54 protein-coding genes, 1 tRNA gene and 2 pseudogenes (1 of these 57 only partly in view) are annotated in these 56,130 nt (G+C 65.1%); 24 read left to right on the top strand and 33 right to left on the bottom strand.

The window, feature by feature from the left end; translation table 11 throughout:
- Together I6F38_RS29920 and I6F38_RS29925 are read left to right on the top strand one after the other, a co-directional pair.
- Positions 1-200 (top strand): annotated as a pseudogene (locus I6F38_RS29920) (hypothetical protein); the annotation flags it as partial.
- A 167-nt stretch (positions 201-367) separates the two neighbouring features.
- Complete coding sequence (locus I6F38_RS29925) at positions 368-754, top strand: hypothetical protein (RefSeq protein ID WP_225162926.1); 387 nt, start codon at positions 368-370, stop codon at positions 752-754.
- Positions 755-861: 107 nt separating this feature from the next.
- Here the strand turns inward: I6F38_RS29925 and I6F38_RS29930 are convergent, their stop codons facing one another.
- On the bottom strand, positions 862-1,182 hold the full coding sequence (locus tag I6F38_RS29930; protein WP_225162927.1) for a PilZ domain-containing protein: 321 nt from the start codon (positions 1,180-1,182) through the stop codon (positions 862-864).
- A 322-nt stretch (positions 1,183-1,504) separates the two neighbouring features.
- Here I6F38_RS29930 and I6F38_RS29935 point away from each other — a divergent pair, with 322 nt between their 5' ends.
- The 3 genes from I6F38_RS29935 (at position 1,505) to I6F38_RS29945 (ending at position 5,241) form a co-directional block, all read left to right on the top strand.
- The gene (locus tag I6F38_RS29935) at positions 1,505-3,019 is read left to right on the top strand and encodes an AMP-binding protein (RefSeq protein WP_225162928.1); all 1,515 of its coding nucleotides are present in this window, start codon (positions 1,505-1,507) and stop codon (positions 3,017-3,019) included.
- Between the two features lie 144 nt (positions 3,020-3,163).
- Complete coding sequence (locus I6F38_RS29940; protein ID WP_028342559.1) at positions 3,164-4,135, top strand: S1C family serine protease; 972 nt, start codon at positions 3,164-3,166, stop codon at positions 4,133-4,135.
- A 23-nt stretch (positions 4,136-4,158) separates the two neighbouring features.
- Entirely contained in the window at positions 4,159-5,241 is a 1,083-nt protein-coding gene (locus tag I6F38_RS29945; RefSeq protein ID WP_225162929.1) for a phospholipase, read from the top strand.
- Between the two features lie 114 nt (positions 5,242-5,355).
- Here the strand turns inward: I6F38_RS29945 and I6F38_RS29950 are convergent, their stop codons facing one another.
- Both I6F38_RS29950 and I6F38_RS29955 read right to left on the bottom strand, forming a co-directional pair.
- Positions 5,356-6,255: an SDR family oxidoreductase gene (locus I6F38_RS29950; RefSeq protein ID WP_225162930.1), complete on the bottom strand. Its 900-nt coding sequence runs from the start codon at positions 6,253-6,255 to the stop codon at positions 5,356-5,358.
- Positions 6,256-6,311: 56 nt separating this feature from the next.
- The gene (locus tag I6F38_RS29955) at positions 6,312-7,052 is read right to left on the bottom strand and encodes an SDR family oxidoreductase (RefSeq protein WP_225162931.1); all 741 of its coding nucleotides are present in this window, start codon (positions 7,050-7,052) and stop codon (positions 6,312-6,314) included.
- A 119-nt stretch (positions 7,053-7,171) separates the two neighbouring features.
- On the opposite strand from I6F38_RS29955, the gene I6F38_RS29960 reads away from it, so the two are divergent.
- Positions 7,172-8,059: a LysR family transcriptional regulator gene (locus I6F38_RS29960; protein ID WP_225162932.1), complete on the top strand. Its 888-nt coding sequence runs from the start codon at positions 7,172-7,174 to the stop codon at positions 8,057-8,059.
- A gap of 63 nt (positions 8,060-8,122) precedes the next feature.
- On the top strand, positions 8,123-8,329 hold the full coding sequence (locus I6F38_RS29965; RefSeq protein WP_092087973.1) for a hypothetical protein: 207 nt from the start codon (positions 8,123-8,125) through the stop codon (positions 8,327-8,329).
- 193 nt (positions 8,330-8,522) lie between these two features.
- On the opposite strand, the gene I6F38_RS29970 is transcribed toward I6F38_RS29965, so the two are convergent.
- The 6 genes from I6F38_RS29970 to I6F38_RS29995 form a co-directional block, all read right to left on the bottom strand.
- On the bottom strand, positions 8,523-9,200 hold the full coding sequence (locus tag I6F38_RS29970; protein WP_225162933.1) for a DsbA family protein: 678 nt from the start codon (positions 9,198-9,200) through the stop codon (positions 8,523-8,525).
- 36 nt (positions 9,201-9,236) lie between these two features.
- Positions 9,237-9,974 (bottom strand): sulfite exporter TauE/SafE family protein, encoded by a 738-nt coding sequence (locus tag I6F38_RS29975; RefSeq protein ID WP_051003131.1) that lies wholly within the window; start codon positions 9,972-9,974, stop codon positions 9,237-9,239.
- Between the two features lie 216 nt (positions 9,975-10,190).
- Positions 10,191-10,913, bottom strand: coding sequence for an LrgB family protein (locus I6F38_RS29980; protein ID WP_057016186.1), 723 nt, complete (start codon positions 10,911-10,913; stop codon positions 10,191-10,193).
- Entirely contained in the window at positions 10,910-11,296 is a 387-nt protein-coding gene (locus I6F38_RS29985; RefSeq protein WP_018269670.1) for a CidA/LrgA family protein, read from the bottom strand. Before I6F38_RS29985 ends, I6F38_RS29980 begins: the two co-directional genes overlap by 4 nt.
- A 230-nt stretch (positions 11,297-11,526) precedes the next feature.
- A complete protein-coding gene (locus tag I6F38_RS29990; protein ID WP_225162934.1) occupies positions 11,527-11,994 on the bottom strand; it encodes a PaaI family thioesterase in 468 nt (155 codons plus the stop codon).
- 5 nt (positions 11,995-11,999) lie between these two features.
- The gene (locus tag I6F38_RS29995; protein WP_225162935.1) at positions 12,000-12,434 is read right to left on the bottom strand and encodes an acyl-CoA thioesterase; all 435 of its coding nucleotides are present in this window, start codon (positions 12,432-12,434) and stop codon (positions 12,000-12,002) included.
- A 208-nt stretch (positions 12,435-12,642) separates the two neighbouring features.
- Between I6F38_RS29995 and I6F38_RS30000 the strand changes: the two genes are divergently transcribed.
- On the top strand, positions 12,643-13,200 hold the full coding sequence (locus I6F38_RS30000) for a TetR/AcrR family transcriptional regulator (protein WP_225162936.1): 558 nt from the start codon (positions 12,643-12,645) through the stop codon (positions 13,198-13,200).
- A gap of 81 nt (positions 13,201-13,281) precedes the next feature.
- Here I6F38_RS30000 and I6F38_RS30005 read toward each other — a convergent pair whose 3' ends face one another.
- Complete coding sequence (locus I6F38_RS30005; protein ID WP_225162937.1) at positions 13,282-13,755, bottom strand: hypothetical protein; 474 nt, start codon at positions 13,753-13,755, stop codon at positions 13,282-13,284.
- 208 nt (positions 13,756-13,963) lie between these two features.
- On the opposite strand from I6F38_RS30005, the gene I6F38_RS30010 reads away from it, so the two are divergent.
- Together I6F38_RS30010 and I6F38_RS30015 are read left to right on the top strand one after the other, a co-directional pair.
- Positions 13,964-14,245 (top strand): PsiF family protein, encoded by a 282-nt coding sequence (locus I6F38_RS30010; RefSeq protein ID WP_168857374.1) that lies wholly within the window; start codon positions 13,964-13,966, stop codon positions 14,243-14,245.
- Positions 14,246-14,589: 344 nt separating this feature from the next.
- The gene (locus I6F38_RS30015) at positions 14,590-15,654 is read left to right on the top strand and encodes an AbrB family transcriptional regulator (RefSeq protein WP_225162938.1); all 1,065 of its coding nucleotides are present in this window, start codon (positions 14,590-14,592) and stop codon (positions 15,652-15,654) included.
- A 237-nt stretch (positions 15,655-15,891) separates the two neighbouring features.
- On the opposite strand, the gene I6F38_RS30020 is transcribed toward I6F38_RS30015, so the two are convergent.
- Positions 15,892-16,464 carry a disulfide bond formation protein B gene (locus I6F38_RS30020; RefSeq protein ID WP_225162939.1) on the bottom strand — a complete coding sequence of 191 codons (573 nt, stop codon included), beginning with the start codon at positions 16,462-16,464 and terminating at the stop codon, positions 15,892-15,894.
- Positions 16,465-16,994: 530 nt separating this feature from the next.
- Between I6F38_RS30020 and I6F38_RS30025 the strand changes: the two genes are divergently transcribed.
- Positions 16,995-17,079, top strand: a tRNA-Leu gene (locus I6F38_RS30025).
- Positions 17,080-17,207: 128 nt separating this feature from the next.
- Here the strand turns inward: I6F38_RS30025 and I6F38_RS30030 are convergent.
- Both I6F38_RS30030 and I6F38_RS30035 read right to left on the bottom strand, forming a co-directional pair.
- Positions 17,208-18,584: a SagB family peptide dehydrogenase gene (locus I6F38_RS30030; protein WP_225162971.1), complete on the bottom strand. Its 1,377-nt coding sequence runs from the start codon at positions 18,582-18,584 to the stop codon at positions 17,208-17,210.
- 92 nt (positions 18,585-18,676) lie between these two features.
- Complete coding sequence (locus tag I6F38_RS30035) at positions 18,677-20,923, bottom strand: TOMM precursor leader peptide-binding protein (RefSeq protein ID WP_225162940.1); 2,247 nt, start codon at positions 20,921-20,923, stop codon at positions 18,677-18,679.
- 967 nt (positions 20,924-21,890) lie between these two features.
- Here I6F38_RS30035 and I6F38_RS30040 point away from each other — a divergent pair.
- The 3 genes from I6F38_RS30040 (at position 21,891) to I6F38_RS30050 (ending at position 24,074) form a co-directional block, all read left to right on the top strand.
- The gene (locus I6F38_RS30040) at positions 21,891-22,760 is read left to right on the top strand and encodes a VOC family protein (RefSeq protein WP_225162941.1); all 870 of its coding nucleotides are present in this window, start codon (positions 21,891-21,893) and stop codon (positions 22,758-22,760) included.
- Positions 22,761-23,409: 649 nt separating this feature from the next.
- Positions 23,410-23,661, top strand: a complete 252-nt coding sequence (locus I6F38_RS30045) for a hypothetical protein (protein WP_028342576.1) — start codon at positions 23,410-23,412, stop codon at positions 23,659-23,661.
- A 263-nt stretch (positions 23,662-23,924) separates the two neighbouring features.
- Positions 23,925-24,074, top strand: coding sequence for a hypothetical protein (locus I6F38_RS30050; RefSeq protein ID WP_225162942.1), 150 nt, complete (start codon positions 23,925-23,927; stop codon positions 24,072-24,074).
- Positions 24,075-24,077: 3 nt separating this feature from the next.
- On the opposite strand, the pseudogene I6F38_RS30055 reads toward I6F38_RS30050, so the two are convergent.
- Positions 24,078-24,476, bottom strand: a pseudogene (locus I6F38_RS30055) (TetR/AcrR family transcriptional regulator); the annotation flags it as partial.
- Positions 24,477-24,492: 16 nt separating this feature from the next.
- Between I6F38_RS30055 and I6F38_RS30060 the strand changes: the two are divergent.
- Positions 24,493-24,744: a hypothetical protein gene (locus tag I6F38_RS30060; protein WP_225162943.1), complete on the top strand. Its 252-nt coding sequence runs from the start codon at positions 24,493-24,495 to the stop codon at positions 24,742-24,744.
- A gap of 41 nt (positions 24,745-24,785) precedes the next feature.
- Here I6F38_RS30060 and I6F38_RS30065 read toward each other — a convergent pair whose 3' ends face one another.
- The 3 genes from I6F38_RS30065 to I6F38_RS30075 all read right to left on the bottom strand — a co-directional run bounded on the left by I6F38_RS30065 (position 24,786) and on the right by I6F38_RS30075 (position 27,020).
- Complete coding sequence (locus tag I6F38_RS30065; RefSeq protein ID WP_225162944.1) at positions 24,786-25,517, bottom strand: hypothetical protein; 732 nt, start codon at positions 25,515-25,517, stop codon at positions 24,786-24,788.
- Positions 25,518-25,625: 108 nt separating this feature from the next.
- Positions 25,626-25,868, bottom strand: coding sequence for a hypothetical protein (locus tag I6F38_RS30070; protein WP_225162945.1), 243 nt, complete (start codon positions 25,866-25,868; stop codon positions 25,626-25,628).
- Between the two features lie 177 nt (positions 25,869-26,045).
- Positions 26,046-27,020 carry a nitronate monooxygenase gene (locus I6F38_RS30075; protein WP_225162946.1) on the bottom strand — a complete coding sequence of 325 codons (975 nt, stop codon included), beginning with the start codon at positions 27,018-27,020 and terminating at the stop codon, positions 26,046-26,048.
- Positions 27,021-27,106: 86 nt separating this feature from the next.
- Between I6F38_RS30075 and I6F38_RS30080 the strand changes: the two genes are divergently transcribed.
- On the top strand, positions 27,107-28,669 hold the full coding sequence (locus I6F38_RS30080; protein ID WP_225162947.1) for an AMP-binding protein: 1,563 nt from the start codon (positions 27,107-27,109) through the stop codon (positions 28,667-28,669).
- Positions 28,670-28,959: 290 nt separating this feature from the next.
- Here I6F38_RS30080 and I6F38_RS30085 read toward each other — a convergent pair whose 3' ends face one another.
- The 7 genes from I6F38_RS30085 to I6F38_RS30115 form a co-directional block, all read right to left on the bottom strand.
- Positions 28,960-31,086, bottom strand: a complete 2,127-nt coding sequence (locus tag I6F38_RS30085; protein ID WP_225162948.1) for an ATP-binding protein — start codon at positions 31,084-31,086, stop codon at positions 28,960-28,962.
- Positions 31,087-31,484: 398 nt separating this feature from the next.
- Positions 31,485-32,258, bottom strand: coding sequence for a thioesterase family protein (locus tag I6F38_RS30090; RefSeq protein ID WP_225162949.1), 774 nt, complete (start codon positions 32,256-32,258; stop codon positions 31,485-31,487).
- A complete protein-coding gene (locus tag I6F38_RS30095; protein WP_225162950.1) occupies positions 32,258-33,229 on the bottom strand; it encodes a nitronate monooxygenase family protein in 972 nt (323 codons plus the stop codon). The genes I6F38_RS30090 and I6F38_RS30095 overlap by 1 nt, the downstream gene beginning before the upstream one ends.
- A gap of 181 nt (positions 33,230-33,410) precedes the next feature.
- Positions 33,411-34,007: a hypothetical protein gene (locus I6F38_RS30100; RefSeq protein WP_225162951.1), complete on the bottom strand. Its 597-nt coding sequence runs from the start codon at positions 34,005-34,007 to the stop codon at positions 33,411-33,413.
- A 215-nt stretch (positions 34,008-34,222) separates the two neighbouring features.
- Entirely contained in the window at positions 34,223-34,804 is a 582-nt protein-coding gene (locus I6F38_RS30105) for a YqaA family protein (RefSeq protein WP_092087930.1), read from the bottom strand.
- Positions 34,805-34,873: 69 nt separating this feature from the next.
- A complete protein-coding gene (gene hisE, locus I6F38_RS30110) occupies positions 34,874-35,269 on the bottom strand; it encodes a phosphoribosyl-ATP diphosphatase (protein ID WP_028342591.1) in 396 nt (131 codons plus the stop codon).
- A 118-nt stretch (positions 35,270-35,387) separates the two neighbouring features.
- On the bottom strand, positions 35,388-35,822 hold the full coding sequence (locus I6F38_RS30115) for a hypothetical protein (RefSeq protein ID WP_038386174.1): 435 nt from the start codon (positions 35,820-35,822) through the stop codon (positions 35,388-35,390).
- A 265-nt stretch (positions 35,823-36,087) separates the two neighbouring features.
- On the opposite strand from I6F38_RS30115, the gene I6F38_RS30120 reads away from it, so the two are divergent.
- From I6F38_RS30120 to I6F38_RS30145, 6 genes are all read left to right on the top strand, one after another.
- Positions 36,088-37,143 carry an ABC transporter substrate-binding protein gene (locus I6F38_RS30120; protein ID WP_225162972.1) on the top strand — a complete coding sequence of 352 codons (1,056 nt, stop codon included), beginning with the start codon at positions 36,088-36,090 and terminating at the stop codon, positions 37,141-37,143.
- Positions 37,144-37,350: 207 nt separating this feature from the next.
- Positions 37,351-39,129 carry a glucan ABC transporter ATP-binding protein/ permease gene (locus I6F38_RS30125; protein WP_225162952.1) on the top strand — a complete coding sequence of 593 codons (1,779 nt, stop codon included), beginning with the start codon at positions 37,351-37,353 and terminating at the stop codon, positions 39,127-39,129.
- A 248-nt stretch (positions 39,130-39,377) separates the two neighbouring features.
- On the top strand, positions 39,378-40,781 hold the full coding sequence (locus I6F38_RS30130; protein ID WP_225162973.1) for a D-alanyl-D-alanine carboxypeptidase family protein: 1,404 nt from the start codon (positions 39,378-39,380) through the stop codon (positions 40,779-40,781).
- Between the two features lie 176 nt (positions 40,782-40,957).
- Complete coding sequence (locus tag I6F38_RS30135) at positions 40,958-42,640, top strand: long-chain fatty acid--CoA ligase (protein ID WP_225162953.1); 1,683 nt, start codon at positions 40,958-40,960, stop codon at positions 42,638-42,640.
- A gap of 22 nt (positions 42,641-42,662) precedes the next feature.
- Entirely contained in the window at positions 42,663-43,220 is a 558-nt protein-coding gene (locus I6F38_RS30140) for a DUF924 family protein (protein ID WP_225162954.1), read from the top strand.
- Positions 43,221-43,430: 210 nt separating this feature from the next.
- Complete coding sequence (locus I6F38_RS30145) at positions 43,431-43,916, top strand: peroxiredoxin (RefSeq protein WP_225162955.1); 486 nt, start codon at positions 43,431-43,433, stop codon at positions 43,914-43,916.
- A 278-nt stretch (positions 43,917-44,194) separates the two neighbouring features.
- Here the strand turns inward: I6F38_RS30145 and rnhA are convergent, their stop codons facing one another.
- Genes rnhA through ispH form a run of 3 tightly spaced genes read right to left on the bottom strand, consistent with a single transcriptional unit; the run spans position 44,195 to position 46,604 of the window.
- Complete coding sequence (rnhA, locus tag I6F38_RS30150; RefSeq protein WP_225162956.1) at positions 44,195-44,647, bottom strand: ribonuclease HI; 453 nt, start codon at positions 44,645-44,647, stop codon at positions 44,195-44,197.
- Entirely contained in the window at positions 44,644-45,624 is a 981-nt protein-coding gene (locus I6F38_RS30155; RefSeq protein ID WP_225162957.1) for a homoserine kinase, read from the bottom strand. Before I6F38_RS30155 ends, rnhA begins: the two co-directional genes overlap by 4 nt.
- Positions 45,625-45,629: 5 nt before the next feature.
- Entirely contained in the window at positions 45,630-46,604 is a 975-nt protein-coding gene (ispH, locus tag I6F38_RS30160; RefSeq protein ID WP_225162958.1) for a 4-hydroxy-3-methylbut-2-enyl diphosphate reductase, read from the bottom strand.
- Between the two features lie 229 nt (positions 46,605-46,833).
- On the opposite strand from ispH, the gene I6F38_RS30165 reads away from it, so the two are divergent.
- A complete protein-coding gene (locus I6F38_RS30165) occupies positions 46,834-47,532 on the top strand; it encodes a cell cycle transcriptional regulator TrcR (RefSeq protein WP_076825203.1) in 699 nt (232 codons plus the stop codon).
- A gap of 108 nt (positions 47,533-47,640) precedes the next feature.
- On the opposite strand, the gene I6F38_RS30170 is transcribed toward I6F38_RS30165, so the two are convergent.
- The 3 genes from I6F38_RS30170 to I6F38_RS30180 form a co-directional block, all read right to left on the bottom strand.
- Entirely contained in the window at positions 47,641-47,913 is a 273-nt protein-coding gene (locus I6F38_RS30170; protein ID WP_075969207.1) for a hypothetical protein, read from the bottom strand.
- A 309-nt stretch (positions 47,914-48,222) separates the two neighbouring features.
- Positions 48,223-50,133, bottom strand: a complete 1,911-nt coding sequence (locus I6F38_RS30175) for a propionyl-CoA synthetase (protein WP_225162959.1) — start codon at positions 50,131-50,133, stop codon at positions 48,223-48,225.
- Positions 50,134-50,488: 355 nt separating this feature from the next.
- The gene (locus tag I6F38_RS30180) at positions 50,489-51,259 is read right to left on the bottom strand and encodes a tetratricopeptide repeat protein (protein ID WP_225162960.1); all 771 of its coding nucleotides are present in this window, start codon (positions 51,257-51,259) and stop codon (positions 50,489-50,491) included.
- Between the two features lie 135 nt (positions 51,260-51,394).
- Between I6F38_RS30180 and I6F38_RS30185 the strand changes: the two genes are divergently transcribed.
- The gene (locus I6F38_RS30185) at positions 51,395-52,939 is read left to right on the top strand and encodes a sodium:proton antiporter (RefSeq protein WP_076825207.1); all 1,545 of its coding nucleotides are present in this window, start codon (positions 51,395-51,397) and stop codon (positions 52,937-52,939) included.
- A 409-nt stretch (positions 52,940-53,348) separates the two neighbouring features.
- On the opposite strand, the gene I6F38_RS30190 is transcribed toward I6F38_RS30185, so the two are convergent.
- The 3 genes from I6F38_RS30190 to I6F38_RS30200 all read right to left on the bottom strand — a co-directional run.
- Positions 53,349-54,155, bottom strand: a complete 807-nt coding sequence (locus tag I6F38_RS30190) for a glucose 1-dehydrogenase (protein ID WP_225162961.1) — start codon at positions 54,153-54,155, stop codon at positions 53,349-53,351.
- Positions 54,156-54,267: 112 nt separating this feature from the next.
- A complete protein-coding gene (locus I6F38_RS30195; RefSeq protein WP_225162962.1) occupies positions 54,268-54,681 on the bottom strand; it encodes a DUF1850 domain-containing protein in 414 nt (137 codons plus the stop codon).
- On the bottom strand, positions 54,642-56,130 hold the 3' portion of the coding sequence (locus I6F38_RS30200) for a TRAP transporter permease (RefSeq protein WP_225162963.1). Its footprint extends 620 nt past the window's final position; only the last 1,489 of its 2,109 coding nucleotides appear in the window; its start codon lies beyond the right edge, outside the window; it ends in the stop codon at positions 54,642-54,644. Before I6F38_RS30200 ends, I6F38_RS30195 begins: the two co-directional genes overlap by 40 nt.

Genomic DNA, 56,130 nt, shown 5'->3' on the forward strand with positions numbered 1-56,130 from the left:
CCATCGGCAGGATGCGCCGCTTTATTCCCCGCAAGACGGATCTCGTAACCCTCTCGACCGCCAGATTCCGCCAGTTCATCGCCGCCTACAACAACACCCCGCGCAAATGCCTTGACTACCGCACGCCCGCCGAGTCCTTTGCTCAAGTGTTGCACTTCGAATGTGAATCCACCTCCCGGCCTGCGCCGGGACGACATTGAGTGTGTGGCGAGGTCTGTGAGTCACGCATCCGCATTCTCGCGACATGAATGTCCAAACTTCATGTCGAAAGATCCGCAACACCGGCGAGGCGTCGCCGCGATCGATGGAGACCGTTCATTACACGGATATTTGCTTCGCCCTGGCGAGGCGTCCGGGAACGCATCAAATGCGGCTGACGTTATGCTGGTATCGCAATCTCGCGGGCTTGGCGGATGTCTCGTCTCCGTCGCGGCTGTGCCTGTCGCTCAAGCCTCACCGCACCATCTCGGACCAGCACATGTTCAAGACCAAATTTGCCATCGTCGTCGTCGCCGGCCTCGTCCTCGCACCGGCCCAGCTTCTCGCGCAAAACACCGGCGGCACCCCGCTGCCGCCGAGGCCAGGCGACCGCGCCGCGCCGTCGAACGGCGTCGGCGGCACTGCGCTCCCGACCCAGTCCGGCCAGCGCGTCGCACCGTCTTCCGGCACCGGCGGCGGCAGCGCCGCACCGGCGCTTCCGGGAGGCCCGACGGGCACCACCACCGGTAATGCCGACAACCCGCAGCGGCGATGACGTGAGCCAAGCTTGCGCGGGAAGTCCTGGCGTGAACGCGCGCCCGATCCGATCGGCGATGGTCTGCGCCGAACGTCCACTCGATCATTGATCGATGAAACGCTGCGCTAGGTCGCGCCGGCCGGCTCTGCGGCCGGTTCAACCGGCTCGACTTCGGCCGTCACAAATTTGAGCCCGTAGGTCTTGCCGCGACGCCAGACCACCTTGCAAGGGTAGCGCTTGGCGTGATCGGCGAGCAGCGTCAGCGCGAGGCGGTCACTCACTTCGAACTCGACCTCGGTGGTGATCTTGGCGCCGCCCGGCGAGATGTCGACCACGGCGCATTCGCTCTCGGTCGCGCCGTCGTCGACCGTGATCCAGGCCGCACGATTGTTGAGCTGGCGCCGCGGCTCGCGACTGACCTTGATCCGTGCTCCATTGCTCGCCATCGTCGCCGTCCTTGAAGCCATTGGTCATTGAAAGAAATTGCACGCCGCGCACGTCGCTCGACGCGCCCGGCACAGAACCGCAACGGCCACAATGCCGGCCCCCCGTAAAGCCCGGCTTAGCGCGATCGCTTGAACTTTACCGGAATCTTGACGGGGCTTTTAGCGAACAAGGATTCTGCAATTCCATCAGCGGGATACCGGCCGCCTCGGCAGCCGCCGGCTTGACACGGAGACTGCACTCTTGGTGAAGTGGCGGCCGTGGCGTTGACCACATCCCTGCAACAAGAGCGCTTCAAGCCGCCTTTTCCGACGGAAACGACCCATGCTGATCCCCCTCGCCGACGTGCCGCGCTGGTATGCCGAACGCAAGCCCACGGATGCGATCGCCATCAGTCATGGCGCGGATGCGCTGACCTGGCTCGAGCTCGAGCGCCGCGCCAATGCACGGGCGCGCGCCTTCGCCGCCAAGGGCGTCAAGCCCGGCGACTTCGTCGCGATCGGGCTGCCCAACAGCAACGCGTTCTTCGAGACCACCTTCGCGGTGTGGAAGTGCGGCGCGACGCCGACCTCGCTGTCATGGCGGCTGCCGCGCGGCGAGGCCGCTGCGGTGCTCGAGATTCTGAAACCGTCGCTGGTGGTCGGCGGCGAGGCCGACTGGAATGCGCCGAATTCGCTGCCGGTGAATTTCGTGCCGGACGGATTCTCCGAGGAGCCGCTCGATGCGCCGGTCGCGCGCTACTGGAAGGCGATGACGAGCGGCGGCTCGACCGGGCGGCCGAAGGTGATCCTCGATCACAACCCCGCGGTGATCGAGACCACGGCCGAGGCGACGCTCGGTATTGCGCGCGACACCTCGCTGCTCAATCCAGGGCCGCTGTATCACAATGCGCCATTCATCCTCTCGCACTTTGCGCTGTTCGGGGGCGGAAGGGTCACCGGCATGGTGAAGTTCGACGCCGAGGAGACGCTGCGGCTGATCGAGCGCGAGCGCGTGCAGTGGGTGAATTTCGTGCCGACCATGATGCACCGGATCTGGGCGCTGCCCGAGGAGGTGCGCAGCCGCTACGACGTCTCCAGCCTGAACATCGTGTTTCACATGGCAGCTCCGATGCCGCCGTGGCTGAAGGAGAAGTGGATCGAATGGCTCGGCCCCGAGCGGATCTGGGAGCTCTATGGCGGCACCGAGCGGCAGGGCGCCTGCGTGATCTCGGGCGTCGAATGGATGGCGCACAAGGGCTCGGTCGGCAAAATCGGCGAGACCGCGAAACTGCGCATCATCGGCGAGGACGGCAACGACGTCGCGCCCGGCGAGACCGGCGAAATCTATTTCCTGCCCAATGACGGCGCCGGCTCGACCTATCACTATCTCGGCGCAACGCCGAAGCGGCGGCCGGATGGCTGGGAGTCGCTCGGCGATATCGGCCGGCTCGATGAAGAAGGCTATCTCTATCTCGGCGACCGGCTCGCCGACATGGTGCTGCGCGGCGGCGCCAACATCTATCCGGCCGAGGTCGAGGCCGCGGTCAGCGAACATCCCGAGGTGCGCTCCTGCGTCGTGGTCGGGCTGCCCGATCCGGAATTCGGCCAGCGCGTGCATGCAATCCTCGAGCTCGCCGACAACGCCGATGCGCAAGCGATCGCCGACGGCATGGGCGATTTCCTGAAGGACCGGCTCAGCCGCTACAAGCATCCGGAAAGTTTCGAGCGCGTCGGCACCGCGCCGCGCGACGATTCCGGAAAGGTTCGCCGCACCATGCTGCGCGACGAGCGCGCCGCGTGGATCAAGGACAACCGCGCCTTCCGCATCATGCCGGCGCGTGTGGCAAAAACCGAATAGGTTCAATTATCTTGCGAGGGGCAGGTCTGCACGCCACATGAGCTGTGCAGGCGGCCCTGCAAGGTATATCATTCCATCTTCCCTGCCGGCAGAACCTCGGTCTACCTTGAGGTTCCAGCGCCCTGCACGCCAGGAGATCCCTTGATGCCCTCCACGACCGAATGGAAAGTGCCCGCGGCCTTTCAGCCTCGCCCCGAAGATTACCGCTACGATCTCGATCGCGCGCTGATGAGTGTGGTCGGGCTGCACTCGATCATTCCGCCGGATGCTTTCAGCGCCGAGACACTCGGCACCGAGCGCGCCGGCAATGGCGTCCTGATCGACGACGGGCTGGTGCTGACGATCGGCTATCTGATCACTGAAGCCGCCACGGTGTGGCTGCATCTCGGCGACGGCCGCGCGGTCGAGGGCCACGCGCTCGGCTTCGATTTCGAATCCGGCTTCGGCCTGGTGCAGGCGCTCGGCCGGCTCGATCTCGAACCGCTGCGGATCGGCTCGTCGGCGGCGACCCAGGTCGGCGACAATGTGGTGCTCGGCGGCGCCGGCGGCCGCACGCGCTCGGTCGCAAGCCAGATCGCAGCGAAGCAGGAATTCGCCGGCTACTGGGAGTATCTGCTGGACGAGGCGATCTTCACCTCTCCGTCGCATCCGAACTGGGGCGGCACCGGACTGATCAACAATGCCGGCGAGCTGATCGGCATCGGCTCGCTGCAGCTCGAACGCGAGCGCTCGGGCCACGCCGAGCATGTCAACATGATCGTGCCGATCGATCTGCTCAATCCGGTGCTGGACGATTTGCGCAAGTTCGGCCGGGTCGACAAGCCGGCGCGGCCGTGGCTCGGCATGTTCACGACCGAGATCGACAACCGCCTCGTGGTGGTCGGCGTCGCCAGCAAGGGACCGGCGGCGCGCGCCGAACTGAAGACCGGCGACGTGATCCTCGCGGTCGACGGCGACAAGGTGACGAGCCAGGCCGGCTTCTACCGCAAGCTCTGGTCGCTCGGCGCGGCCGGCGTCGACGTGCCGCTGACCATCTATCACGAGGGCGTCACCTTCGACGTCACGCTGACCTCGATCGACCGCATAAAGCTGTTGAAGGCACCGCGGCTGCATTGAGGCAAAGGGAAGAGGCAGCGGCGATGAGCGAGGCGGTGGTTGACGACATCGTGGCCGTGCTGCCGCCGCTGTTGCAGACGCTGGAATCGCTGTCCTTCGTCGCGCGCAACCTCAATCCGCCGGACTTCGATCGCGTGATGCAGATCGCGGGCGAGCCCGAAGAGGCCTTGCAGGCGGTGCGGCCGCGGCTCGCGGACTGGCCGGAGAAATTCGCGCACATCAAGACCGCGCTGGAAGCTGCGATCGAACCGGCGCTCGCCGGCTACGCAGGGCTGCGCGCCGTGCAGAACGGCGAAGGCGATCTGGTCAGCGTATTCCGTGCGCTGCGCTATCTGCCGCGGGCGCAGGAGGCGCTCTATCCCTTGACCGAGTTGCCGCCGGTCAGCGGCTTCTTCATCGCGCCCGATCTCCGCGAGGATGCCGAGCTGCAGGCGAAGCTCGCCGCCAAGTCCAACGCCGACACCGGCATCTTCCATGAGCGCAACGAGCCGGGCAGCCGCGGCGGCTTCTCGATGTACGTGCCGGAATATTACACGCCGGATCGCGCCTGGCCGCTGGTGATGGCGCTGCATGGCGGCAGCGGCAATGGCCGCGGCTTCCTGTGGAGCTGGCTGCGCGATGCGCGCAGCCGCGGCGCCATCCTGGTAGCGCCGACCGCGACCGGCCAGACCTGGGCGCTGATGGGCGAGGACACCGACACGCCGAACCTGAACCGCATCATCGACCAGGTGCGCGCGCGCTGGACGATCGACGAGACGCGCATGCTGCTGACCGGCATGAGCGATGGCGGCACCTTCAGCTATGTGAGCGGGCTCGACGGCGCCTCGCGCTTCACGCATCTGGCGCCCGTTGCCGCGACCTTCCATCCGCTGATGGCGGAAATCGCCGACGCGGAGCGGCTGCGCGGCTTGGCGATCTTCATCACCCACGGCCGGCTCGACTGGATGTTCCCGGTGCAGACCGCGCGGCAGACCCAAGGCTTGCTGTCGGCCGCCGGCGCCAGGGTGACCTATCGCGAGATCGACGATCTCAGCCACACCTATCCGCGCGAGATCAATGCGGAGATCATGCAGTGGCTGAATGGTGAGCGAGCCGACAGCACCTGAGGGATCGTATCCCGTCATTGCGAGCGAAGCGAAGCAATCCATTGTCACCGAGCATGCGGGCAGATGGATTGCTTCGTCGCTGTCGCTCCTCGCAATGACGTTGCGGGGAGAAGATTACCCGTTCACTCGCGGCTTGAGCAGGTCGGGGAAGCCGACCCGGTGCAGCATTTCGTTGCGAACGCGGTCGATCACGCCGAATGCGACATCGGCGCCATCTTGCGTCGGATCGATGTGGACGCGGAACGGCCGCTTGCCGAACGGCGTGTCGACCACCTTCACGATTGCGTCCGCGACCGACGAGGCGTCGGCATCCTCGGGCACGATCGCCGCGAACGCCTTCATGATCTCCTCGCCGAAGCCGGCATAGGGACCGGCCTCGTATTCGGCGACGCGGGCCTCGTCGGCGGGACGGCCGGAATGCGCAAAGTGGTTGGTGCCGCCGGTGAAGGCACCGGGCACGATAATCGAGGTCTCGATGCCCCAGCGCGTAAGCTCCCGGGCATAGATCACGGCCATCGCATCCATGCCGGCCTTGGCCGCGAAATACGGCGCCAGATAGGGCGGCGTGCCGCCGGCCGAAGAGCTGCTCGACACCCAGACCACGAGTCCCCTGCCCTGCTTGCGCAGCTGCGGCAGCGCCGCGCGATTGACGCGTTGGGTCGACAGCACGTTGATGTCGTAGAGCTCGGCAAGCTGCTCGGGCGTGAAGGCCTCCGCCGGGCCGAACACCATGTGGCCGGCGTTGTGCATCACGACGTCGAGGCGGCCTTCCTCGGCGACGATCTTCGCAATCGCCGCATCGACTGACGCCTGCGAGCCGACATCGAGCTCGAGCGAGCGCAGGTCGACCTTGTTGTCGCGCGCGAACTCCTCGATATCGGCGACCGCGGCGGCGTTGCGGCCGGTGGTGTGGCGCATCGAGGCGTAGACGGTGTGGCCGGCCTTGGCGAGCGCGTTGGCGGTGAGGCGGCCGAAGCCGCTCGAAGCGCCGGTAATGACGATGACCTGTTTCATGACACGTATCCTTGTGAAGTCGGTTGAATGCGAGTTGGGTTGGAGATGTGCGGGCGTCAGACCAGGCCGCCATTGGCGCGCAGCGTCTGGCCATTGATCCAGGAGCCGTCGGGGCCGGCGAGGAAGGCCACGGCATTGGCGATGTCATCAGGCGTGCCGAGCCGCTCCAGCGGCACCATCCTGGCGAAGCGGTCGATCAGCTCGTCCGACTTGCCGTGCAGGAACAGATCGGTCGCGGTCGGCCCGGGCGCGACCGCATTCACGGTGATGCCGCGGCCGCGCAATTCCTTGGACAGGATCGCGGTCAACGACTCGATCGCGGCCTTGGTCGCGACATAGATGCCGTAGGTCTCGAGCTTCGTGCCGACGACGCTGGTCGAGAAGTTGACGATGCGTCCGCCGTTGCGCAGCCGGCGCGCCGCCTCGCGCATGGTGTTGAAGCTGCCCTTCAGATTGACCGCGACCTGCTGGTCGAACGCGGCATCGTCGCTGTCGGCGATCTTGCCGAGCTTCATGATGCCGGCATTGTTGACCAGCACGTCGACGCCGCCGAAGGCGGCTTCCGCCGCGTCGAACATGCCGCGCACCGCGTTGGCATCGCTGACATCGGCCTTCGCGGTCAGTGCCCGGCCGCCAGCGGCCTCGATCCTGTCCGCCACCGCCTGGGCGGACTTGGCGTCGCCGGAGTAGTTGACGACGACGGTGAAGCCGTCCCTGGCGAGGCGTTCGGCCACCGTCGCGCCGATCCCGCGCGAGGCACCCGTCACCAGGGCTACCTTGTTGGTTTGGTTGGTCATTTTAGTCTCCCATCGGGTTGTGCGGCCGCTCCGCGTTCGATGGGAGGACGCTACGCCTTGGAATTCACCGGATAATCATGCATCCTCTGGCATTACTATTCGTTATTACCGGATAATAGATGGACCGTTTCGACGCGATGCGCGTGTTCACCCGGGTGGTCGAGCGGCGCAGCTTTTCGCTCGCCGCCGAGGATCTGGGGCTGCCGCGCTCGACGGTGACGGACGCGGTGAAGGGGCTGGAGGCGCGGCTCGGCGTGCGGCTGCTCGAGCGCACCACGCGCACGGTGCGCCCGACGCTCGATGGCGAGGCGCACTACCGCCGCTGCCTGTCGCTGATCGCGGATCTCGAAGACGCCGAGGGCGCGTTCGGCGGCGCGCGGCCGAAGGGGCTGCTGCGGCTCGAGGTGCAGGGCACGCTGGCGCGGCACTTCCTGCTGCCGAACCTGCCGGGCTTCCTCGCCGAATATCCCGACATCGAGATCAACATGAGCGAGAGCGACCGCTGGGTCGATCTGATCCGCGAAGGCGTCGACTGCGTGCTGCGCTTCGGCAAGCTGCCCGACAGCGACATGATCGCGCGGCAGGTCACGATGCTGGAGCGGCTGACCTGCGCGACGCCGGATTACTTTGCGCGTTTCGGCACGCCAGTCGATCCGTTCGCGCTCGACGGCCATCGCATGATCGGCATCCGCTCGCTGACCACGGGACGCCTGCGGCCGATGGAGTTCGTGATCGACGGCGCGTTGAAGCAGTTTCCGCTGCCGGCGCCGATGTCGGTGACCGGACCCGAGAGTTATCTCGCGAGCGCCAAACTCGGTCTCGGCCTCGTGCAGGTGCCGCGCTTCCATGCCGAAACCGATCTGGCAAACGGAACGCTGGTCGCGGTGCTGCAGCAATGTCCGCCGCCCTCGGTGCCGGTAAACCTGCTCTATCCGCGCAACCGCCAGCTCTCGCCGCGCGTGCGCGTGTTCATCGATTACGTGATGCGGGCGTTCGCGCGCAGTTGATCGATCGCCGGAACCACAGCGAGCCCGGCGACGTTATGCTTCCGACACCGGAGGGATTGAGCGATGCGGACCTTTTTCGGCATGATTTTGGGCGCGCTGCTGCTGACATGCGGCGTTTATGTCTATGACTCGATGCGGACGTCGAGCGTCGCCAATGGCGAGGTGGCGCAGGACACGCGCACCATCGTCAATTGGGACGTCGCAGCGCATGACTGGAACCTGTTGAAGACGCGCACCCGCGAGCAGTGGGACAAGATCGCGGCGAAGTAACGATTGTTTTCAAGCCGACATAATCATATCCGCAAAACTTGTCATGCCCGGCCTCGTGCCGGGCATCCACGTCTTTGCTTCGCTTCGACAGAAAAGACGTGGATGGCCGGGACAAGCCCGGCCATGACGAAAACCAACGAAACGAGCACTTCGCATGGACCTGTCAGCGCTCCTCAACAGCAGGGGCCAAAGGCTAATTCTGCTCGGTCTTGCGGCCCATATTGGCCTTGCGGGCGTCGGCGATCACCTGCTCGAACTGATCCATGCTGAGCACGCCCGGCACGCGGTACTTGCCGACGATGAATGACGGCGTGCCGTTGAAGCCGAACGCCAGCGCCTGCTCGTTGTTGCGCGAAAGGATCGCGTCGATCGCCTTGGCGTTGGCGTCGTGATCCTTCTTCAGGCGGTCCATGTCGAGGCCGGCGCCCGAGAGCAATTCGGCGATGCGCGGCTCGGTGATGCGCGAATTGACCGAGATCATCGCCTCATGCGCGACGTCGAACTTGTTCTGGTACTTCGCCGCCAGCGCCATCCGCGCCGCGACCTTGGAGACCGGCCCGAGGATCGGCCAATCTTTCAGCACGAGGCGGACCTTGCCGTCGTCCTGCACCACCTGGCGCAGTTCCGGCGCGAGCTTGCGGCAATAGGGGCAGTTGTAGTCGAACCATTCGACGATGGTGATGTCGCCCTTGGGGTTGCCGATGTCAGGAATATCCGGATCGCGCAGCACCTGCTCCTCGGTCAGGACATTGTCGTCCTCGGCGCGCGCGGCGCCCGCGGCCATGAGCGCGATGCCGGCACCGATCAGGCCGAGCGCGCCGCGGCGGGTGGCACCGGCGTTGATCAGGGGCGATTTTGTCAGTTGGTTCATGGCTGGCTTTCGCAAGAGCTCTGCGCCCTTCTACGTTCAGGACACATTGATGTTACGCAGCAGCATATAGATCGCCACCACGATAATCACAGTCGCAAACACGATATTAAGCGCGCCGCGCCGTTCCGACAGGTGGCGGGCGCTGCTTGTGCCGAGAAGGCCGCCCGCGATGCCGCCGGCGACGAATAGCCCCGCCAGGCCCCACGACACCAGCCCGGACCACGCATAGCTCAGGGCCGTGGTCATGCCGAAGGCGGTGACGGCAACCAGCGAGGAACTCACCGCGTTCATGATCGGCATCCCGGTCGCCAGCATCAGCGCCGGCACGATCAGGAAGCCGCCGCCGATGCCGAAGAAGCCCGACATGGTTCCGGTGGCAAGCCCGAGGCCGATGATCGCGGGCATGTTGGACATCGAGATCTTGACGTCGGTCAGCCCGACCCGCGCGCGGTTCTTCAGCATCAGGCCCGCGATGACCAGCATCACCAGCGAGAACAGCGCGAGCAGCTTCTGCCCCTCCAGCATCTTGCCGAGGATCGAGCCGCCGAACGCGCCCAGCATGCCCGACAGCGCGAACACCAGCGCGCAGGACCAGATCACGGTGCCGCCGCGGGCGTGGTTGGAGAGATTGACCGCGGCGTTGGCCGCGACCGCGATCGCCGAGGTGCCGATCGCGACATGCGGCTCCGGCACGCCGACCACATAGACCATCAGCGGCACGGCAAGGATCGAGCCGCCGCCGCCGACCAGGCCCAGCGAAAAACCGACCAGCATGCCCGATGCCAGCCCAAGCATGCTTTGAGTTGCGGAGAAGACCAAGGGGAACAGGCTCGCGTTTGAGGCGGCGACCCTAGAAGGATTTGCTGCTCAACGCCATACCAATAGCACAAAACTGCCCTGCAGCCGGACTCTCTATATCAGCATGATCTCCGCGCAAACGCGTTGCGTTTGTCGCGAGGGAAAACCGGTTCCCACTTTTCCGGATCATGCTCAGCGCAGCAGATATGTCACAGCCAGCGGCACCAGCAGCGAGGTGACCAGCGCATTCAGGCTCATCGCGATCCCGGCAAACACGCCGGCGACCTCGTCGACCTGGAAGGCGCGCGCGGTGCCGATGCCATGGGCGGCGATGCCCGCCGCAAAGCCGCGGGCGCGAAAGTCGGTGATGCCGGTGAAGTTCATCAGGGGCGTGACGATGATCGCTCCCATGATGCCGGTGAGGATCACCGACACCGCGGTCAGCGAGGGATCGGCATGCAGCGATTCGCTGATGCCCATCGCAACGCCGGCGGTGACCGATTTCGGCGCCAGCGACAGGATGACGTCGCGCGGCAGCCCGAACGCCTGCGCCAGCAGCACCACCGAGACGATCGCCGTCAGCGAGCCGATCGCGAGCGCAACCAGCATCGGCAGGATCGCCGCCGCGACCCGCCGGCGATTCTCGTAGAGCGGCACTGCGAGCGCCACCGTCGCCGGCCCGAGCAGGAAGTGCACGAACTGCGCACCGGCAAAATAGGTGGTGTAGGAGGTCCCGGTCAGCAGCAGGAATACGCCGATGATCCACACCGAATGCAGCACGGGATTGGCGAGCGGGTGCCGCCTCGTCTTCAGCGACACCGCGTCGGCCGCCGCATAGGTCAACAGCGTCACCGTCAGCCAGAGCAGCGGCGACTGCGAGAGATAGACCCAGAGCGAGAACGAATTGTCGTTCACGGCCTCTCCTCCTCGCGCGACAACAGGCTGCTCGCCGCAACGAAGGTCGCAACCGTCGCCAGCAGGGTGACGATGACCGAAACCGCGAGGATCACCAGGACCGCGATGCCGTGCTCGGCGAGCAGATCGAGCTTCTGCACCACGCCGACGCCGGCGGGAATGAACAGCAGCGAGAGATTGGCGAGCATGCCGCGGCTCGCGCTCTCGACGCCGTCATCGCCGAGCGGCCCGCGCGCCAACGCCGGAAAGCGGTCGCGCGCCAACAGCAGCAACAACAGCAGCACGAGACCAACCACCGGGCCCGGCACCGGTACCGCCAGCGCGCGCACGGCGACCTCGCCGACCAGCTGGCAGAGCAGGATCAGGCTGAGGCTGGCGATCATGGCAGGAAGCTCACGCGAGACATCCGCCTATCAGGTCGGTGTGGCGGGACCTTGTCAATGCGCGGGTCTTGGATGCGTGCGCAGATCTTGGGCGCCGCTTTCGAATACGTCACACCCTCTCAGACCGTCATCCTGAGGTGCGAGCGGAGCGAGCCTCGAAGGATGGACGGCCACTACCCGGGCCGTGCATGCTTCGAGACGCCGCTACGCGGCTCCTCAGCATGACGGGATTAGCCTTCCGCCGCGACCACACGCGGCTCCCGCCGCGCCAGCGCCATCAGCGTGCCGCTCATGGTCGCGACCAGCGTCTCGACGCCGTCCTGGATCGCGTAGGCGCGGCCGTCGCAGACTGTTAGTGTGCGGCCGGGCTTGACCACGACGCCGCGGAACACGAACCGCTCGCCGCGCGCCGGCGCCAGCAGATTGGTCTTGAACTCCACGGTGAGGATGTCGGAGCCTTCGGGCATCAGCGTGAAGGCGGCGATGCCGCAGGCATTGTCGAGCCCCGCGGTGATGATTCCGGCATGCACAAAGCCGTTCTGCTGGCAAAACTCTGGCGCATAGGGCATCGCAAGATCGACCTCGCCGGGCTCCATCCGCGCGATCGAGATACGAAGCGTCTGCATCGCGCGCTGGCGCGCGAATGTATCGGTCGCGACCGCGCGATAGTTTGGATTCTTCGGTTCGAAACGCGGCATGGCGGTCACGCGATTGCGGACTCGGACGGCACGAGATGCGGCATCGCCGCGTAGCGGATCGCCGGCGCGAACGGCATCGATCTGCGCGCGGCACGGTCGATATGCACGGCCGCGATCTCGCAGGTCGCGGCGATCTCGCCGGTCTCCGCATTGCGCATTTCGTGCAGGATACGGATCGACTTGTCGCGGAACTCGACCAGCCGGCTCTTGACCTCGACGAGGTCGCCGGCGAGCAGCTCGCGCTTGTAGGAGATGTTCTGTTGCACGGCGGCCATGCCGCGGCCGGACTCGCGCAGGTAGCTCGGCGTCAGGCCGAGCCGCGCGAACATGTTCCAGCTCGCCTCGTCGAACTTGCCGACATACCACATGACGTTCATGTGGCCGATATGGTCGCAGTGCCAGGGATAGACCGTGCCGCGATAGGTCGCCTCGCCCTCCATTGGATCCCTCCTTCGATTTTTGATACGGTAGCGTATCAGGGACGAAGCAGGCTAGCAATACGGTACCGTATCAAAGCATGATCCGGGAAAAGTGCGAAGCGGTTTTCCCTCGCGACAAACGCAACGCGTTTGCGCGGAGATCATGCACAAACAAGCGATTAATGCGCGATGACGATCCCATCGCGCATTATGGATGCGCGGAGATCGCATGACTGAAAGCAAAGGCGGCGTCTGGGTCGCGGCCGGCTTCGCCGAACTCGCGCATAGCGGCGTCGACGGCGTGCGGGTCGAGGTGCTGGCTAAGAATCTCGGCGTCACCAAGGGCGGCTTCTACCGCCGCTTCAGGGATCGCGCCGCGCTGCTCGAGGCCATGCTGATGCGCTGGCGCGACGGCCGCATCGCATCGATCGAGAAGCACACCGCGCTCGACGGCGCCAGCGCGCGCGAGCGGCTGAAGGCGATCATCACGCTGTATTCGGAGCGCATGAACACCGAGGCGATGGCGGTCGAGCTCGCGATCCGGCAATGGGCGCGCACCGATGAGGCCGCTGCCGCTGCCGCCGCGAGCGTCGATGCCGCGCGGCTGAAGAATGTCGCCCAGCTCTATCGCGCTACCGGGCTGCCGACTGAAGAGGCCGATGCGCAGGCCTTCCTGTTCTACTGCTTCATCTTCGGCCAGAGCCTGCTGTTTCTCGAGCGCGGCCCGCGCAAGCGCGCGCAATTGCTGACGCAGTCGGCGGACAAGCTGCTGACGGAAAACCCGTAGAGAGAGTTGCAGCCAATAGAGCCGGTGCAAACGGAAAGCGGCCGGCTTACGCCGGCCGCTCGCCAAACTCGGTCGGCTCGCTCAGGCGCCCTTCAGGCGCTTGTTGCATTCGCTGTAATAGCCGCCGCCCTTCTGGATCCACTTCAGGCCGCCATTGCCGCCGGTGGCCTTGTTGGCGTTGTACTGGTCGACGCAAGTGTGCATGCGTCCCTTGCCTTCGGACTCCTTGGCGTATTTGGGATCGATGGCGTTCGGAAATACGGCGGGTCCTGCCGGCGCGGCGGGCGCCTGCTTGGCTTCCTTCGGCGCGGCCGGAGCGGGCGCGGCGGCTGCCGGCGGCGGAGCGGCGGGCGCCGCGGCCGGGGTCGCGTCGGCGCCGCACTGCGCCTTGCGGAAATCATTCCACTTCTGGCCGCCGAGGGTGCCGGCCGACTTGGCCGCCTGGTACTTGGCGCTGCATTCCTGCGCGGTCAGGGCCTGCGCCGGCGCGCTCGCCGCAAAGGCTGCAAAGCCCGACACCGCAAGCACGCACAACAATCTGGTTTGAATGGTCATCGCTGGTCTCCCGTCATCCCTGGTTTCCCGTTGGTTTCCCGTGGGGAGCATTGGCGTAAGACCATTATCCTAGCGCAACCCCGACTTGCGACAACGCGCCTGCGCGCCTGCGCGTTAAAATATTGTGGCGGCCGGACCGCTGCATGTTCATCCACGGTTCAGCATCGTCGCGCGACGTTTCGGCCCTCTTTCCCTCACGAGGTGCCCCATGAAGACGATTTCCACGCTCGCGTCCGCAACCGCCCTGGCCTCCCTGCTGCTGATGGGCGGAGCTTTCGCGCAAACGGCCGCGCCCGCCGCCAAGGACGCCGCTCCGAAGGCCGAGACCAAGGCGCCGGCCGAGAAGAAGCCGCGCACCGCCGAGTCGCTGGAATGCTCGAAGGAAGCCGACGCCAAGGGGCTGCACGGCAAGGAGCGCAAGAAATTCCGCTCCGAGTGCAAGAAGGAGAAGTCGGGCGGCGCCGCTGCAGCGCCCGCGGCGACGAAGTAACGTCCGGACAGGTTTGATCCGATTCGCTCTCCCCATCGGGGAGGGCAATCGCGAACGCGCTCGATCGCTCGACGAACCCGTGATGCCCGGCCTTGTGCCGGGCATCTGCGCGTTGGCTTGCGCGTGGCAAAGGCATGGATGGCCGGGACGCCTGCGCGAACACGCGCTTCGCTTCTGCCCGGACATGACGAGTCTGTGGGATACTGATCGCAATCCCCGGCCCGTTTCGAAGGGTGAAAATCTGTGCGCCGGGCGAGCTGGAGCGCAATGCTGCAATCGCGAGATGCATTTGTCGCGTTCACGCGAATTTGCCATAAGGCGGCGTGACCCTGATCCGCGCTTCGATGGCAACGGCCATTCCCGACCGCAGCAAAGTCCTGAACGGGCTCGAGACCCTTGTCATCGGCACCGTCGGCGGCTTGCTGTTTCTGTGGGCAGAATTGCCGGGCGGCCTGATCTCGGGGGCGATGGTCGCGGTCGCGATCGCCGCATTGGCCGGACGGCCGCTCGCGGTGCCGGCGGTGCTGACGCAATCGGTGCTGCTGTTGCTCGGCATCTCCCTCGGCTCGCTGATGTCGCAGCAATTGCTGCAGCACATGAGCTCCTATCCGCTCACCATCGGCCTGCTGGCGCTGGCGACGTTCTGCTCGACCTTCGGCTCGAGCCTCTACCTGCAACGCGTCCATGGCTGGGACCAGACCTCGGCTTTCCTCGCCGGCAGCCCGGGCGCGCTGTCGCAGATCACGATCCTCGCCGCGGAAAAGGGCGCCGACGTCGCGGCGATCGCGGTGGTGCAGACCATGCGCGTGATCATCTTGACCGCGGCGCTGCCGCTGGTGCTGGCGCTGACCGGGGTGACGCATGCAGCGCCGCCGCCATTGCCGACGACGGTCGCCTCGCCGTTCGGCCTCGTCGCGCTGGTCGCCTTATCGATCGGCGTCTCGCTGCTGCTGCGCTGGATCAAATTCCCCGCCAGCTGGATGTTCGGCGCGATGCTCGCCTCCAGCCTGCTGCACGGCTCCGGGCTGGTCGATGGCGGCCTGCCGCCCTGGCTCCGCAACGTCGCGTTGGTCGGCATCGGCGCCATTATCGGCACCCGCTTCGCGCGGATGAAAACCTCGACCCTGCTCAGTCACGTCAATGCCGGGCTCGGCTCGTTTGCGATTGCCATCCTGATCTCGGCCGTGTTCGTCGCGGTGATCGGCTTCACCACCCATGTGCGGCTCGCCGATGTCGTGGTCGCCTTCGCGCCGGGCGCGATGGACGCGATGCTGGCGCTGGCGCTGACGCTGCACATCGACCCGATCTTCGTCGGCGCGCATCATCTGTCGCGCTTCCTGTTCGTCACCATCTCGACGCCGGGCATCATCCATCTGTTCGGCCGGCCGCAGGACGACGTCGACGATTAGGCCCCCTTTGTCCCGTCATCCTGAGGAGCGCGAAGAGCGTCTCGAAGGATGAACGGCCCGGTCAGTGCCCGTGCATGCTTCGAGACGGCTGCTTCGCAGCCTCCTCAGCATGACGGATCGAGAGACGGGCGGGCTTTATCCGTGGAAGCGTAGGATGGGTAGAGCGCAGCGAAACCCATCGGCTTCGTTCCGCAGCAAGGATGGTGGGTTTCGCTTCGCTCTACCCACCCTACGGGCTTATGCCCGCGCGGCTCGCATCACGCCCCAGCCGGCGATCACGGCCATCAGCAGCGAAATCAGCACGTTGTAACCGGCCAGCGAAATGCCGAGGAAGCGCCACTGCACCTCGTCGCAGCGGACCACCTTGACCTTGTCGAGCTGGTCCAGCAGCGAGCCGGCCTTGCCGAAATCCACCATCGGGCCGGTGCAATCGGTTGGCCCCGGCCAGAACCCCCATTCGACACCGGCGTGATAGGTGCCGAGCCCGGCATTGGCGAGCGCGGCGAGGCCGAGGATCGCAAGGCCGGCGAGCAGCACCGGACGCGGCGCGCCGCGGGCGGCCGCGAGCGCGACCAGGGCGCCGAGCGGCACCGCGAGGTAATAGGCATAGCGCTGCTCGAGGCAGAGCGGACAGGGCATGATCTCCAGCACGAGCTGGAAGAACCAGGCGCCGGCCAGGGTCGCCGCCGCGATCACGGCAATCGCCAGCGCCGAGGTCAGCGCCGGATTGCCGGCGGCGGAAGCATGCGACGGATGGGCGGTGGCAATCGTCACGTCGGTCCTCCGGGGAGCATCGTTCGGGAGGGTCATGGGCCCTGCTCCAAGGTCGTCGATTGCGGTCGTATCGCGTGAAAATACCGCTGTCGAGGCGCGGGACAATCACATCCGCGCGGGTTGACCGTGACGGCCGCCGTCCGTCGCGGTCAGATCGCGTTCAGTCGATGATGCGTGGGAACGCGCAGGCCCCACTGGGTCATCGCCCCCTGCAGCTCATCGGAAAAGAAAAGACTCGGATTGAGCAGCCTGCGTTCATGTGCGTCATCGAGATCGACGAACGGACAATACCGTTACGCTCGCGCCTCCGTGCCGGAGTACGTTGCCGCAGCCGCAGCCGCGGCCGGGCATGGGCACGGTGGCAGGCGGCCGCCGCCGGGCAAACTCTTCCGTGACTGCCATACGGACGGGCGACGGCTTTGCGTCGTCCTTGGGGTCACACCCGCCGGAAATTCCGCTGCCGGGGCGCGGGACATCCCGCCCGCGCGGGTTGACCATGACGGGCCGCCCGCTATAGTCCGCCGCGCTTCGCGACCCCAGCCTTCCCGGCCGGGACCATTGCGAATGCCCCTGTGGCGGAACTGGTAGACGCGCTCGACTCAAAATCGAGTTCCGCAAGGAGTGCTGGTTCGATTCCGGCCAGGGGCACCATTCAGCGTAGCCGACAAGCCGTCCGCACGAAGGCTCGTCCCGACGTAGCCCGAAGGGCGAAGCCGAATCCCGCCGCTGGGCGCCATTCGCGTGCGATCCAGGCCGTAAACATTCGAAAGACCTCCCCTTTAGCTAGAGGCGGCCGGTTTCCTGCCGCGCCCGAGCGCGAATTGACCGACCGGGCCCTCCACGTGGAATTCAAGCCCCGTCATTTTTGCAAACAGATCGATGTTGCAGGTGCCGATTGCGCAGCCACCAAGGCCCATGTCGGTCGCCGTCAGATAGAACGTCTGGATCAGGTTGCCGACGTCCTTCAGGATCAGCGAATATGCGATTGAGCTGTATTTCCAGGAGATCCGCCCAAAGCGCGCGGCGATCGTGATCAAGACCTGCGGTGGACCGGATGCGTCCATGGCAAACTCGGCCGCCGTAGAAAGCGCTTGGAGTTGTTGGGCGGAGGTGTCGATCGCGACAAGCGCGTGGCTGCCCGCGTCATAGTGGTAAAGTCCACGTGCAAGCTCCCCGCAGTTCAAGACCGCCAAGTATAGTTCCAGCTCATACGCGCCGCCTGCCGACGGATAGGGTCTTGCGCTGTAGGTGACCTCGGGACCGCCGTCAAAATCTGCGCCGATCTTCCATTCCGACAGCACGCGGGCTGTCGTGTCGAGAAACTGCGCGAGCTCGGCGAGCGTGACCGGATGCTGGTCGTCGAAATCTCGTATTGAATGGCGTTCGCGCAACAGCTTCGCGAAGTGCGAGACCGACCCCGACGTGGAGAATTTGCCGAGGTCGATCTTCTTGCCGGGCCAAGGCGGGCGCACCGCGGGTAGCGGTGGAACGACGCCCGCATGGGTGAACGCGCCGCCAACTGGATTGGTGTGCCGGCCCTCCGTGCTCCGCGTATGAAACACGAGATCGTGGAAGTCCCAGAGAACGAGATTGCCGTCGCCTTCATTCACCCGAAGGCCGTCGCCGTCTTTCGCATTGAGCTTGATCAGCATCTTGCTGTCGAGCAGCAATCCGAGCAGATCGAGGTTGGCGGAGGCCGCATGGCGGCGAAGGTTGCTGATCTTCTGAGGCCGCGACAGGGCAGCGAGGGTGGCAGCGATGGCGGGATCGAAAATCCGAAACAGCGCGCCAGCGCGCGGCGATTCCAGCACCATCTCGCTGCCGCGCCGGCGCAGATAGGCGAAGCGCGACAACACAATGGTATCACCGTTCCCCAGCTTTGCACGTTGTGGCCAGTATTCGGCGACCTGCGGCTCGATGACCACGAGGTCTTGCTCGTCACGCGGAGAGTATAGGCGGTATTCGAGAAATCCATGCCCTGCCAGTCGCCGCACGAGGGCATGAACCTGCCTCGCGAGGACGCCTTTGCCCGCAAAGGAGGCGAGCGGCAGGCCGCTGGTGAGATGTCCCGCACGGTCGACCGCTGCCGCGCTGAATTGTCCCAGATTGATCGAGTAGCCGCCCAAGCCTGCAGCGATGCTTCCGTCCGCCTGCATGTGAAGGGAGCAACGACCGTTCAATCGGGCGACGATGACGGGTGCGATCTTCCTGAGCTTCGTTTTCCGGAAGTTGCGCAACGAGCCAGCCTTCAGGTGTGTGGAAGGAATGGCGTGAGCTCGCTTTCCAGTCGCGGACGGTTCAGCAATCCGAGCTTCATCGGAACATCGTAGAGTCGGCCGGGCGCGAAGCGGCGATAGAAATGCCGCAACCCCGGAACGAGCACTCTGACGACGGGCACCTGGACATCGGGCCGCGTCTGGTCGAGCACGAGGAAATCAAATCCCGCGCCGGTGGCAATCTCGATGCAGGCATTGACCTGGTCGCGCGCGTTGTCGTGAACCTTGAGGCTCGGCGCCGACGGCACGATCGGATTGTCGCTGGGGATCAGGAACGGATAATCGTCCAGTCGCAGCGGCGTGACACCGTCCAGCGTCGGCTTCTCGCCACTTCCGCCGCCCATCATGCCAATCGACATGAACTGGGTCAGCTCGGTGAGGGAACGCAGCAGGGCTATGCGGCGATCGAAATGCGAGCCGGAACCGAATTCGATATTTTCGTGCCCGTTCTGCGTCCAATGGATGATCGCCACGTAAGAGGGAATGCCGAGATCGCTGGTGATGTCGAGCACCCAAAGCCTGCGCCCCGCATCGGCAAGCTGGGATTGCAGATCCCGCACATAGGGATCTTCGAATTGCGCGAGGTCGACTTCTGCACGTTGCAGCCGGTTGTACCACCAGATCGCGTAGGCGTCGCGTTCGACCAGTTCGAGGAAGCCTTGAACGATGGCTTCCTCCCGGGTGTTGCCGGCCGCGCATCCGTTGGAATCCGTGTGGAAGCCGCCATAGAAGAAGTACAAGAGACCCGTTGGAAGATGTTTGAAACGCTTGTCGCGTAACGACCAGACCGGCGACCACTCCGTCTTGGTCGAGGGATCGAGCGGTTCAGGCACCAGATGTGAATCGTCCGGCTGCGAGGTATGTCTGTTTTGAAACTGCGCGTCGCTGAAAAGCTGTACTTCGTTGGGAAGAAGAGCGTCGCCGGGAGCGAAATCGACAAAGCGGCGCTTCGTCCTGATCTCGTCGCCCTGGAAAATGCCCGAATAGCGCTCGATCGCCTCCATCAACGCGCTGGCCTCGCCCTGCTCGGCTGTGGAGCCCTTGCCGAAGCTGCCGCCGCTCAATCCGGATCTGAGTTGGTCGACGTTCCAGGCCGGCGCCGAGAAATTGTGGTAGGCGAAAAAATTCGTGTTCATCGGCAGATCGGCCTCGATCCGCTCGAGCCGCGAGACGACGCCGGTCAGCGGACTGACGTGCTTGCGGAACCGTGCTACGGTGGCTCGCGACGTCACGGCGCGGTAACCGCCGCTGGTCATGACGAGCTTTCCGCCCTCCGCGATCTCGATCGGCGCTGCCGCCCGGCGCGGACTCTGCAGCTTCCTGCTGCCGCAAATAGGACACTGCGGGCGTCGCGCGACGTAATGCTTGGCAATGACGGCACCGGTCAGGTCGAAGCTTGCGATGTGATCGCGCAGATCGGTACGAAATCCCGAGGCAATCGCTTTTGCGATTTCAACAGCAGCGAAGTGGATGCCGATTTGTCCGACGGCGTCGCCGACCAGGGGCGATACGGCGACCACCTGCGCCGCTCTGCGATCGAGAAATCCCTTGATCTCCCGATTGCGTATCATGCGATCGAACAGGCAAGTCCAGCAGGCGCTCTCGCCCGGCTTGAACACGGGTCCCACCAGCGGAAACACGCCGGACGGCTGCGCCAGCAGCCAGGGCGTCCCATCGCCAAAGCGCTTTCCGTTCAATTCGACGAGCCGCCGGTCAAGATAGTCGTTCGCCAGTGTGATCGTGAGCTTGGGCGACCGCTTGGTGATCCGAACACCGAGCTTGCTCAAGGCCGCGGCAAGTTCGTTGGCGCCTTTGACATCGATGGCTTCGACCCGCACGGGGCAATCGCGGAGATTCTGTTCTGCGACCTCGGGGGGGAGGCCGAGACTCGCCCAATATCCATCGACGGCGCCTGCGAACGCGTGCGGCGCGCCGCTTACGATATATCGGCGCTCTAGCAGCCGCCTGATCGCTTCCTCGATCTTGTCGGCGGGAAAATTCTTTGAGAGCTGCCGAACGATCTCTGGTGCAGCCTTACCATTTTTGCCGATCGCCGCGGTCACCGCACAATAGAGATCACCGTGCAGGAAGAATTTGCGGTTCTCGGAGTAGAGGCAGACCACATCGGGAGGAATCACATAGGCGGTGAAGTTCGGCGCGAATCGCAAAATGCCCTTGCGGCTCTGCTTCGCGGTGCGGCTCTTGCCATTGACTGTCATCGGGGCGGCACGCTGATCCTGTTGCTGTCACTTCCGATCGCCGGCGCGCCGCCGACCATTGGCAGCGCGCGGCTTGTGCGCCGCGTTCGGCCACCGGCATTCTGCGAGCAATTTGGATCACACTCGCCCACCGTCGGCAAGCTGATCAGCCAGGCGCGGCCGAATGTGTAACGAAAGCAAAAAATTAGCCGGGTCGTTCGGGCGCCCGGCCAATGAAATCGCGACGTGTCGACGCCCAGTCAGTGAGCGCTAGCACCAGCGGCAGCGGCCCCAGGATGCACAGCAGCCTGCGCATGAGACCAATGGCACGCCTACGCCGATCCAACCAACGCCGCAGCCGCCACATCCACCGCAACCGACACCGCAACGGCAGCCTCTGCAGGCCCTGCATCCTCCGCAACCCCTGCAGCCTCCGCAAGCTCTGGCGCCTCCGCAGCCACGGCAACCACCGCATCCCCGCGCGAGCAGCACGCGGCCTCCGACGCTTTCATCGTCGATGAGATTGAGGTGGAAGGTGGCGAGACTGACGTCGGCGAGTTCTTCCTCACTGAGCGTCGTCATATGGCCCGGCGCGAAGCTCGGCTTGTGTTGAACGTCGCCGGTGGGCACGGCGGAGGCATATGCGCTGCCCGCGAGCGAAAAAGTCAGACCGGCTAATCCCAGCGCCGGTACCGCGGCGTTGGTCGTTCGCTTCTTTCTCGAAGCTTGCTTCGCCCGCTGCATGGCCGCATCCTCCCAGTTTGGAAGAAAGGACTTCCGAAGCACGATCTTACGCCGAGCGAACGAGGCAGACAAGAATTACGACATACACAAAATGTAATAGAACTCGTTCTGATTGCATTCATCTTCATGAACGATATCGCGCAATTTGGTCGATTAAATCGAGAATTCGCGCCCGTGGAGCGGATTGCAACGGGTGCAACATGATGCAGCGCAATCGTCGGCCCGCTTGAACGGGGAAATTAGCTTGGTCGATCAACTCGGACGCTTCGCTTGGTATGAGTTGCTGACGACGAACATGTCGGCAGCAGCCGCATTTTATGGCAAGGTCATCGGCTGGGCGGTGGAAGATGCGTCGACTCCGGAATTCGCCTACACGCTGCTTATTGCAGGCGACGCCCCGGCAGTTGGACTCATGCATCTCCCGGAAGAAGGGCTGCGATTGGGAGCGAAGCCGAGATGGGTCGGCTACATCGCCGTCGACGACGTGGATGCGAAAGCCGTGCAGGTCCGCCGTCGTGGGGGCGCCATTCTGATAACGCCGACCGCCAGCAATATTGGCCGAATTTCGGTGGTCGCCGATCCGCAAGGAGCGACGTTTGCACTGGTTTCCGGGCTGACATATGGCCAACGGCAGTCCAGCGGATTGGACGAGCCTGGACGCGTGGGCTGGCACGAGTTGCTGGCTGAAGACCGGAACAAGATCTTCCCGTTTTACGGCGAGCTTCTTGGCTGGCAGAAGGCTCACGCTGAAACCGGGCCGGCCGACCTGTACGAATTGTTTTCAGCGGCCGGCCAGACGATCGGCGGAATGCTCACCAAACTTCCGAGCGTATCGCAACCCTGCTGGCTCTATTACTTCAATGTCGACGACATCGGTGCGGCTGCCAAGCACGTTGATGCTGGCGGGGGCCGGGTCCTCCAAGGTCCAATCGAGTTGCCCGACGGTTGCTGGATCTTGCGATGTGCCGATCCCCAAGGGGCTCTATTTGCGCTACAGGGAGCCTGGGATCAGAAAGGCACTGAGCGACCCTCCGCCTCGGAACTCAATTGGTCCGCCAGGTGGGGTGATGTCGCTTCACAGGGCAAATTGGTCCTTCACAAGACCAAGCGATAGGTCGGAAACGTGTCGACCTTCCGCAGCAGAATTATATAGGTGTTTAGATTAGGTAGTGGTGCGCAATTGTATTCTGAATGGTGCACCACGCTTCGCCTTGCAGGCTTCGCATGGCGCGGCCGCGAAGCCTGCAAGGGCGAAGCGTGTCCGGCGAAGCTTGAGCAACGCGAAAGCGAAGACGGACGTTTACAATCACCACACCGCACTGATTCACGATCGGCAGCCGATCCTAGGCTGGCCGGCTCGGCAACGCGTCGCTGTGCGACAGCACAACCGCGGTGATCAAATTAGCAGCCATTGCGCGGACCACGCCTGAAGTCTTCGGCAGTGTCGCGGCCGCCGGACAGGACGTACCGGCCATATTTTGGCCATAGCCCGTTTCTTAAACGCCTGCGCGGGCCATGCCCCGTCTTCGTTTTGCGTCGCCTGACCGATGCGGTCGCTTCGCAAGCCAATCGCAGATCATCGCTGCGCTCCCCCACAACATGGATGGTCTGCCAACAGCAAGAAGGACTTTGTAATGCGTAAACTTCTCGCCGCTGTGGCGGTTCTTTTGGCGTTCGCTTCAACTGCCGAAGCCCGCGGCCGTCACCATCACCATCGGCACTATGCACATTCCGGTCGCCCAGCTGCGTGGTGCGGGTGGTTCATGCGTACCCAGGTCGGCAGCGATCCCGGTCCGCAATTCAATCTGGCCCGATCCTGGGCGCGCTACGGCAGCAATGCCGGCGGCCCTTCGGTCGGCACCATCGTGGTTTGGCGTCACCACGTCGGCAAGATCGTGGGTCAGGAGAACGGCCAGTGGATCGTGCAGAGCGGCAACGACGGGCATGCCGTGCGCACGCGGCCGCGCTCGCTGGCCGGCGCCATCGCATTTCGAAATGCCTACGCTTCGTTCTAAAGCGCGATGAGATTGGGTCGAATCGTCATCGCGCTTTAGTCTCTCGTTTGAGCATGATCTTTTCGGAGAACCGCTGCGCACTTTTCCGGATCATGCGTTAGGGAACCTCGACGCACTGACATGCGAGCTTGCGACACCCGGCGGTATACGAACCGTTCATGATCGCAGCTTACGCTGCAGCAGGGTTTCGCCCTGAAGCCCTCAGACGGGCGCCGTCATCTGTGTTGACCAGATGGCGGCGCCTTTTTCAGGAGCCAATTGGCTTGCCCCAGAAGTCAAAAAAAGTCGCGACGGCCGCTCAGACCGCTCCCTATTGGTCGGCGGCTTACGTCAGTCTCTGCAATGGAGTGACGGTTTTCGCTGTCACCGGCGGCGTGCTCGGATTTCTGCTGGTCGCCAAGCACTATCTGTGAACCTCAGCGCTTTCCGAGACTCCTCAGATGCGCGCAGAACATGTCGGCCATGGCGTCGGCATAGGTCGCGATCTCGGCGGGCGTTCGCGGGCTCTCGGAAAAATCCTTGCCCACCGTGCTCAGCGTCGTCGTGATCAGATCGCCGGCCGTCGCGCGCACCGCGCCGGACGCTTTCGGCAACGCCTCGCGCATGAACGCTTCGACGATGCGCTCGCCGGATGCCCGCGCCTCGCGCGCTTCGGGGGCATCGCGATAGAGCGGCGCGGCATCGCTCAGCGCGACGCGCACCGCGGCCTCCTCGCATTCGGAGCGGATGAAGGCGTGCACCAGCGAACGCAGCCGATCGAACGGCGGCCGCTTGGTATCCTCGAGGATGTCACTCAGCAGGCTGGTGGTCTGCCGCCTGCGAGAGGGCAATATGCGCGAGCTCGAAACCGTCGGCGACATCAAGTCGGCGATCAACATCTCCGACGATGCGCTGCTGAAGGAGATGTTCAAGGATTGGGGGACGTTTCAGACCCGGCTGGCGCAGGCGATCGAGAAGAAGTCGCCAAGCGACGTCAGGAAGACGCTCGAGCCCTGGCTGAAGCGCAACAAGGACTTCATGAAACAGCTGCTCGTCGAAACCCAGGGTAAGCTGGAGAAGCTGCGGCCGCTGGAGGCCCGCTAGAGCATAAGGGAGCGCAGATCCGCTTCGGCCGGACCCTGCGCTCAGATCATCGCAGCGACACGTTCCAGGCCGATCAGGCGCGCCAGCGAACGGACCTCGTTCTTCTGATCCTCGCGGAGCTGGAACAGCAGCGGCATCGCCGCCGACTTCAGCTGCTGGACCTCCTCGGAGTCCGGATCGATCGGCATGCTGCCGGATGCGGGATCGCCCTGGCGCTTGGCGTGGATCTTGCGGGCGACGGCGCGCAATGCGGTCTCGACCGCCGGCCAGTAATATTCCTGCGACGACGACAGCTTCAGCCGGTCCTTGATGCCGGCGATCTGGGCGTCGCTCAGCAGCGCGTAGCTCTTCTGCGGCGCCGGCTTGGCCGCAGCCTTGGGCTTCGGCGGCGCCGGGGCGACCGGCGCGGGTGCGGGCTCGGCGATCTTCGGCTGAGCCGCATCGACGGGGTCGGTGATCTTCGGCAGGCCGACATCGGTCGGCTCGACGGAGGCATAGGCCTGGCGCACCGTGTCAGTCGCGCCCGGAATCGCGGCTTGGGCCCGTAACAGGAGCGGAGACGGATTGGCGGGAGGCTCAATCGGCTGGGGCGCCTCAAACGAGGCCGCGGCAAGTGTGCTGACCGCGAGCTTGTCCTGCTTGCTGGCACGGTTGGCGACCGGGCCAATGTCGGCCTGCGCCGCCGGCAGGCTGTCACGGCCCAAGATGGCTGTTATCGCGACGCCGGCGAGGAGGAAGCATGTCAGCGCGGCGAGGGTGATGGCTCTGGTCAAAAACTACTCCATTGCCGGCCGGTGTCACCGCAAACTGAGCGCGAAATGCGGCGGTACCGTGCCGTGACGACGCCAAATAGGTGAAATTGTCCCGAAACGGCCGGAAAATCAGGCCGCGACGTCGAGCTCATAGGCCTCCTGGATATCGGCGACGATCTCATGCGCCGTCCAGAGCGCGCCGGGCTGGACCGTGTGCATGCTGACCGTCCAGTTGGTCCGGCGGGTGCGCGGCGTGCTGACAATGTCGAATTCGACCTGACGGCACAGCGGATGCCGCTGCAGGGCGTAAAACACCCGGGTCCGGAGCTCGTCGAGCGATGCCGGGGTCTTGGAGAGCGGCTCAAAAGCCATGTCGCATTCCCACAAACTGCCGGGCGACCAGCCGTGGCGGCCCGTGACGCTATTGTTGGGACCGGCATGGTTAATGCCGCGTTAAGCGGATGGGCGGGATTTGAGTGCTGCTATTTCGCGAACCAACGCGCTTTCGAGCACCGGTTGGCGCGACGGGAACGCGTCAAAGCAGCGACTCTAGAGCCGCACCCGCGCGCTCGCTGCCTCATACTCCGCGATCGTCTGCGCCACGAGTTCGTCGACGCCGAGCACCCCGGTCACCCCGGAGGTGGAGTGACCGCCGCTCCAGATATCGCGCCAGCGTTTGGGGCGGCTTTCGCGGGCGCCGATGTCGATGTCCTTGCCGATGTCGATCGCACCGCGTGCCGGCAGGTCGTCGGGATCGAGACCGGCGGCCTCGATCGAGGGCCGCAGCATGTTGGTCTGCAGGCCGGTGAACGCCGTCGTGAGCATGACGTCGTCGGCGGTGGAGTCGACCAGCATCTGCTTGTACCTGCCGTCCGCCATGCTCTCGCGCGTCGCGATGAACTTGGTGCCCATATAGGCGAGGTCGCAGCCGAGCGCCTCTGCGGCGCGGAGCGCGTGGCCGTCGCTGATGCCGCCGGCAAGCACGATCGGTCCATCGAAGAAGCCGCGCACAGCGCGGACGAACACGAACGGATTGAGCCAGCCGGTCTGGCCGCCCGCACCCGCAGTGAGCAGCACGAGCCCGTCGGCGCCGGCTGCTGCCGCGCGCTCGGCATGGCGGATCGAGGCGACATCGGCGAACACCAGCGCGCCGGCATCGTGCAGAGGGCCAAGCACCGGCGCGGGCGAGCCGACTGAGGTGATCACAAGCTCGGGCTTGTGCCGCAGCAGCACGGCGAGATCCTGGGCCAGCCGTGTGTTGGAGCGATGCACGATCAGGTTCGGGCAGATCGGCGCGGCTGCTTGGCCGCTTGCATCGGCATGTGCCTGCAGGCGGCGCGCGATGTCGCCGAGCCAGGCATCGAGCTGTTCCGTCTCACGGCAATTCACCGTCGGAAATGAACCGATCACGCCGTTGCGGCAGGCGGCTACCACCAGTTCGACACCGGAAACCAAGAACATCGGTGCTGCAATCAGCGGCAGCCGGAGGCGACCGCGAAAACGCGCGAGAGGATCGGCGGACAAGTTGCTTCTTCCCTGCATCATTGTGTTAGCTTTGGTGCAACATTGGCACGACAAAAGCCAAAGACAAAGGTGGGAGGGACAACGAGATGAGCAATCCGCTCTATGCATTTCCGGCGGTGTGCGAACAGACCCTGCGGGCGCTGGCGCGCTATCCATCGCGCACCGCCTTCGCATGGCCGGGCGGCTCGCTCAGCTATCAGGGCGCGACCGACCTGATCGGACGCATGCAGAGCGTGTTCATGCGGCTCGGCTTTGCACCCGGCACCCGCGTCGCGCTGCTCACCGCCAACCGCGCCGACAGCTGGTGCGCCGGCGTCGCCGCGCAATTGTCGCGGCTCGCGATCACCTGGCTGCATCCGCTCGGCTCGCTCGACGACCAGCTGTTCCAGATCGAGGATTCCGAAGCGCAGATGCTGATCGTCGACGGCATCACGTTTCGCGATCGCGGCGGCGAACTCACGGCGAAGGCGCAGGGCCTGAAGACCGTGTTCACGCTCGGCCCGGCGGATTACGGCGCCGACCTGTTGCAGGTGGCCGAGGACGCCGGCAGCGCAAGCGCGAAGAATTTCGCCCGCGCCGACGACATCTCGACCTTGAACTACACCGGCGGCACGACCGGCAAATCCAAGGGCGCGCTGCGCTATCACCGCGAATATGGCGGCTTCGCCGCGGCGATCCTCGCCGATTTCGAGATTCCGGAGACGCCGCGCTACCTCACCGTGGCCCCCATCAGCCATGTCGCGGGTACAAAAGTGCTACCGACGCTGATGCGCGGCGGCACCGTGCACATGCTGAAAGGGTTCGATCCGGAGGCCGTGTTCACGACCATCGCGCGCGAGAGGATCAACTTCACGCTGTTCGTGCCGACCATGATCTATGTGATGCTGGATCATCCCGCGCTCGACAGGACCGACCTCTCCTCGCTCGAGCTCCTGCTCTACGGCGCATCCGCGATGTCGCCGAGCCGGCTGGTCGAAGGCATCGAGCGGATCGGCCCGGTGTTTTCCCAGCTCTACGGCCAGACCGAGTGCTATCCGGTCTCGGTGCTGCGCAAGGCGGATCATGACCCGAAGACGCCGGACCTGTTCCTGTCCTGCGGCTTCCCGATCACCGCCTGCCAGGTCAAGATCCTCGATCAGGACGACGAGGAGGTCGCGACCGGCGAGGCCGGCGAGATCTGCGTGCGCGCCACGCATGTGATGGCCGAATACTGGAAGCGGCCAGACATCACGGCGGAGACGCTGAAGAGCGGCTGGCTGCACACCGGCGACATCGCGCGCATGGACGAGCGCGGCTACATGTTCATCCTCGACCGCAAGAAGGACATGATCGTCTCCGGCGGCTTCAACATCTTCCCGCGCGAAGTCGAGGATGTCTTGTCGCAACACGCCGACGTCGCGATGGTCGCCGTGGTCGGCGTGCCCGACGACAAATGGGGCGAGGCCGTCACCGCCGTCGTGGTCGCGCGCGAGGGCGCTGTGCCCGACGCCGACGAGCTGATCGGACTGGTGAAGGCGAAGAAGGGCTCGGCGCACGCGCCGAAGCAGATCCAGTTCGTCAAGGAGCTGCCGATGACCGGCGTCGGCAAGGTCGACAAGAAGGTGCTGAAGGCGCGCTTCTGGACCGGCCGCGACCGCATGGTGGGGTAGGATGCTCGCACGACGATTGCTGGTCCCGTCATCCTGAGAGGTTGTGACGCTTTTGCTCCGCCGTCATTGCGAGGAGCGAAGCGACGAAGCAATCCATCTCTCCGACCTGCCGGGCTATGGATTGCTTCGCTTCGCTCGCAATGACGCGGATGGAGCTGTGCGCACCGTCACCCTGAGGCGCGAGCGGAGCGAGCCTCGAAGGATGCACGGCCCCGATGTTTCAGCTTGCGCTATCTCCGCTTGCGGCAGCAGCCGGGCCGGCGTCCTTCGAGACGCCGCTTCGCGGCTCCTCAGGGTGACGGGGACAGAGTGGAAGGCGTGGCGAGACTGTCGGCGCTGGCGACAGCAGCTTGCTGACCGGTGCCCTGCCCGAGCAACTGATCGAGCCGGTCGCGCAGCTGATCCTGGTGGTAGGGCTTGGCCAGCCGCGGCAGGTCGACCTGGGTGCCGTCGGGCAGTTCGGCATAGCCGGTGGCGAGCAGCACCAGAAGCTGCGGCCGCACCTTGCGCGCAGCCGCGGCGAGTTCGATGCCGGTCATGCCGGGCATCACGTGATCGGTCATCATCAGGTCGATCTCCTGGTCGCTCCTGAGGATTTCGAGCGCCTGCGGTCCGGAATTGACGCCGATCACGCGGTGACCGAGGTCCTCCAGCATTTCCATGGTGGACATCGCGATCAACGGATCATCGTCAACCAGCAGGATCACCGCCGAGCGCTTGAGCGTTTGCGCCGCAGGCGCCGGGCTCTCGACTTCAGGCACCGCCGTCGCAACCGGCAGCACCAGCGCAGCCGTGGTGCCCTTGCCGACCGCGCTCGACAGCTCCAGCTCGCCGCCGAGCTGCACGGCGAGCCCATGCACCATCGACAGGCCGAGCCCGGTGCCCTTGCCCACCGGCTTCGACGAGAAGAACGGCTCGATCGCGCGCTTCAGCACGTCCGGCGACATGCCGGTGCCGCTGTCGATCACCGAGAGCTTCAAATAGTCGCCAGGCTGCAGCGCCGGATCATTCTTCGCCTGCCAGGCCGCGAGGCGGATCTCGATCACGCCGCCATCCGGCATCGCGTCGCGCGCATTGATCGCAAGGTTGAGGACCGCAAGCTCAAGCTGGTTGCTATCGACGCAGGCGAGCGGCAGCCCCTCGGGAATGTCGAGCCGCAACATGATGCGCGGTCCGAGCGAGCGCTCGAGCAGATTGCTCATATCGCGCAGCAGCGCGCCGAGATCGACCGGCACCGCGCGCAGATCCTGCTGCCGCGCGAATGCCAGCAGCCGCTGCGTCAACGACGCGCCGCGCTCGGCGCCCTGTAATGCGCCGTCGACCAGGCGACGCAGGCGTGGGTCCTCCGGCAAGCGCTTGCGCAGCAGATCGAGATTGCCCATCACCGCCATCAGCAGATTGTTGAAGTCGTGCGCGACGCCGCCGGTGAGCTGGCCGATCGCCTCCATCTTCTGGGCATGGCGGAGCTGTTCCTGCGCCCGCTCGCGCGCGGCGACCTCCTTCATCAAGTCGGCGGTGCGCTGCTCGACCCGCTGCTCCAGCGTCGCGGTGAGTTCGGCGAGTGCGGTGCGCTCGTCGGCAAGCTGCGCCAGCAATGCCTCGCGCTCGATCTCCGCGGTCTTGCGTGCGCTGATGTCGGAGCAGACGCCGACCAGCGAGCGGATGCCGCCGTCGGGCCGCCGCACCGCGCGGGCGCGCACGTCAACCCAGTGCTCGGTGCCGTCGGGCCAGATGTTGCGGTATTCGATCTGATAATCCGAGCCGGTGCGCAACGTTTGTTCGACGATCTCGCTCCGGCGGGCACGGTCGTCGGGATGCACCGCGTCCAGGAGATCCTGATAGGTGAAGGGATCGCCCGGCCTGCGCCCGAAATAGGTCTTGCAGGTCGGCGACGCCTCGAGCTCGAAATCCGGCAGGTGAAGCTCGAGCGCGCCGAGATGACCGGCATTGAGCGCGGTCTGCAGCAGACCTTCGCTCTCGGTCAGATCCTCGAGGATCTGACGGGTCTGGTATTGGCGGCGGCGGCCGCGCACCGTCGCGGCGACCAAGCTTACCAGCGTGGTCGGATGAAACGGCCGCTCGATGAAGGTGACATTGCCGAGCGCCCGGCCGAGCCGCGCTGCTTCCGGATTGCGCTCGGGTCCCCCCTTCTCGCTGATCAGCACGATAGGAAAGTCCGACCATGACGGCTGCTCGTTCAGCCAGTGCGTCAGGCCGGCGAGATCGGCGGCCCTGATCACCTCGTCGGCAATGATGGCAAGGCCCGCCCCGCTTGCGATCTGGCGTTCGAGCTCGGCGAGATCACCGCAGATGTTGGCGTAATAGCCGGCTTCCTTGATCAGGTGGGCAGTCTTGACGGCGTCCCGCTCGCTCGCGGCGAGGATGACCGCGCGTTCCGAGGACGGACCAGGCTTCATCGCGTCTGTCCCTGCGGCGGCCGGGCGTCGACACCGTCCGGCACATCACACAACCGCCGGACGGCCATGGCCACGATGCCGGCGGCGGGATCAATACGCATCATGGGACCCCCTAACGGGAGCGAAACTCGCACCTGCCGCCAACCGTTCCCGGGAAGCGGAGTTATTTTTGCCGCAGGGGCAGTCGCTTGGCGCTCCTGCACCGCGAATCGGTGAAACAACCCCATGCACTGTAGACGCGGCTGGACTTCGCCTTCCCCCTGAAAGGGGGAAAGTCGGGATGGGGGTCAGCCCCAGGCGATGCTGCACGTGGAGAAAGCTGATCCCCACCCGCCTTGCTTTGGCGAGCAAAGCGACCTCCCCTTTTTCAAGGGGAGGTCGAAGAAACATAGCCCGAGCTAGCGCCGCTCGATGACCAGGCTCTGGACCGCCTGGCCGAAATAGCCGCGCTGATCGGCGAGCCGCGACATTGCAAGCCCGGCGCCGTCGGGCCCGATCCAGGACTGGCCGTCGAGCAGGATCCAGTCGCCGACCGGCTCGCGCGCCAGGCTCACCGAGAGGTCCGCGTTGATGAAGGTCCATTGGCTGAAATCGAGCGCCGGCGAGGTGCCGTTGGAGAAGTCCGACGCAACCACTGCCCGCATCGCCTGCGAGACGGCGGCGCCCGCAATCAGCGGGCGGTCGACGCGGAACCAGATCGCGCCAGGTCCCGTCACGCCGAAGCGGCCGCGCGCGGCCCGCATCGAGATGCACTTCACGAACGGACTGTTCGCAAGGTTGCCCGGCTCGATCATACTTTCGTCGGGGCCCGGCAGATCGACCGCAAGTGCTGTGATATCCGGCGGCAATTCGGCCGTCTGTTGCTTGATCTTCAGCACGCTGGCCGAAACCACGAGAACGCCGTCGGCAAGCAGCCTGACGCCACAGAGCTGGATCTTGCGGCCGTCGCGCAGGATCTCGCTCTGCACGGTCAGCGGCGCCACCGGCACCGGGCGCATCAGGTCGATGGTGACGCGCGCGATCCGCATCGGCACCGGCGTCGGAAGGGCTTCGGCCGCCCACACCACCAGCGCTGCCGGTGCGGAGCCGTGTTGCATCCGCGGATCCCACGGACCCGCGGCGTCAGGACTGGTGACGACGCGGTCGCCGTCAACGCGAAAGATCGGCTCCATCAGGCGAGCGCCGGATCGACCGCGTCTTCATACTCTTTCCTGAACCGGGCGATCAGCTCGGCTGCGGGCACCACCTTGGAGATGCTGCCGACGCCCTGGCCCGAGCCCCAGATCTCCTTCCAGGCCTTCGGCTTGGCGCGCTCGCCGGTTGCATCGGTGCCGAAGCTCATCTTCGAGGGATCGGAGGTCGGCAGGTTTTCCGGATCCATGCCGGCCGCGATGATCGACGGCTTCAAGTAATTGCCGTGCACGCCGGTGAACAGGTTGGAGTAGACGATGTCCTCGGCGGACGAATTGGTGATCATGTCCTTGTAGCCCTCGACCGCGTTTGCCTCCTTGGTCGCGATGAAGGCCGAGCCGATATAGGCGAAGTCAGCGCCGATGATGCGCGCGGCGCGGATGGCGCGGCCGTTGGAGATGGTGCCCGACAGCGCGATCGGCCCGTCGAACCATTGCCGCGTCTCCGACACGAACGGGAACGGCGACAGCGTACCGGCATGACCGCCGGCGCCGGCCGCGACCAGGATCAGGCCGTCGGCGCCCTTCTCGATCGCCTTGTGCGCGAACTTCTGGTTGATCACGTCGTGGAAGACGATGCCGCCCCAGCCGTGGACGGCCTGGTTGAGCTCCTCGCGCGCGCCGAGCGAGGAGATGATCATCGGCACCTTGTGCTTCTCGCAAAGCGCCATGTCGTGATCGAGCCGGTTGTTCGACTTGTGCACGATCTGGTTCACCGCGAACGGCGCCGACGGCCGCTCCGGATGCGCCTTGTCATAGGCGGCGAGCTCTTCCTTGATCCGGTACAGCCATTCGTCGAGCAGCTCCGGCGGCCGCGCGTTCAACGCCGGAAACGAGCCGACCACGCCGGCCTTGCACTGCGCGATAACGAGGTCGGGCACGGAGATGATGAACAGCGGCGCCCCGATCACGGGAAGAGACAGGCGGCCCTTGAACAGAGCAGGCATGGACATTTGAAGCGGATCCTCAAGTGTTGGTCGTTGATTGGTCTCGAATGCTGATCGTCATACCAACAAGGCAATCTTTCCAGTGTCAAGTATTGCGTTTTGGCCCTGCAAAAAAGATGACAAATCCTCATCCTGAAACCGTGTTTTCGCGGGCGCCTGGCATCCCAGACAGAAAGCCTGGCCGTCGCTATTGGCAGACCGCCCGTGTCACGAAATTTTCCGTCCTGCAGTCGTTCGGGCCGCGCTTGTGGCCCGGCAGATGGACCAGCGGCGAGCATTTCTCGGAGGCGTCGGTATCGATGCCCTTGCCTTCCCGAAACCCCTTGCTCTGGCACAGCCGGTCGGCGCCGGTCTTGCAGTCCGGCGCACCGTTCGAGGCCACCACGCAGGCCGCGCGTCCGGTCACCACCGTCGAGGGGCGCGCGATGTTCGACAAATCGTTGATGGTCTCGCCGGGGCTCTTCAGCGGCGGCAGCGCCGATTTCGACTTCTCGAACAGCTTTCCGATTTCGTTGATCAGCCCGGGATTCTCGCGCTCGACCGGCGCCGGCGGCAGCTCGATCTGTTGCTGCTGCGAAGGCGCGACCGGCTGCGGCGCCGGCGACTGCACGCCAAGCGTCGGCGGCGCTGTCTGGGCCCGGCTGTGGTCGAGGGTCGTCAGTGTCATCGGCAGCGCAAGACCTGACAGCAGAAGACCGGCCAGCGCAATGCGCGCCCTTGCGCGCGTGGGCCTGACGAGCGTGAGCCCGGCAGGATCGAGCAGGTCCGCGATTCCATCAGCCATCGCGCTGAGCGTAACCCGAAGCCGCGCGCAGGCAAAGCCGCAAGCGGTCGGTCGCTAGTGTCCCGAATCCGAAGTTCGCATCATTTGCCGCACCTTCGGAGCGAACTTCGGATTCGATAAGGACACTAGCAAACTTATGATTCTAGTGTGCTTTATGAATGCGAAGTTCGTGAAAGTGGCTGCCGCGAAATCGCACGAACTTCGCATTCAGCACACTAGATCAGCTTGAATGCGACAACAAAGCCCAGCACCAGCACGATCGCGCCGATCGCGACCCACAGGCCGAGCCGCTTCTCAAGCTCGGCGCGGATGAAATCGCCATAGCGGTTGAGCAGCACCGCGACGAAGAAGAAGCGGCCGCCACGCGCGACGATCGAGCACAGGATGAACAGCCAGATGTTGTAGCCGGCAAAGCCTGATGTGATCGTCACGAGCTTGTAGGGGATCGGCGTCAGTCCCTTCAGCAGGATGATCACGGCGCCCCATTCGGCGTAGGAGGCGCGGAACGCGTCGACCTTGTCGGAGAGGCCGTAGAGATGGATCAGCCACTGCCCGAGCGAGTCGTAGAGTAGTGCGCCGATCGCATAACCGAGCACGCCGCCGGCAACTGACGCTGCCGTGCAGACCGCGGCGAACCACCACGCCCGCTTCGGCCGCGCCAGCGACATCGGCAGCAGCATGATGTCGGGAGGGATCGGGAAGAAGGAGCTCTCAGCGAAGGCGACGGCCGCGAGAATCCACAGCGCATAGGGCTTGTCGGCCGCGTCGACGCACCAGTCGTAAATCCGTTTCAACATGGGCGCGATGAACCATCATGGAGCGGATTTGTCCATGCCGGGATTGAGCTGAATCTGGTTGATTTACGGCTACCGTTTGCGCAGCCGGTTCTCCAGCGCGACAATTCGGCGCCGAACCACCGGGACCGGCGCGGGTTTGGGCAGTTTGACCGGCGACTTCGGCAGCTTCTCGGCGATCCCGAGCAGCCGCTCGCGCCGCTCCATCTCGCGCCAGACATCCTCCGGCTTCACGCCGGCCGACGCCCAGAGAACGGCGAGATTGTAGAACAGGTCGGCGCTTTCGCGAATGACGGCATCCGACTTGCCGCTGACGGCGTCGATCACGACTTCGATCGCTTCCTCGGCGAGCTTCTTGGCCATCTTGGCCGGGCCGCGCTGGAACAGCCGTGCCGTGCGCGACGTAGCCGGATCAAGATCCTTGGCCGCGATCACCGCCTGGTAAAGCCGCTCGATCGAATCACTCATGCTTCGAGCCTAATCCAAACGCGTCGCCAGCGTGTTAACGGCGACGACGAAAAAATCCACCGGCCCGCGGCCGGTGGATTCAATCCTTTGTGACAGTTCTGAGAACCGCCGACGGCTGTCAGTACGGCTGATACGGCAGCTGCGACCGCCGCCCGTAATAGCCGCGGTAACCATAGTACGGTCCGCCGCCGTAATAGACCGGGCCGCCACCATAGTAGACGGGACCACCGTAGTAGCCCGGGCCACCATAGTAGCCGTAGGAGTCGTAATAGTCGCGGCGGCTCTGGGCTGCGGCGATCGCGAGACCCGTGCCGACGATCCCGGCGAACGCAGCCGCGGCCGCTGCGCCGCCACCGCCATAGTAGCGACGGCGGGCACTGATGTCGGTCGCGCCGCTCGTGCCTTGTGACGTCGTCACAGCGGTCGCCTTACCTGTCTGAGCAGAGCCTGCGAACGCCATCGTCGGCTCGACGGCCGTCAACGCCACCGCGGCAACCGTTGCCAATGTGGCTGCGCGGCCAATGGACGAAAAAACACCCTTTCGCGCAAACATTGCAGTCATCCTTTGTGGAAGCCGGCCCGACGGGCCTTGGTTAGCTAACCCACTGCCTCCAGATTAGGTTCCCCAAACCGAATGCAAGCTGAACGACCTGAGGTGAAAACATGGCAAGCCGAAGCCTGGCAGTCATCGACCGTTCACCTTGCCTGGGGCAAAATGCCTGCAAATAACGCTTGAAAATGACGCTTGCTCTGGCGCATTCGATGTCATGAAGCAGGCGCGCCGGCGCGGCACTTTGTCTCGCCTCCCGGATGTCATGATGCAGGTAAGTCGGACCACCGTTCTCCGCTGGATACTGGCCGGCATGATCGGCCTCACGGGGGGCGTGTGGCCGGTGTTGACGCCGCTGCGCGCCAGCGATCTGCCGCCGCCGCTCACGATCCAGTTCACGCTCGACCGTCCGCTTGATGCCGCCGCCGCGCCATTCGTGATGGCGTCGACCGGCGGCCTGTTCAGCGCCGAGGGCCTTGCGGTCGGCACCAACGTCGCGACCAGCTCGGCGGATGCCATCGCGCGCGTCGCCGACGGCTCGAGCGATTTCGCCCTCGTCGACATCAACTCGCTGATCCGCTTTCGCGACAAGCCTGGTGCTGCGCCCGTCAAGGCGGTGTTCGTGCTGTTCAACCAGGCGCCGTATGCGATCATCGCGCGCAAGAGCCGCGGCATCAGGACGCTGACCGACATGCAGGGCAAGAGCCTCGGCGTCGCCGAGGGCGATCTCTCGATCCGGCTATGGCCCGCGGTCGCGAAGCAGAACGGCATCAAGCTGTCGAGCGTGAAGCAGAGCACGATCAGCGCTGCGGTGCGCGAGCCGATGCTCTCCGCCGGCCAGGTCGATGCCGTTACCGGCTTCTCCTATCTCTCGGCGATCAATTTGCGCGATCGCGGCGTGCCCGCCGACGATCTCGCGGTGCTGCGCTTCGCCGACTATGGCTGCGAGGCCTACGGCTTTGCCGTGATCGTCAGCCCGCGCCTTGCCGCCGCGAAGCCGGATGCGGTGAAAGGATTCGTGCGCGCGGCGATCGGCGGCACCAACCTCGCGGTCAAGGATCCGGCCCGCGCCGCCGGCGAGGTCGCGAGCCGGATGGATGGCGGCTCGCGCGATCTGGAGCTGGAGCGGTTGAACGCCATCATCCGCGACAACATCCTGACCAGCGAGGTGAAGCGCGACGGCATCGGCGGCATCGAGGCGGAACGCTTCGAGCGCTCGGTCGACCAGCTCGCGGAGGACTTCAAATTCCAGAAGCGGCCGCACGCCGCCGACATCTTCGACGAGGCTTTCCTGCCGCCGATCGACGGCCGCCTGGTGAATTGAGAGCCGGCTCCGCTCTGCTCGTCATGCCCGGGCTTGACCCGGGCATCCACGCCTTCGATGACCGCATGCAAGAAAGACGTGGATGGCCGGGTCAAGCCCGGCCATGACGGAGTGCGATGCACCGCCGGCGGCTGGCCCTGCATCGCGAACCCTGATTAAATTGCATCCCGCCTGATCGGGCGCCCATCGCTGACGAGTGCCGCCGGCATGTCCATGCTTCGCCTCTATACCCGCGTCCTCGAACTGCTCGGCAAGGAGGCGCGGCTCGGCTGGATCCTGGCCATCGCCAACGTGCTGCTCGCCGGCGCGCAATTCGCCGAGCCGGTGCTGTTCGGCAAGATCGTCGACGTGCTGTCGGGCCGGCCGGTCACCGGGCTGTTCGCGACCTCCTCGGCATGGCCGCTGCTCGTCGCCTGGGCGGCGTTCGGCCTGTTCACGATCGGCTGCAGCGCGATCGTGGCGCTGCAGGCCGACCGGCTGGCGCACCGCCAGCGCCAGGCGGTGCTGACCGATTATTTCGAGCACATCCTGCAGCTGCCGCTGACCTTCCATTCCGGCACCCATTCCGGGCGGCTGATGAAGGTGATGCTGAACGGCACCGACGCGCTGTGGCGGCTCTGGCTCGGCTTCTTTCGCGAGCATTTCGCCGCGATCATGTCGCTGATCGTGCTGCTGCCGCTTTCGCTCTACATCAACTGGCGGCTGGCGGTCCTGCTGTTCGGGCTCTGCGTCGTGTTCACCGTGCTGACCACGCTGGTGGTGCGCAAGACCTACGGCATGCAGAGCGAGGTCGAGGCCTATTACAGCGACCTCTCGGCGCGCGCCTCGGACGCGCTCGGCAATGTCGCGCTGGTGCAGAGCTTCGTGCGGATCGATTCCGAGGTGCAGGGCCTGCGCTACGTCGCCGACAAGCTGCTCGCGGTGCAGATGCCGGTGCTGTCATGGTGGGCGCTGGTCACCGTGATCACGCGCGCCTCGACCACGATCACGGTGCTTGCGATCTTCACCGTCGGCATCGCGCTGCATAACCAGGACCTCACCACGGTCGGCGAGATCGTGATGTTCGTCTCGTTCGCCACCATGCTGATCCAGAAGCTCGAGCAGGTGGTCAGCTTCATCAACAACGTGTTCATGGAAGCGCCGCGCCTGCAGGAGTTCTTCGACGTGCTCGATGCGGTGCCTGCGGTGCGCGACCGGCCCGGCGCGGTCGATCCCGGACGGCTGTCCGGCCTCGTCGAGTTCGATGACGTCTCGTTCTCCTATGACGGCAAGCGGCCGGCGATCGAGGATCTCAGCTTCACCGCCCTGCCGGGCCAGACCATCGCGCTGGTCGGCTCGACCGGCGCCGGCAAGTCCACCGCGATCGCGCTGCTGCATCGCGCGTTCGATCCGCAATCGGGCATCATCAGGATCGACGGTATGGACATACGCGCGCTGAAGCTGACGGCGCTGCGGCGAAACATCGGCGTGGTGTTCCAGGAGGCGCTGCTGTTCAACCGCTCGCTCGCCGACAATCTGCGCGTCGGCAAGCCCGACGCGACCGATGAGGAGCTGCGCACCGCCGCGGCGCGCGCGCAGGCGCTGGATTTCATCGAGCGCAGCGAAAAGAAGTTCGATACCCATGCCGGCGAGCGCGGCCGCATGCTGTCCGGCGGCGAACGCCAGCGGCTGTCGATCGCGCGTGCGCTGCTGAAGGATCCGCCGATCCTGATCCTCGACGAGGCCACCAGCGCCCTCGACGCCGTCACCGAGGCCAAGGTGAATGCCGCTCTCGACGAAGTGATGAAGGGCCGTACGACCTTCGTGATCGCGCACCGCCTGTCCACCATCCGCCACGCCACCCGCATCCTGCTGTTCGACCAGGGACGGGTGATCGAAAGCGGAACTTTCGATGAACTGGTGGCGAAAGGTGGGCGTTTTGCCGAACTGGCGCGGGCCCAGTTTATGGTCCAGGAACAGGCGCGCGCCGGCATCGAGACACCATAATTCCTGCCTTTCCAATTGAGGCGGCTGCCGAAATTCAGCCGATTTCGTCCACGATATAATTCCCCGGCCTCTGTTCTCTGCTGGCAAGCCGGTATAGGGTTTGCATTGCCGCAATGCGGCGCCGGACACGCTTGAAACCCGTACGTCACAATCGCAAGACCTCCTTTTTTCAAGGCGGGTCTCAAAGGACCGGAACCGGATTCGTGCACCTTCCTCGCCCGTCATTGAAATGGATTCTGGCCGTCGCGATGTTCGCCGTCGCCGCGCCGCAAATGGTGCAAGCCGAGGCACTGCTGGTTGTCGAGGCCGATTCCGGAAAGGTGCTGCAGGCCGATAATGCGACGATGCCGTGGTACCCGGCTTCGCTCAGCAAGATGATGACGGCCTATGTGACGCTGAAGGCGGTCAAGGACGGCCGCGTCTCGCTCGACACGCTGCTCACGGTGTCGCCGACCGCGTCGTCGCAGTCGCCATCGAAGATGGGCTTCCGGCCCGGCACCCAGGTCACCGTCGACAACGCGCTGAAGATGATGCTGGTGAAGTCGGCCAACGACATGGCCGTGGTGCTGGCCGAGGGCATCGGCGGTTCGATTGACGGCTTTGCCGGGATGATGAACCAGACCGCGCAAAGGCTCGGCATGACGCAAACGAGCTACGTCAATCCGAACGGCCTGCCCGCCGACGGCCAGATCACCTCGGCGCGCGACATGGCGATCCTCGCCCGCGCCATCATCCGCGACCTGCCGGAATACGAGTATTTCGTCCACATCCCGTCGATCCGCTTCGGCCGCCGCATCACCCAGAACTTCAACAAGCTGATCGGCCGCTATCCCGGCGCCGACGGCTTCAAGACCGGCTTCATCTGCGCCTCCGGCTATAATCTCGTGGCGTCGGCGACGCGCGACGGCAAGCGGCTGATCGCCGTGGTGCTCGGCGCCTCCTCGGGCCGCATGCGCGCGATCCGCGCCGCGCAGCTCCTGGACCGCGGCTTTGCCAACAATGGGATGGCGTGGCTGCGGCCCTCGCTCGGCACCGTCGACAATCTGGTGCCGATCGATTCCACGCCGCCGAACCTGCGCGAGGAGATGTGCGGTCCCAAGCACAAGCGGCCCGCCAGCGACGAGGACGCCGAAGACACCGTCGCCAGCGCCGGAAGCTCCAGCACCAATGGCGACGGCGGCGTCAGCTTCTTCGCCTCGGGCCTGCAGGCTGCGATGCCGACCAAGCCGGCCGACATGCTGGCGCAGCCGGCCGCGGCCTCCGAGCCGGTCGTGGTTTATACGGGGCCGACCAAGACCGGTGCTGCGTTGATCGCCGCGGTCGAGGCCGACACCGAGAAGATGCAGCCGGTCAAGCGCGCCAAAGGCAAGCACAGCCGCGTCGCGGGCAAGAAGCCCGATGCGGCCGATGACGCGAAGGCCGACACCAAGGGCGCCTCCAAGTCGGATAGCAAGCCGGCGGCCAAGCCCGCGCGTCACGCCAACGCCAAGCCGGATGCCGCAGCTGCGAAGACGGCCGCGGCGGACAAGCCCGCCGCCGCAAAGCCTGCCGGCAAGCCGGCGGCGGCAAAGCCGGCTGCCAAGCCCAAGACTGCGGCCGACAAACCCAAGGCTGCCGACAAGCCGAAAGCCGACGCCAAGCCGGCCGGCTAGCACAGCGCCCGCCCGTCATTTCCGACCGTCATTTTCTCCAATGCGTCGATAACGCGCAGCGGCTTGCCATTGGCCGCGGCATCGCTCAATACTGCCTGAAATAACGCGGCCGAAGGTCGGAAAACCCGGAAGCAATCCGGGACATCAGCCAAATTTGAGAGAGGGGATTGACCATCATGGAGCGCATCTGGCTCAAGCATTATCCGGCCGGCGTGCCCGCGGATATCGACGTCACGCAATATTCGTCGCTGGTCGAATTGCTGGAAGAAAGCTTCAAGAAATTCGCCGATCGCAAGGCGTTCATCTGCATGGACAAGGCGATCACCTATCGCGAGCTCGACGGGATGTCGACGGCGCTCGGTGCCTACCTGCAGAACAAGGGCCTGCAGAAGGGCGCACGGGTCGCGCTGATGATGCCGAACGTGCTGCAATATCCGATCGCGACCGCCGCCGTGCTGCGCGCCGGCTTTGCCGTGGTCAACGTCAATCCGCTCTACACCCCGCGCGAGCTCGAGCACCAGCTCAAGGATTCCGGCGCCGAGGCGATCATCGTGCTGGAGAACTTTGCCACCACCGTGCAGAAGGTGCTTCCCAACACCGCGGTCAAGCACGTGATCGTCGGGAGCATGGGCGACCTGCTCGGCCTCAAGGGCGTGATCGTCAATCTGGTGGTGCGCCGGGTGAAGAAGATGGTGCCGGCCTGGTCGATTCCCGGCGCCGTCGGCTTCAACGAGGCGCTGTCAGCCGGCCGCGCCGCCAAGCTCAACAAACCGACGCTGACGCTCGATGACGTCGCCTTCCTGCAATATACCGGCGGCACCACCGGCGTCTCCAAGGGCGCGACCCTGCTCCACCGCAACATCCTGGCCAACGTGCTGCAGAACGACGCCTGGCTGCAGCCGGCGCTGGCGAAGCCGCCGATCGTCGAACAGATGGTCATCGTCTGCGCGCTGCCGCTCTATCACGTCTTCGCGCTCACCGCCTGCTATCTGCTGGGCATGCGGGCCGGCGGCACCAATCTGCTGATTCCGAATCCGCGCGACATGGCGGGCTTCGTCAAGGAGCTGTCGAAGTACCAGGTCAGCTTCTTCCCGGCGGTCAACACCCTCTACAATGGCCTGCTGAACACGCCCGGATTCGACAAGCTCGACTTCTCCAAGTTGAAGATCGCCAACGGCGGCGGCATGGCGACGCAAAGGCCGGTCGCCGAGAAATGGTTGAAGGTCACGGGCATCTCGTTGTCGGAAGGCTATGGCCTGTCGGAGACGTCGCCGACCCTGACGTGCAATCCTGCAACGATCGAGGAGTTCTCCGGGACGATCGGCCTTCCCGTCCCCTCGACCTGGCTCTCGATCCGCGACGATGACGGCAATGAATTGCCGATCGGCGAGGCCGGCGAAATCTGCGCCAAGGGCCCGCAGGTGATGGCGGGCTACTGGAACAGGCCGGACGAGACCGCGCGCGTGATGACCGCGGACGGTTATTTCCGCACCGGCGACATCGGCGTGATGGACGAGAAGGGCTACACCAAGATCGTCGATCGCAAGAAGGACATGATCCTGGTCTCCGGCTTCAACGTCTATCCGAACGAGATCGAGGAAGTGATCGCAAGCCATCCGGGCGTGCTCGAATGCGCCGTGATCGGCGTGCCCGATGCGAAGTCCGGCGAAGCGGTGAAGGCCTTCGTGGTCAAGAAGGACCCGAACATCACCGCCGAGGACATCATCAAGTTCAGCGCCACCCAGCTCACCGCCTACAAGGTGCCGAAGCAGATCGAGTTCAGGACCGACCTGCCGAAGACCAATGTCGGCAAGATCCTGCGCCGCGAGCTGCGCGACGAGAAGAAGGCCGCGGCCTAAGGCGTGAGTGGACTGACGTTCGATGTCTGACGCAAGCCTCGCGACGCCGGCTGACGTGCTTGGCTTCTGGCGGAATGCCGGCCGCGACCGCTGGTACAAGCACGACGACGCCTTCGATGCCGAGATCCGCAGCCGCTTCCTCGCCACCTGGCAGAAGGCGGCTGCCGGCGAATTGTCGTCATGGGAGGCGAGCGATGAGGGCGCGCTGGCGCTGACCATCGTGCTCGACCAGTTTCCGCGAAACCTGTTTCGAGGCGACGCCAGGACCTTTTCAAGCGATGCGCTGGCGCGTGAAGTGGCAAGGCGCGCCATCGACCGCGGCGTCGATGCGCGGACCGCCCCTGTGCTGCGCGAATTCCTCTATCTGCCGTTCGAGCATTCGGAGGACCTCGACGACCAGCAGCGCTGCGTGACGCTGTTCCGGCGATACGACTGCCATCCCGACAACCTGAAATACGCCGAGGACCACGCCGACATCATCCGCCGGTTCGGCCGCTTCCCGCACCGGAATCGCGTGCTGGGCCGGCAGACCACGGCCGAGGAGCAGGCCTTTCTCGACGCCGGCGGGTTTTCCGGCTGATGACGGAACGGTGACCGGAGCCTTTTCCGTTCCGATTGAATCGGAACGGGGCTCTAGATTCTTGTTTTGACGCGTTTTCTTCACGCGAACCGGTATCCACTTCGCTCGAAAACGCTCTCACCTCCGGCATTGCCGTTCTCGCAGCAGGCCGTATTGTGCCGTCCAATCGCCGGGTTTAAGACAGTTCCGCTTCACCGAGGGAGAACAACGATGACGATCAATGTTGGCGACAAGCTGCCGGAAGCCAAGTTTCGCGTGATGACCGCCGAGGGTCCGCAGGTCAAAACCACCGACGACATTTTCAAGGGCAAGAAGGTCGCCCTGTTCGCCGTGCCCGGCGCCTACACCGGCACCTGCCACAAGATGCATCTGCCGAGCATCTTCCTCAACGCCTATGCCATGAAGAACAAGGGCGTCGACACCATCGCGATCGTCTCGGTCAACGACGCCTTCGTGATGAACGCCTGGAAGCGCGACACCGACCAGCGCGACGAAGCCGTCTTCCTCGCCGACGGCAATGCCGACTTCGCCAAGGCGATCGGCATGGAGCTCGACGCCTCCGGCAACGGCCTCGGCATCCGCTCCAAGCGCTACTCGATGCTGGTCGAGGACGGCGTGGTGAAGAAGCTCAACCTCGAGCCCGCCCCGGGCAAGGTCGAGGTCTCCGGCGGCGACACGCTGCTCGCTCAGCTCTGAGCCGACGCTTCTTCCCTTCTCCCTTTGTGGGAGAAGGTGGCGCGGATGCAATCCGCGCCGGATGAGGGGTCTCTATCCGCGGAGACAGACCCCTCACCCGTCCGCGATGCTGCGCATCGCGTCCACCCTCTCCCACAAGGGGAGAAGGAAAGATCGCCGAAATTTAGGGAATCGTAGGATGGGTAGAGCGCAGCGAAACCCATCGCCTTCGTGCCGTGCATTGAGATGATGGGTTTCGCTTCGCTCTACCCATCCTACGCACCCGGCTCGCTGCGGCCCTAATTCTTCAACTTCGCCATCGCCACGCCCTCACGCGCCAGCTCGTCGGCGCGTTCGTTCTCAGTGTGGCCGGCGTGGCCCTTGATCCAGTGCCAGCGCACCTCATGCGGCTTCAGCGCGGCGTCGAGACGCTGCCACAGCTCGACATTCTTGACCGGCTTCTTGTCGGCGGTGCGCCAGCCGTTGCGCTTCCAGCCATGGATCCAGCCGGTGATGCCCTGGCGGACATACTGGCTGTCGGTGGTGAGATCGACCACGCAGGGCTTCTTCAACGCTTCCAGCGCCGAGATCGCCGCCATCAGCTCCATGCGGTTGTTGGTGGTGTGCGCCTCGCCGCCCTTCAATTCCTTCTCGACGTCGCCGAATCTGAGGATCGCGCCCCAGCCGCCCGGCCCCGGATTTCCGGAGCAGGCACCATCGGTGAAAACAGTCACATGCGGCTTTTCACTCACGCAGCGCACCCGGCCGGCGTGATGCCGTAATCGCGCAGGCTCGCGACATTCTGCTGGAAACGCAGCTTGCGGACATATTCCAGCGGGTCCTTCGGCTGCACCAGCGCGCCTTCGGGCACGTTGAGGAAATCGACCAGGCGCGTCAGCAGGAAGCGCATCGCGGCACCGCGCGCGAGCAGCGGCAGCGCGGCCTCTTCCGCCGCCGACAGCGGGCGCTCGCGACCATAGGCGTTGAGCAATGCGCGCGCCTTGGTGACGTTGAAGGAATGATCCGGCTCGAAGCACCAGGCGTTGAGGCAGATCGCGACGTCGTAGGCCAGGATGTCGTTGCAGGCGAACGGGAAGTCGATCAGGCCCGAGAGCCTGTCGCCCAGAAAAAACACGTTGTCGGGAAACAGGTCGGCATGGATGACGCCGACCGGCAGATCGGTCGGCCAGGCGGCTTCGAGATGATCGAGCTCGCGCGCGATGAAATCGTGCAGGCCCGGCTGCACGCTGTCGGCCCGCGCGGCGGCGAGATCGAACAGCGGCCGCCAGCCGGAGACCGACAGCGGATTGTTGCGGACCAGCGGAAAATCGCGGCCGGCAACGTGCATTTTGGCCAGCGCCTCGCCGACGCCGGAGCAATGCGCCACGTTCGGCCGCCGCGGCCACACGCCCTCGAGGAAGTTGATGATCGCGGCGGGCCGGCCGGCGAGCCGGCTAGTGACCTCGCCCTTGCGGTTGCGCGCCGGCTGCGGGCACGACACGCCGCGCTCGGCGAGATGGCCCATCAGCGACAGGAAATACGGCAGGTCGTCCTCCGCCACGCGCTTCTCATAGAGCGTGAGGATGTAGGCGCCCTGGCTGGTGTGCAGCAGGAAGTTCGAATTCTCGACGCCCTCGGCGATACCCTTGTAGGAGAGCAGTTCGCCGATGTCGTAGCTTTTGAGGAATTCCGCGAGGTCTTCGGCGGCAACGTCGGTGTAGACCGCCATATGGTCTATTCCGCCGCGGCAGCGTCAGGCCGTAGCGAACGCGGCAGCGGGAAGAACTCGTTCTCCTCCGCGGCCGAGACCGTCTCCACGTGCAGTTCGTAGCGCTCGGCGAAGGCGCCCATGATCTCCTCGACGATCACCTCCGGCGCGGAGGCGCCCGCGGTGATGCCGAGGCTCGTGATGCCTTCAAAGCGCTGCCAGTCGATGTCGCTGGCGCGCTGGGCGAGCACGGCGATCGGACACCCCTCGCGCTCGGCGACCTCGCGCAGGCGCTGCGAGTTCGACGAGTTCGGCGCGCCGACCACGATCAGGGCGTCGACCACCGGCGCCACCTTCTTGACCGCGAGCTGACGGTTGGTGGTCGCGTAGCAGATGTCTTCCTTGTGCGGACCATTGACGTTCGGGAAGCGCTGCTTGAGCAGCGTCACGATCTCCGCGGTGTCGTCGATCGACAGCGTGGTCTGGGTCACGAACGCGAGGTTGTTGGGGTCCTTCGGAACGAAGGTCTTGGCGTCCTCGGCGGTTTCGATCAGGGTCACGGCGCCCGCCGGCAGCTGCCCCAGCGTGCCGACCACCTCGGGGTGGTGGGAATGCCCGATCAGCAGGATCTCGCGGCCGCGCTTGAAATGGATCGCCGCCTCGCGGTGGACCTTGGTCACCAGCGGGCAGGTCGCGTCCAGCGAGAAGAAATTGCGGGATTTGGCCTCAGCAGGAACCGATTTCGGAACGCCGTGGGCCGAAAACACCACCGGCGCGTTGGTATCGTCGGGGATTTCGGCCAATTCCTCGACGAAAATGGCGCCTTTGGTCTTCAGGCTGTCGACCACATACTTGTTATGGACGATTTCGTGCCGGACATAGACCGGCGCACCATAAATGGTGAGGGCACGTTCGACCGTGTCGATGGCACGGACCACCCCGGCACAAAAGCCGCGGGGGGAACAAAGCACGATTCTAAGGTCGGGTTTTTTGGCTGACATCGGGCTGTCTCGGGGCAATCTCGGGACCGAATCACCCCTCGCCGGCGGGCGGGGAACGGCCAATTTGAGTAAGGACTTGGGACTGCTTTCGGGCGCTGTCAAGGCGATTTTGCTGGCCCATTGCGCCATTCCCCCCGGAGGGCTTATATAGGCCCTATAATTCCCGTCATCGCCGATGACTACCAGCTTCGCCTCGACAGAGGTGGGCGAAGCACAAAGGAGATTTGCCATGAGCAACGCACCGCTGATGCCGAAGGCGACTGCCGTGTGGTTGGTCGACAATACCGCCCTGACCTTCGATCAGGTGGCCGATTTTACCAAAATGCACCCCCTCGAGGTCCGCGCCATCGCCGACGGCGACGCCGCCCAGGGCATCAAGGGCATGGACCCGATTTCCAACGGCCAGCTGACCCGCGAGGAGATCGAGCGCGGCGAGCGCGACCAGAACTACCGCCTCAGGCTCCAGGAGAGCAAGGTGGTGCTGCCCTCCGCCGCCAAGAAGAAGGGCCCGCGCTACACCCCGGTGTCGCGCCGCCATGAGCGTCCGAGCGCGATCCTCTGGCTGGTGCGCAACCATCCCGAGCTGAAGGACGCCCAGATCATGCGTCTGGTCGGCACCACCAAGACCACGATCGCCAGCGTGCGCGACCGCACCCACTGGAACGCCTCGACCTTGACCCCGATGGACCCGGTGACGCTCGGCCTGTGCTCGCAGATCGAGCTCGATTTCGAGGTGCAGCGCGCCGCCAAGGAGAAGCCGACCACCACGGTCTACGGCGGCGCCACGCTGCTGCCGGCCTCCGAGACCACGCGCAAGGACGAGCTGGACGACCAGCCGATCGAGCGCCACGACGATCTCAACGTCGATGCCGTGTTCGCCAAGCTGAAGACGATCGGCGGCAAGAAGCCCGCCGACGAGGAAGAGTAAGCGCGGATCGCGCAACTCGAAGCGCAGAATACGAAACGCGGCAGGGCAACCTGCCGCGTTTTTGCTTGGAAGCGCATGCGATGGCGTGACGACGGCCGTCGGCGCGGCTCAATGCCGGTCGGGATTGTTCATCATGTATTCGCCGAGATCGCGCTGCCTTCGATCGGTGCGGGCTTCGGCGTTCTGGCGCTGCACGTCGCGGTTCTTGCGGCAGGCGACGTAATCAGGCGAGCCGACCGCCACCTTGCCGCCAGCCTGGCAGTACTGATCGTCGTCCCCCATGCTCTCAGCGATCGGCGATCGGCCGCGTTCGAGGCAGCCCGCAAGCAGCGGCAGCGCGAGCAGCAAGGCGAGAGGCGCGCGAGCGGAAATGGATCGCATCCGTGGGTCCGTATCTCATGGCATATGACAGGGAAGGCCGGGATGACCCGGCAATCCATCAAAATCAAGGCCGTTTTGCTTCCGAATGCGGAAGTCTTGTTCCACAGGTGCCGACCTCAGGCGCGGGAGATGCCAGCACTCCCTCGCCCCGCTCTTGCGGGGTCGAGACGAGCGCTGCTCGCTCTTAGAGGGTTGGGGTGAGGGGTCGCCTCCGCAGAATGAAGCAGCGAGCGCGCGGAGCCCCCCTCACCCGGATCGCATTGCCATGCGACCCGGCCTCTTCCCTCAAGCGGGGCGAGGCAACAAGAGCTACGCCTTCCCCTTCAGCGCCTCGCCGATCTCGTCGAGCACCTTCGGGTCCTCGATCGTCGCCGGCATGGTCCAGGGCTCGCCGTCGGCGATCTTCTTGATGGTGCCGCGCAGGATCTTACCGGAGCGGGTCTTCGGCAGCCGCGCCACCGTGATCGCGAGCTTGAACGCGGCGACCGGCCCGAGCTTGTCGCGCACCAGCGCCACGACGTCCTTCTCGACCTCGGCGGGCTGCTTGGTCACGCCGGCCTTCAGCACCAGGAAGCCGCACGGCACCTCGCCCTTGATCGCGTCCTTGACGCCGAGCACGGCGCATTCGGCGACATCGGGATGCGAAGCGAGGATCTCCTCCATGCCGCCGGTGGAGAGCCGGTGGCCGGCGACATTGATGATGTCGTCGGTGCGGCCCATCACCCAGACATAGCCGTCCTCATCCTTGTAGCCGGCATCCGAGGTCTTGTAGTAGCCGGGGAATTCCGAGAGATACGCGTCCCTGAAGCGATCGTCCTGCTGCCATAGCGTCGGCAGGCAGCCCGGCGGCATCGGCAGCTTGATGACGATCGAGCCCATCGTGCCAGCCGCCACCGGCTTCGCCGCCTCGTCGACGATGTCGACCTGATAGCCCGGCATCGGCACCGTGGGCGAGCCGTGCTTGACCGGCAGCTGGCCGAGCCCGACCGGATTGCCGGCGATGCACCAGCCGGTCTCGGTCTGCCACCAGTGGTCGATGACCGGCACCTTCAGCTGCTGCTCGGCCCACTCCACCGTCGGCGGATCGGCGCGCTCGCCGGCGAGGAACAGGGTGCGGAAGCTCGAGAGATCGTAATTCCGGATGAACTTGCCCTCGGGGTCCTCCTTCTTGATCGCGCGGAACGCGGTCGGCGCCGTGAAGAAGGCGACCGCCTTGTGCTCGCTGATCACGCGCCAGAACGCGCCGGCATCCGGCGTGCCGACCGGCTTGCCCTCATACATGATGGTGGTCGCGCCGTGGATCAGCGGGCCATAGACGATGTAGGAATGGCCGACCACCCAGCCGATGTCCGAGCCGCACCACCAGATCTCGCCGGGCTTCACGCCGTAGAGATTGTGCATCGACCATTTCAGCGCGACGAGGTGCCCGCCATTGTCGCGCACCACGCCCTTCGGAATTCCGGTCGTGCCCGACGTGTAGAGGATGTAGAGCGGATCGGTGGCGGCTACCGGCACGCACGGCGCGGCCTTGCCGGCGTCGAACGCGGCCTGGCGCAGCGTCGCCCAGTCATGGTCGCGGCCCGCGGCGAGCTCGCAAGCCTGCTGCGGCCGCTGCAGGATGATGCAGGTCTCGGGCTTGCTGCCGGCAAGGCGGATTGCCTCGTCGAGCAGCGGCTTGTATTGCACGATGCGCCCGGGCTCGATGCCGCAGCTCGCCGAGAAGATCAGCTTCGGCTTGGCATCATCTATACGGGTCGCGAGTTCCTTGGCCGCGAAGCCGCCGAACACCACGCTGTGCACCGCGCCGATCCGCGCGCAGGCGAGCATCGCGACGACAGCCTCCGGCACCATCGGCATGTAGAGGATGACGCGATCGCCCTTCGCCACGCCGAAATCCTGCATCACCGCAGCCAGCGTCTGCACCTCCTCCAACAATTCGGAATAGGTGAACTTAGTGATCGTGTTGGTGAGCGGCGAATCGTGGATCAGCGCGACTTGGCTGGCGCGGCCGCCGGCGACATGGCGATCCAGCGCGTTGTAGCAGGTGTTGACCACGGCGCCCGCGAACCAGCACCCATAGGCGCCCACGGAGGGATCGAAGACCTTCTTGGCCGGCTCGATCCAGTCGATCTCGCGCGCCGCTTCCGCCCAAAAGCCCTCGGGGTCCCGGAGCGAGCGGGCATACACCTCATGATACCGGCTCTTGCCTTGTATATTCATAGCGTCTCTCCCGGCTCATCTCTCGCGTCATGGCCGGGCTTGTCCCGGCCATCCACGTCTTTGGGGCGACAAAGCAAGACGTGGATGCCCGGCACAAGGCCGGGCATGACGAACCTGAAATGGCTAGCTCTTGTTAACGGCCATTGTCACGGGCCCGACCGATAATTCAAGCCGTAAACTGACCGACGTTAGCACTAGTGTCCCGAATCCGAAGTTCGCATCATTTGCCGCACCTTCGGAGCGAACTTCGGATTCGATAAGGACATTAGCAAACTTATGATTCTAGTGTGCTTTATGAATGCGAAGTTCGTGAAAGTGGTTGCCGCGAAATCGCACGAACTTCGCATTCAGCACACTAGTACCCGTCGACCCCATTGATCCGCTGCAGCCGCTCGCGCATCGCCTTTTCCAGGTCGTAGCCGGGCTTGCCGAAGTCGGCATTGCGGCGGGCGATGAACTGATCCTGCGCGCGCTGCAGCTCGCGCGCCTGGCGCGGATTCTGCGCCTCGCGCACCGTGCGGAACGTCGACGCGACGATCTCGCGGTCGAGGTCGGCAAGCGTGGGATTGGCGCAGATCGCCTTCTCGACGGCGCGGCGCGCCTTGCGGCAATCGAAGCTCGGCTTGCCGGCGACCGCCATCATGGCGCCGATCCGCTCCAGCTCCAGCGACAGCGATTTGTAGTTGGCCCTGGCGGCGGCGTGATTGGGGTCGAGCTTGACGGCAGCACCAAAATCCAGGATCGCCTTCGGCCGGTCGCCCTTGCGGCGCCACAGCTCGCCGCGCGCATTATGCGCATCTGCAAGCGATGGATCGAGCTTGAGCGCGGTGTCGTAGTCCGCGATCGCGCGGTCGATCGACTGCTTGCGGGCATAGGCGCCGGCCCGCGCCATCAGCGCCTTGACGCGATCGGGCCTCGTCGCCTTCTCATTGTCGATCAGCGCGCCGCAGACCTCGATGATCTTGTCGTCGTCGGCGGCCGCTGCCGCCGCGATGCAGGGGCCGGCATTGGCCTGCACATCCTCGCCCGGCTCGCTGCCGGTGGCGCGCGCAACGCCCGACATCAGCGCGCCCGACAGGCCGACACAGACCAGCATCGCGGCCAGATTTGCAGGTTTGTATCGCATCCCGATCGCCGACAAATCGTCCCTCTCCCGCGCCCGAACCGCCGGCCTCCGATGCCCGGCGGCGCGCCATTTGCCGCAAAACCACACGCTGGATTATACGTCAATTGCGACGATCGGCTGCATCGGGGGTTCGGCTTGCTCACATTCGAATGGATCATCGGGCTGTTGCTCGCGGCGGTGGCGCTATCGGCGCTGGCGCGGCGGATCAAGGTGCCCTACCCGACCTTCCTGGCGCTCGGCGGCGTGCTGCTGACGCTGCTGCCGTGGGCCCCGACCTGGGCGCTGGAACCGAAACTGGCGCTGGCGCTGTTCGTCGCACCCGTGCTGCTCGATGCCGCGTTCGATACCTCGCTGCGCGATCTCCGCAACAACTGGCTGCCGGTCTCGACGCTGGTGGTGGTCGCGGTCGGCGTCACCACGGCAGCGGTCGCGGTGGTCGCGCATTGGCTGCGCCCGGACATGCCATGGGCGGTTGCGATCGCACTCGGCGCCATCGTGGCGCCGCCGGACGCGGCCGCAGCCACCGCGATCCTGCGCCAGGTCAATCTGCCCTACCGGATCCAGAAGATCCTCGAAGGCGAAAGCCTGCTCAACGATGCCAGCGCGCTGTTGATCTATCGCGTCGCGGTCGGCCTCGTCGCCGCCGAGCACATGAAGATCCGCGAGTTCGTGCCGTCCATCACGATTGCGCTGGTCGGCAGCCTCGCCGCCGGCTTCCTGTTCGCGCAAGTCTGGATGATGATCACGCGTCGCATCACCGAGGCGCCGAGCGCGATCATCACGCAGTTCGGCGGCACTTTCATGGTGTGGATCATCGCCGAGCATCTCGGGCTGTCCGGCATCCTCACCATCATCGCCTATGCGATCACCATCTCGCGCACCGCGCCGGCCCGCACATCGGCGCGGCTGCGCGTGTCGTCCTACGCGGTCTGGGAAACCGTCGTGTTCGTGCTCAACGTGCTCGCCTTCATGCTGATCGGCCTGCAGTTGCGCCCGATCTGGTCCGGACTCGACGACGAGGTGCGGTGGAAATATTGCAGCTTTGCCGCCGCGATCCTCGCCGTCGTGATCCTCGCCCGCATCCTCTGGGTAATGCCCTACGGCGCGCTGCTGCGCACACTGAAGGCGCGCAACCTGCTGCCCGCCCATGTGGTGGACGCCGTGCCGACCTTGAAGCGCGGCTTCATCGTATCCTGGTGCGGCATGCGCGGCATCGTCACGCTGGCGGCGGCGTTTGCGCTGCCTGAATGGTTTCCGTATCGCGATCTGATCCTGCTGACGGCGTTTGCCGTGGTGCTCGGTTCGCTCGTGATCCAGGGACTGACGCTGCGGCCGTTGATCCTGGCGTTGAATTTCGCGGACGACGATCCGGTCGGACGCGAGGCGGCCCATGCCCGCGGCGTGGTGTTTCGCGCCGCGCTCGACGAGATCGACGCCGACCCGTCGGAAGAGGCCGAGATCCTGCGGCTCGAATATCGCGCCGTGCTGCTGCGCGCCGAGAATGATCCCGACGGCGGCCTGACCTCACGCGAGCTGCCGTCGGATCCGCTGCGCCGCCGCGCCATCGCCGCGGCACGTCAGGCATTGCTCAATCTGCGCCGCATCGAGGCGATCGGCGACGACGCATTCCATCTGGTCGAGGAAGAGCTCGACCGCGCCGAGCTCAGCGTGGAGGCCTAAAGCGCCATGAGGTTAGGATGAATAGCCGCCGCGACAGCACTGCGCTCCCTCTCCCCGTTCTTTACGGGGAGAGGGTTGGGGTGAGGGGCTGTCTCCGCGTAACCGGCGATAGCTGCATTTGCGGAGAATCCCCCTCACCCGGAATGCATCTAGCGATGCATTCCGACCTCTCCCCGCACGCGGTAGGGCAATCGCATATGGCCGTTTGAGGCGATCGGAGTTCCCACAAACTCGTCATGCCCGGGCTTGTCCCGGGCATCCACGTCTTCGTTTCCACGCGAAGAAAAGACGTGGATGGCCGGGACAAGCCCGGCCATGACGGCGCGGAAGAATCGGTTCATTCCATATGCGATTGCCCTGCCGCACGCGGGGCGAGGTAAAGCGAAGTTCGCTGCTCAGGCGCCCGACTTCAAGCACCCGACTTGGAGGTGATGCCGCCGTCGACCACAAGCTCGATGCCGGTGACGTATTTCGACTCGTCCGACGCCAGGAACAGCGCGGCATTGGCGACGTCCCAGGCGTCGCCCATATGCCCCATCGGCACCTGCGCGTCGCGGGCGCGCCACATCGCCTCGACATCGCCCTTGGCGTAGCTCCGCGCCAGCCCGGCCGAATGCGCGACCATCGGCGTCTTCATCAGTCCGGGCAGGATCGCGTTGACGCGCACATGCTTCGACGCGAACTCGACCGCGGTCGACCGCGTCATCTGGTTCATCGCGGCCTTGCTCGCGTTGTAGCTGACATAGGAAATGCCGACATGGCGGATCGAGGCGATCGAGGAGATGTTGATGATCGAGCCGCCGCCCTGCTTGATCATGACCGGAATGACGTGCTTCATCGACAGATAGGCGCTCTTGAGGTTGACCGCGAAGACGCGGTCCCACTCGGCTTCCGCAACTTCCACCACGCTGCCGACCTCGGCGATGCCGACATTGTTGTCGAGCACGTCGATGCGGCCATAGGCCTTCAGGCAGGCCGCGACCATCGCCTCGACCTCGCCGGCACGCGAGACATCGGCGGTGAATGCGGCAGCCTTGCCGCCCTCCCCGGTGATGATGCCGACGGTCTCCTCGGCCGCCGCGCCGTTGCGATCGACGCAGAAGACGCTGGCGCCCTCGCGCGCAAAGGTGACGGCGGTCGCCTTGCCATTGCCCCAGCCGGGCCCGATCGAGCCCGCCCCGACCACCATCGCAACCTTGCCCTTGAGCCGATCCATCGCCTGTTCTCCCTTGTTGTTCTTGTCGTGACTGTAGCCCGGATGAGCGAAGCGATATCCGGGAGCGCTATCCCCCGCATATCGCTCCGCTCATGCGGGCTACGGATACTTACTACGGATTCTCGCAAACACTCATCGTCGTGACATTAGCACCGATCGGATGCCCGATAATCTCCGATAAGGTCTGGCAGCGTCCTTCCTGGCACAGGTGCCATTCGCCCGCGGCGCCGGAATTGCCGAGCACGACCTCCGCCCTTGGCGCCGGCGGGGGCGACCATTGAAACCAGCCATCGACAAGGCGCGCCTCCGGCGGCGGCTCCATGCCGGCGCCCGTGCCCTTGACGCGCGCCTGTTGCAGCGTGAGCCCGGCCGGCGTGACCAGCCAGTCCTCCTGCCAGGCGCTCTTCTCGATCGAATGCGTCCAGGCGAGCGTGAAGGCCGCGATCGACAGCGCCTTCACGATACCCGCGGATGCGAGGCAGAGGCTCAAGCCGCCGCCACCGCATTGCGCGGACGCTGCCGCCATTGCCACAGCACGACAGCAGCGGCGAGCGTGAAGCCCGCTGTATCCGAGAACGGGAAATCGCCGAGCAGGCAGAGCGCGGCGCCGAAGGCGACCAGGATCTCGATGAAGGTCAGCCGCGTGAACAGGAAGCCGATCGCGACGATGCCGAACAATCCGATCGCCACCAGAGCCTTGAAGGTCGCCAGCGCCACCGCGCCGTAGAAGCCGAGTTGCGCCTGCATCGGATCCCCGGTCTGCAGCATCAGCGCCGGCGAATAGACGAAGATGAACGGAATGACGTAGCCGGCCAGCGCGATCCGCATCGCCTCCCAGCCGATCTTGTCCGGGTTCTCCTTCGCGATCGGCGCCGCAGCCAGGGCCGCGAGCGCGACCGGCGGCGAGAGGTCGGCCATGATGCCGTAGTAGAACGCAAACATGTGGCTTGCGATCAGCGGCACGCCGAGCTTGGCGAGCGCAGGCGCGGCCAGCGCCGCGGTGATGATGTAGGTCGGAATCGTCGGGATGCCGGTGCCGAGCAGGATGGACAGCAGCATGGTCATGATCAGCGCCAGGAACAGGCTCTTGGCGCCGAGCCCGATGATCCAGCTGCCGAAGATGGTGCCGACGCCGGTCTGCGTCATCATGCCGATGATGGTGCCGACGATGGCGCAGGCCATGCCGACCGTCAGCGCCGACTTGGCGCTGTCGGCGAGCGAGTCGCGACAGGCTTTCAGGGTGGCGCGGCCGCCGCGGGTGATCGCCGCGATCACGATGAGACCGGCGACGACGCTGGCGACCGGAACGATCTCGATGCCGTGGCGCGACACCGCGGCGACCACCAGCGCGAGGCCGATCCAGAAGATGTAGCGTACGACGGTGTTGGAGAAGCCGAGCGTGATGCTGGCGCCGAGGATCAGCGCGACCGTGAGCGCAAGTCCCATGCTGCCGGCATAGAGCGGCGTGAAGCCCTCGAACAGCATGTAGACCAGCGCCGCGAGCGGCAACACCAGGTACCAGCGCGCCACCAGCGCTTTCCAGGCGCTCGGGATCTCCGAGCGCTTCATGCCGACGAGGCCGTGCTTGCCGGCTTCCAGATGCACCATCCAGAACGCCGAGGCGAAGTAGAGGATCGCCGGGATCACCGCGGCCTTGACGATCTCCGAATAGGGCACGCCGAGCGTCTCGGCCATGATGAAGGCGACCGCGCCCATGACGGGCGGCATGATCTGGCCGCCCATCGACGCGGTGGCCTCGACGCCGGCGGCGAAGGCGCGGCGATAGCCGAACTTGATCATCAAGGGGATCGTGAACTGGCCGACGGTAACGACGTTGGCGACGCCCGAACCCGAGATCGTGCCCATCATGCCCGAAGCAAACACCGCGACCTTGGCGGGGCCGCCGCGGGTGCGGCCGAACAGGCCGAGCGAGACGTCGGTGAACAGCTGGATCATGCCGGCGCGTTCCAGGAAC

It is taken from the genome of Bradyrhizobium sp. BRP56 (assembly GCF_020194035.1).
In the GTDB taxonomy this organism is placed as follows: Bacteria; Pseudomonadota; Alphaproteobacteria; order Rhizobiales; family Xanthobacteraceae; genus Bradyrhizobium; species Bradyrhizobium australafricanum.

Bases quoted from the DNA above. Each gene is read 5' to 3' on its own strand.
- I6F38_RS29925 (WP_225162926.1), top strand. From the start codon at position 368: ATGCGGCTGACGTTATGCTGGTATCGCAATCTCGCGGGCTTGGCGGAT.
- I6F38_RS29930 (WP_225162927.1), bottom strand. From the start codon at position 1,182: ATGGCGAGCAATGGAGCACGGATCAAGGTCAGTCGCGAGCCGCGGCGC.
- I6F38_RS29935 (WP_225162928.1), top strand. From the start codon at position 1,505: ATGCTGATCCCCCTCGCCGACGTGCCGCGCTGGTATGCCGAACGCAAG.
- I6F38_RS29940 (WP_028342559.1), top strand. From the start codon at position 3,164: ATGCCCTCCACGACCGAATGGAAAGTGCCCGCGGCCTTTCAGCCTCGC.
- I6F38_RS29945 (WP_225162929.1), top strand. From the start codon at position 4,159: ATGAGCGAGGCGGTGGTTGACGACATCGTGGCCGTGCTGCCGCCGCTG.
- I6F38_RS29950 (WP_225162930.1), bottom strand. From the start codon at position 6,255: ATGAAACAGGTCATCGTCATTACCGGCGCTTCGAGCGGCTTCGGCCGC.
- I6F38_RS29955 (WP_225162931.1), bottom strand. From the start codon at position 7,052: ATGACCAACCAAACCAACAAGGTAGCCCTGGTGACGGGTGCCTCGCGC.
- I6F38_RS29960 (WP_225162932.1), top strand. From the start codon at position 7,172: ATGGACCGTTTCGACGCGATGCGCGTGTTCACCCGGGTGGTCGAGCGG.
- I6F38_RS29965 (WP_092087973.1), top strand. From the start codon at position 8,123: ATGCGGACCTTTTTCGGCATGATTTTGGGCGCGCTGCTGCTGACATGC.
- I6F38_RS29970 (WP_225162933.1), bottom strand. From the start codon at position 9,200: ATGAACCAACTGACAAAATCGCCCCTGATCAACGCCGGTGCCACCCGC.
- I6F38_RS29975 (WP_051003131.1), bottom strand. From the start codon at position 9,974: ATGCTGGTCGGTTTTTCGCTGGGCCTGGTCGGCGGCGGCGGCTCGATC.
- I6F38_RS29985 (WP_018269670.1), bottom strand. From the start codon at position 11,296: ATGATCGCCAGCCTCAGCCTGATCCTGCTCTGCCAGCTGGTCGGCGAG.
- I6F38_RS29990 (WP_225162934.1), bottom strand. From the start codon at position 11,994: ATGCCGCGTTTCGAACCGAAGAATCCAAACTATCGCGCGGTCGCGACC.
- I6F38_RS29995 (WP_225162935.1), bottom strand. From the start codon at position 12,434: ATGGAGGGCGAGGCGACCTATCGCGGCACGGTCTATCCCTGGCACTGC.
- I6F38_RS30000 (WP_225162936.1), top strand. From the start codon at position 12,643: ATGACTGAAAGCAAAGGCGGCGTCTGGGTCGCGGCCGGCTTCGCCGAA.
- I6F38_RS30005 (WP_225162937.1), bottom strand. From the start codon at position 13,755: ATGACCATTCAAACCAGATTGTTGTGCGTGCTTGCGGTGTCGGGCTTT.
- I6F38_RS30010 (WP_168857374.1), top strand. From the start codon at position 13,964: ATGAAGACGATTTCCACGCTCGCGTCCGCAACCGCCCTGGCCTCCCTG.
- I6F38_RS30015 (WP_225162938.1), top strand. From the start codon at position 14,590: ATGGCAACGGCCATTCCCGACCGCAGCAAAGTCCTGAACGGGCTCGAG.
- I6F38_RS30020 (WP_225162939.1), bottom strand. From the start codon at position 16,464: ATGACCCTCCCGAACGATGCTCCCCGGAGGACCGACGTGACGATTGCC.
- I6F38_RS30030 (WP_225162971.1), bottom strand. From the start codon at position 18,584: ATGCAGGCGGACGGAAGCATCGCTGCAGGCTTGGGCGGCTACTCGATC.
- I6F38_RS30035 (WP_225162940.1), bottom strand. From the start codon at position 20,923: ATGACAGTCAATGGCAAGAGCCGCACCGCGAAGCAGAGCCGCAAGGGC.
- I6F38_RS30045 (WP_028342576.1), top strand. From the start codon at position 23,410: ATGCGTACCCAGGTCGGCAGCGATCCCGGTCCGCAATTCAATCTGGCC.
- I6F38_RS30060 (WP_225162943.1), top strand. From the start codon at position 24,493: ATGCGCGAGCTCGAAACCGTCGGCGACATCAAGTCGGCGATCAACATC.
- I6F38_RS30070 (WP_225162945.1), bottom strand. From the start codon at position 25,868: ATGGCTTTTGAGCCGCTCTCCAAGACCCCGGCATCGCTCGACGAGCTC.
- I6F38_RS30080 (WP_225162947.1), top strand. From the start codon at position 27,107: ATGAGCAATCCGCTCTATGCATTTCCGGCGGTGTGCGAACAGACCCTG.
- I6F38_RS30085 (WP_225162948.1), bottom strand. From the start codon at position 31,086: ATGAAGCCTGGTCCGTCCTCGGAACGCGCGGTCATCCTCGCCGCGAGC.
- I6F38_RS30090 (WP_225162949.1), bottom strand. From the start codon at position 32,258: ATGGAGCCGATCTTTCGCGTTGACGGCGACCGCGTCGTCACCAGTCCT.
- I6F38_RS30095 (WP_225162950.1), bottom strand. From the start codon at position 33,229: ATGTCCATGCCTGCTCTGTTCAAGGGCCGCCTGTCTCTTCCCGTGATC.
- I6F38_RS30100 (WP_225162951.1), bottom strand. From the start codon at position 34,007: ATGGCTGATGGAATCGCGGACCTGCTCGATCCTGCCGGGCTCACGCTC.
- I6F38_RS30105 (WP_092087930.1), bottom strand. From the start codon at position 34,804: ATGTTGAAACGGATTTACGACTGGTGCGTCGACGCGGCCGACAAGCCC.
- hisE (WP_028342591.1), bottom strand. From the start codon at position 35,269: ATGAGTGATTCGATCGAGCGGCTTTACCAGGCGGTGATCGCGGCCAAG.
- I6F38_RS30115 (WP_038386174.1), bottom strand. From the start codon at position 35,822: ATGTTTGCGCGAAAGGGTGTTTTTTCGTCCATTGGCCGCGCAGCCACA.
- I6F38_RS30120 (WP_225162972.1), top strand. From the start codon at position 36,088: ATGCAGGTAAGTCGGACCACCGTTCTCCGCTGGATACTGGCCGGCATG.
- I6F38_RS30125 (WP_225162952.1), top strand. From the start codon at position 37,351: ATGTCCATGCTTCGCCTCTATACCCGCGTCCTCGAACTGCTCGGCAAG.
- I6F38_RS30130 (WP_225162973.1), top strand. From the start codon at position 39,378: ATGTTCGCCGTCGCCGCGCCGCAAATGGTGCAAGCCGAGGCACTGCTG.
- I6F38_RS30135 (WP_225162953.1), top strand. From the start codon at position 40,958: ATGGAGCGCATCTGGCTCAAGCATTATCCGGCCGGCGTGCCCGCGGAT.
- I6F38_RS30140 (WP_225162954.1), top strand. From the start codon at position 42,663: ATGTCTGACGCAAGCCTCGCGACGCCGGCTGACGTGCTTGGCTTCTGG.
- I6F38_RS30145 (WP_225162955.1), top strand. From the start codon at position 43,431: ATGACGATCAATGTTGGCGACAAGCTGCCGGAAGCCAAGTTTCGCGTG.
- I6F38_RS30155 (WP_225162957.1), bottom strand. From the start codon at position 45,624: ATGGCGGTCTACACCGACGTTGCCGCCGAAGACCTCGCGGAATTCCTC.
- ispH (WP_225162958.1), bottom strand. From the start codon at position 46,604: ATGTCAGCCAAAAAACCCGACCTTAGAATCGTGCTTTGTTCCCCCCGC.
- I6F38_RS30165 (WP_076825203.1), top strand. From the start codon at position 46,834: ATGAGCAACGCACCGCTGATGCCGAAGGCGACTGCCGTGTGGTTGGTC.
- I6F38_RS30170 (WP_075969207.1), bottom strand. From the start codon at position 47,913: ATGCGATCCATTTCCGCTCGCGCGCCTCTCGCCTTGCTGCTCGCGCTG.
- I6F38_RS30175 (WP_225162959.1), bottom strand. From the start codon at position 50,133: ATGAATATACAAGGCAAGAGCCGGTATCATGAGGTGTATGCCCGCTCG.
- I6F38_RS30180 (WP_225162960.1), bottom strand. From the start codon at position 51,259: ATGCGATACAAACCTGCAAATCTGGCCGCGATGCTGGTCTGTGTCGGC.
- I6F38_RS30190 (WP_225162961.1), bottom strand. From the start codon at position 54,155: ATGGATCGGCTCAAGGGCAAGGTTGCGATGGTGGTCGGGGCGGGCTCG.
- I6F38_RS30195 (WP_225162962.1), bottom strand. From the start codon at position 54,681: ATGGCGGCAGCGTCCGCGCAATGCGGTGGCGGCGGCTTGAGCCTCTGC.